Consider the following 57281-nt stretch of genomic DNA (forward strand, 5'->3'; position numbering starts at 1 on the left):
GCGCTCGAACTCCTGCAGTTCCTTCATCAAGGCTCACCTCTTGCTTGAAGAAGTGCGCATAATGCCTTGAATTTACTAACACAGTAAGACTAGGCCTTTTGCCGGCTGCCGCCGAAGGCCGCATACAGCCCCAGCGCGAAATACACCAGGGCCGACAGATAGCGCCCGCGGCCGGCCGCGCCGCGCAGCAGCGGCGCGAGGCTGCCGGCGAGCAGCGTGTAGAGGCTGTCGGTCGTGGCGGCGATGACGACGAAGAGCACGCTCAGGGTCAGCGCCTGTGCGGCCTGCGAGCCCTCGGGCCGTAGGAACTGCGGGATGAAGGCGGCGAAGAACAGCGTCGTCTTCGGGTTCAGCAGCGCAACGAAGAAGCCGTCCCGAAAGAGCTTGCGCGGCTCGGCCCGCGGCGGCGGCGCGCCGTCGGCGGGGGCGGCCGGCCTGCGCAGGGCCTGGACGCCGAGGTAGAGCAGATAGGCCGCACCGGCCCAGCGCACGACGCCGAAGGCCAGCGACGAGGCCGCGAACAGCGCGGCCAGGCCGATGGACGCGCCGACCGCATTGGCCAGGTTGCCCAGCGCCACGCCGGACAGCGAGGCCAGCCCGGCCTTGCGGCCCTGGGCCAGCGTGCGCGTGACGATGAAGACCACCGCGGGCCCCGGCGTCAGCGCCAGCACGAGGGTTGCGATCAGGAAGGCGTAGAGGGCGGTGCCATCGGGCAGCAGGGGCGGCAGCAGGTCCATCGTCGGGTCTCCTTGGCCGTCAATTGAACCAGTTGCCGGCGAGCCCCGCCAGCCAGAGCAGCAGGCCCAGGCCGGCGGCGACGCGGGTGATCCAGGTATCGCGCCCGGCCGGCTCGTTGGCATGCCAGGGGAAGGTCAGCGTGTCCACGACATGGCGCACCGGGTCGACGCTGCCGCCGAGCAGCAGCAGGCCGCCGCCGGCGCTCTCCAGTGCGTCGAAGGGCGCGTCATCGGCCCAGGCATGGCCGGCGTAGAGGAAGCAGGCGATGGCACTGGCCAGGCACAGGCCGCACAGCAGGTATTCGGCGATGGAGTAGTCGGGCCCATCGCGCGGGGGCATGGTGGGGGTGCGCCGCGGGTCAGACGCCGGCGAGCTGGTCGCGCGTGAGGGCTGCCTGCTCGCGCACCCAGTCGGCGAACTGCTTCACCTCGGGCCGGCGCGCCGCGTTGGGGCCGTTGATCAGCCAGTAGCTGAACGGGCTGCCCAGCCGCCCGGCCTTGCCGAAGGGCTCGACCAGTTCGCCACTTTGCAGCTGCTCATGCACCATGGGCAGCCGCGCCAGTGCGACACCCTGGCCGGCCAGCGCGGCCTGGATCTGCTGGTAGGTGAAGTTGAAATACATCCAGCGCAGCGGCTCCAGCTCGGGCTGGCCCTGCGACGTGAGCCAGCGCCGCCAGCTCAGATAGGAGGCACTGGGGCGCGGGTCGTCTTCCTCGGTCAGCGCATGGGCGGCAAGGTCGGCCGGCTGGCGCAGCGGCGGCAGGCGGCCGTTGCGCGTGCTCTCGGCGTACCAGGGGCTGAACACCGGCGACACGGTTTCCTCGAACATCAGCTCGGCGGGCATGTCGAGTTCGGCGGCCGAGGCATAGCGCAGAGCGAGGTCGTGCTCGCCGTCGTCGAGGTCGGCGATGCGGTCCAGCGCCGACACGCGGATGTCGATGTCGGGGAAGTTCTTCTGGAACTGGCACAGCCGCGGGATCAGCCACAGCGACGCGAAGGAGGCAAAGGTCGTCACATTGACGACGCTGCGGCCGCGCGAGCGGCGAATCTGGCGCACCGTCTGGTCCAGCCGCGACAGCACCGCGATCGCGGTGGGCAGCAGCTGAGCGCCGTCGCTCGACAGCTCGACCTTGCGCGTGCCGCGCACGAACAGCGTGCAGCCGATCTCGTCCTCCAGCGCCTGGATCTGGCGGCTGACGGCGGACTGCGTCAGGCTCAGTTCCTCGGCCGCGGCGCGGAAGGACAGCAGCCGCGCGATGGCCTCGAAGGCGCGCAGCGGGCCAATCGAAAGCGGCCTCTGGCGGATGGGCTGATTCATGAGCAGATGGTATCAATCCGCGCAAATCGCTCATTGGACGCTCCTGGGTGGACTCCGCAGAATCCCTGACATCAACCCAGGAGGTCCTCATGAGCGATATGCAATCCACATGGCATCTGGACTGTGGCCGGGCCCTGACCCTGGCCGGCGGCGCCGAGGTGCGGCGCCTGTCGGTGGCGCGCGGCCGGGTCTGGCTGACGCTGTCCGGCACGGCCGACGCGCCGGCCGAGGACACCTGGCTGGAGGCCGGCGAGGCTCTGGCCCTGGCGCCCGGCCAGACGGCGGTGCTGGAAGGCTGGCCGGCGGCGGATTTCCAGTTGCTGGTGCCGCCCGCCTCAGCCGCGGCCGGCCGCGGTTTTCTTGGTCGCCGGTTTTTTGGCGGCAGCCTGATCAGCCGCTGAGCGCTTCCTGGCGGCGGGCCGCTTTCTGGCCGCCGCAGGTTTCTTGGCATTCGCCGCGCGCAGTGCCGCCTCCAGGGCCAGCCGCGCCCAGGGCAGCATCAGCGGCGGCGACTCCAGCGCCTCCTCCGGCGGGCGGTAGTAGCTCATCACCATGCGCTCACCGTCCTTGGTCGGGTAGGTGAAGGGCGTGCAACCGGCGGCGACGAAGCGCTCGCGCGTCGCGTCGTCGGCCTTCAGGAAGAGCTGGCCGTCGTCGATGAGGGCCATGAAGAGCCCGTCCAGATAGACCCCGCGACCGCCGAACATCGCGCGGGTGCGCACGGGCCCGAGCGGAGACAGCAGTTCGACGCAGAGTTCGGTGAAGGCATCCATGCGCGGAATGTAAGCTCGCGGCCCATGTATGCGAACGACCGCGCCGCCGTCCGGCACAAGCTGATCGAGCAACGCCTGGCCCTGCCCGACCGCCTCGGGCTCGCCGCCGACCTGCAGGAGGTGCTGCGCGTCTGGCTGCTGCGGCGGCGCGAGACCACCATCGGCGCCTACTGGCCCATCAAGGGCGAGTTCGACCCGCTGCCGGCCCTCTACCGCTGGAGCGAGGACCACGTCGAACGCCGCATCGGCCTGCCCGTCGTCGACAAGGTACACGGCACGCTGCGCTTTCATGTCTGGTACCCCGGCTGCCCGATGGAGGAGGACGCCTTCCACATCCCCAAGCCCAAGGGTACCGAGGAGTTCCGGCCGCAGCTGATGCTGGTGCCCTGCCTGGGCTTCGGCCCCTGTGGCCTGCGCCTGGGCTATGGCGGCGGCTTCATGGACAAGACCCTGTCCGAGATGCAGCCCCGGCCCGCTGCCGTGGGCATCGGCTATGCACATGGCTTCCTGCCGCTGCTCAAACCCAGCCCGCTGGACGTGGCGCTGGACGCGATGCTGACGGAGGAGGGCGTGGTGTGGGACCGCGAGGGCTGAGGCTTATATGAGAACCAGCCGGGTGCCAGAGCCTGGCTGGCTCCAGAAGTCGTTAATCGTGCAAAAAAACGTTTTTCATCAATGACTTACAAAGCGACACCGGACCCGACCAAAACCACTTGAAGTCTCTCGGGAAGGCCGGCAGGTCAGTAGTCCACAGGCCACCGCGTCCGCGCCGCTGCTACTTGAGCTGGAGCAGCTTCAGACCATCACCCATCGTGACGGCCAGCGTGTCACCGAAAACGATCATGCCCAGGATGCGTTGGCCCGGAGCCCACAGGCTCTCGATGTAGCTGCCATTCTTGGCGTCCAGCACCGTGATGGCGTCGGCGCGCACACGCCCCGCCTTGCCGGCCTCCGCCCCTTCGACGGCATCGCCGCTGACGGCACTGGCGCCGGCCTCGGGCGCGACAGCCGTGCCGGTGTAGCTCGTGGCGACGTACACGCGCTCGTCGGTGGCGGCCAGCATCGATGTCGATAGAAACGACTTGGGCACCGGCACCTTTCTTTCGAAGGAATTGCCGATATAGCGCGCTCCTCGCAACGACGACGGGAAGAGCCCGCCCTTGGCGTTTCGCGCCCGCCATTGCTGGCGACCGGCTGCGCTGTAGCAAAAGACCGAGAAGTTGGTGGCGACGTACACATTGCCACCGCCCACCGTCAGGTCCATGGGGGCGTCGGAGGCCGAGGAGAGCATGCCGGTCTTGACCAGGGCGTCCATGCGCTCGTCCCAGACGAAGCCGCCGCTGGTCTTGGCCGCCAGCAGCATCGGCTGCTTGCCGTCCGAAGGCGAGTTGCCAAAGATGATGCGATCCCCCAGCGCGACCGGTCCGGCGGGCATGTACTCCAGCGGCGTCATCAGGCCGACCGTGCGGGTGCTTTCGACTTCCTTGCCCGACGCGCTGACGCGCTTGTAGAAATTGTTCCTGACAAGATGGAAGACATCGCCCACGACCACGGCCGGGCGGCTGGGGAACTGCGACACCAGCCCTTCCATCAACCCGAAGACGTTCGTGTAGACGCTCAGCGGTTCGGCCACCGGCTTGCCATCGGCGCGGTCGTAGACGGCAAAGGTCTTCACACCCACCACACCCACGGTCTTGGCCGTCAATGCTGGGGGCGAGAGCTTGGCCTGTTCCGCGCTCGGCACGGACCAAAGCAGGCGCCCCTCGCCGTCGATCAGTCCAATCGTGGCATTGCGAAACTCATAACGTGCGCCCAGCTCTCCGCCGAGCAAAGGGTTGGCCAGCGTCGCGGAGCGGTCGACGCCGCCGGCGTCGAAGCTGGTGAAGGCCACCTGCGTGTCGTCGGCCGCCACCTGGCGGGCAGTGGCGGGCGGCAGCTTCAGGGTCCACAGGACCTTGCCACCGGCCTCGACCATCGCGACGCCTTCACTGCCGCCCACCACCAGGCGCTGACCGACCACGGCCAGCGACATGGGCAAACCGATCTGCAGCTGCGAGGGGTCCACGACCGCGGCGACTCGGGGTTCGACGACCTTGGTGTGCGTGATCTCGGGGTCACCGAAGAGCGAGGCCCAGGCGGTGCTGGTGATCAAGGCACAGAGACTGCCCATACACAGTCGGCGAGTGCAAACGAAGACCTCGAACATGGCTCGTCTCCTCAGCGTCAGCCCCGCCGCGGCACCCTGCGTTGCCGGGACCGGCGGGGAGGGCTCCGGGAGGGTTGCAACAAAGTGTGTTCTCCGTGGAGCCACGGCCAAGCCAGGAAAACCCTGTACGCAATTGGATCTCTCGAAGCCCGAAGACGCCAAGGCCAGAACCCGCCCATCAACGGCGCCGGGTCTGCCGCCAAATCGACCCAATGGTCAGCGCGCGGGCACAAGCCCAATGGTCGTTTTCCTGGCCCGGCAAAACAGCGGGGCACGGGCTGGGCACGAGAGCCCAGAAACGACAAAGCCCGCACTTGGCGGGCTTTGCTAAGTCCTTGCGAGGACTCTATATTTCTTGGTTGCGGGGGCCGGATTTGAACCGACGACCTTTGGGTTATGAGCCCAACGAGCTACCAGACTGCTCCACCCCGCGACTGAAGCTAGCAGTATACACGCTTTTTGGCGGCCGCGCGAATTCTCGATAACGCCCAGCAAGAGGGCGTCCAAGGTCTCCTTGCACACAAGGCTGCGCCGGCGCCGAAAACCTCCCAGCCCAGGCGATCCGCGGCAACGCCAAGCAGAATGCGCGGCACATGCCCAACTTCCAAACCTATCTCGTCGGCGGCGCCGTGCGCGACCGCCTGCTCGGCCTGCCGGTGCAGGACCGCGACTGGGTCGTCGTCGGCGCGTCGCCGCAGGCCTTGCTCGACGCCGGCTACCAGCCCGTCGGCAAGGACTTTCCGGTCTTCCTGCATCCCGGGACGCATGAGGAAGTGGCCCTCGCCCGCACGGAACGCAAGACCGCAGCGGGCTATCACGGCTTCGCCTTCCATACGGCGCCCGACGTCACGCTGGAGCAGGATCTCGCGCGCCGCGACCTGAGCATCAACGCGATGGCCGAGGACGCCGCCGGCCGCGTCATCGACCCCCACGGCGGCCAGCGCGACCTGCAAGACAAGGTGCTGCGCCACGTCTCGCCTGCGTTCGCCGAAGACCCGGTGCGCATCCTGCGCCTGGCCCGCTTCGCCGCGCGCTTCGCGGACTTTGCCGTGGCGCCGGAAACCGGGGCGCTGATGCGCGCGATGGTCGCCGCTGGCGAGGTCGATGCGCTGGTGCCCGAGCGCGTCTGGCAGGAGCTGTCGCGCGGGCTGATGGAGAACAAGCCCTCGCGCATGCTCGCCGTGCTGCGCGAGGCCGGCGCGTTGCAGAAGCTGCTGCCCGAGGTCGAGGCCCTGTTCGGCGTGCCCCAGCCCGAGGCCCATCACCCCGAGATCGACACCGGCCTCCACCTGCTGATGGTGCTGGACCAATGCGCCGCCAGCGGCGCGCCGCTGGCCGTGCGCTATGCCTGCCTCTGCCACGACCTCGGCAAGGGCACGACGCCCAGGGACGAGCTGCCCCGCCACATCGCCCACGAGCAGCGCAGCGAGAAGCTGGCCGCGCGCGTCAGCGCACGCTGGAAGGTGCCGACCGACTGCCGCGAGCTGGCCTCCCTGGTCGCGCGCGAGCACACCCATGTGCACCAGAGCCAGGGCTTCGGCGCCGAGGCGCGGCTGCGCCTGCTGGAGCGCTGCGACGCCTGGCGCCGGCCCGAACGTTTTGCCGAGCTGCTGTGGGCCTGCGAATGCGACGCCCGCGGCCGCCTTGGCCTGGAGGACCGCCCCTACCCGCAGCGCGAGCGCCTGCTTGCCGACCTGGCGGCCACCCAGGCCGTCGACCTCGCTGCCGTCAGCGCCGCGGCGATAGCGCGCGGCGCCAAGGGGCCGGAGATTGGCCGTGCCGTGCAGCGCGCGCGCCTGGCCGCGCTCTCCGCAACGCCTGTCATCTGAGTTCGTTAGGGTCGGCCCATGCCGACCGTCGATGCCCTCAACCTTGCGCCCTGGACCTGGGCTGCCCTCGCCTGGGGCACTGTGCTCGGCCTGGTCGCCTGCTTCCAGGACAAGCTGCTGTTCGGCCGCACCTGGCGCATCCGCCGCACCGACCCCGGCCCCGCCGCTGCGCGGCGCGTGGCACGGGCGGTCATGCTGGAACGCCACGGCGGCGTGCTGTTGCAGGGCTGGCTGACGATCGATGCCCAGGCCGCGCCACGCCGGCTGTTGCTGTGGTTCGGCGGGCGCAACGAGCATGTGGCCTGGACGCGCGACCTCGGCGGCTGGCTGCCTGATGACTTCGCCCTCGTGGCCTTCAACTACCGCAGCCTCGGCGGCAGCGGCGGCTGGCCGTCCGAGGCCGCCTGCGTGGCCGATGCCGAGGCGATCGCCGACTGGGCCTGCACACACTTCGGGCTGGAGCCCGACGCGCTGCACCTGGCCGGCCGCAGCCTGGGCAGCGGCATTGCGATGCAGCTGGCCGCGCGGCTGCCGGGCGGGCCGGCGGGCCTGGTGCTGATCACGCCGCCCAAGAGCATCCGCGCGCTGCTGCGCGCCAGCCCGTTGCTCGCGCCGCTGGCACCGCTGCTGCGCTCGCCGCTGGACTCCCTGGCCGCCGCCCGTGCGCTGTGCTGCCCGGTGTTGATGCTGCTGGCAGAACGCGACCGCCGCGTGCCCCACGCCCACTCGCGGGCGCTGGCCGACGCGTTGCGCCGGGCCGGCGCGGCCGTCGAGCTGCAGACGCTGGCCGGCACCAGCCACCGCAGCCTGGCGCGCACGCCGGCCGCGATGGCCCGTGTGGGCCGGGCACTGCGCTGAAGCTACCCGGCCCGGCCGAGGGCTATGGCTTGTTTCACCGGCATGACAGCGCTTGCATCGCTAAAGTCGCCTGTTTCGCCCCAAGCGCCGACGGCGGCCGGGGCGAGCCTCCAAAAAATCGGTCGAACAAGGTCACAAGATGAAGTTGGCATGGGGTAGCAGCGCTCGGCTGGGCGCGGTGGTCATCCTTGGCGCGGGGCTGGGCAGCCTGCTGGGCGGCTGCAGCCCGTCCAACGGCCAGACCGGCGCCAGTGCGCCGCCACCGCCCGAGGTGGGCGTCGTCACCGTCGCGCCGGCCCGGGCCGACCTGGCCACGGAGCTGCCGGGCCGCCTGGAGGCCTATCGCGTCGCCCAAGTACGTGCTCGCGCGGCCGGCATCCTGAACAAGCGCCTGTTCACCGAGGGCAGCGACGTGAAGGCCGGCCAGGCCCTGTTCGAGATCGACGCCGCCCCCTACCGCGCGGCGCTGGTCAGCGCCCAGGCCCAGCTCGCGCGTGCCGAGGCCAACCTCTTGCAGGCCCAGGCGCTGGCCGACCGCTATGCGCCGCTGGCCAAGACCCAGGCCGTCAGCCAGCAGGAGGCGCTGAACGCCCAGGCCGCAGCCGGCCAGGCCAAGGCCGACGTGGCCGCCGGCAAGGCCGCCGTGCAGACGGCCCAGATCAACCTCGGCTATGCCAGCGTCACGGCTCCAATAGCCGGGCGCATCGGCCGTGCGCTGGTGACCGAGGGCGCCCTGGTCGGCCAGGGCGAGGCCACGCCGCTGGCGCTGGTGCAGCAGATCGACAAGCTTTACGTCAACTTCACACAGTCGGCGGCCGAGGTCATGCGGCTGCGCCAAGCCCTGGCCGACGGCAAGCTGCAGGGCGCCGGCAAGGACGCCGCCAAGGTGCAGGTGCTGCTGGAAGACGGCAGCGTCTATGCCCAGCCCGGCAAGCTGCTGTTCTCCGATCTGAGCGTGGACCCCAGCACCGGCCAGATCACGCTGCGCGCCGAGCTGCCCAACCCCAAGGGCCTGCTGCTGCCGGGCCTGTACGTGCGCGTGCGCCTGGCCCAGGCCGAGGTGGACGGCGCCGTCTGGCTGCCGCAGCAGGCCGTGGCGCGCGGCGCCACCGGCGAGAGCGTGCTCGTCGTGGCCGATGACGGCAGCGTCAGAGCGCGGCCCGTGAAGCTCGGCCCGGCCCAGGACGGCAAGGCCCTGGTACTGGGCGGCCTGAAGGCCGGCGAGAAGGTCGTCGTGGACGGCCTGCAGAAGACCAAGGCCGGCGGCAAGGCGCGGCCGGTGCCCTGGGGTACAGCAGCCCCTGCCTCTGCCGCCTCGAAGGGCTGAAAAAAATGATGCCCCCACGCTCACTTCGTTCGCTGCCCCCCGCGGGGGCGCAGGCTTCCCTTGGGACGGCCCGGCGGGAATCCTGACATGGCACAGTTCTTCATCAACCGGCCCATCTTTGCCTGGGTCATCGCCCTCTTCATCACGGTCATCGGCGTGGTCGCGGTCACGCAGCTGCCGATCTCCCAATACCCCCCGGTGGCGCCGCCGTCCATCGTGCTGTCGGTCTCCTACCCTGGCGCATCGGCGCAGACGCTGGAGGACTCGGTCATCAGCGTCATCGAGCGCGAGATGAACGGCTCGCCCGGCCTGATCTACATGGAGGCCGTGTCCCAGGCCGACGGCACGGGTTCGTTGACGCTGAGCTTCGACCCGGCCACCAACCCCGACCTGGCCCAGGTGGACGTGCAGAACCGCTACGCCCGCGCGCAGCCGCGGCTGCCGCAGGCCGTCATCCAGCAGGGCGTGCGGGTCGACAAGGCCAACCCCAACTTCCTGCTCTTCATCATCATGTCGAGCACGAACCCGGACTTCGATCCGATCGCGCTGGGCGACTACGCCTCGCGCACCGTGCTGCCCGAGATCCAGCGCGTGCCCGGCGTCGGCCAGGGCCTGCTGTTCGGCACCGAGCGCGCGATGCGCATCTGGCTGGACCCGGCCAAGCTGGTCGGCTACAGGCTGCAGCCGGCCGATGTGAACGCGGCCATCCAGGCCCAGAACGCCCAGGTCAGCTCCGGCTCCATCGGCGACCTGCCCAATGTGCCCGGCCAGCCGGTGGCGGCCACCGTCGTCGTGCGCGGCCAGCTGGCCAGCGTGGAGCAGTTCGGCAACATCGTGCTACGCGCCAACGCCGACGGCTCCAGCGTGCGTCTGCGCGACGTGGCCCGCATCGAGCTCGGTGCCGACAGCTACACCGGCCGCTCCACGCGGCTCAACGGCAAGCCCTCGGTGGGCGTCGGCGTGCAGCTCGCGCCCTCGGCCAATGCGCTGCAGACGGCCAAGCTCATCAAGCAGCGGCTGAAGGAGCTGGCGCCCTATTTCCCGGCCGGCGTGAAGGCCGACATCCCCTACGACAGCTCGCTGTTCATCGACATCTCCATCTCCCAGGTCGTCGAGACGCTGGTGGAGGCCGTGGCCCTGGTGTTCCTGGTGATGTTCCTGTTCCTGCAGAACATCCGCTACACGCTGATCCCCACGCTGGTCGTGCCCATCGCACTGCTGGGCAGCTTCGCGACGCTGCTGGCCCTGGGCTTCTCGATCAATGTGCTGACGATGTTCGGCATGGTGCTGGTCATCGGCATCGTCGTGGACGACGCCATCGTCGTCGTCGAGAACGTCGAGCGCGTGATGAGCGAGGAGGGCCTGTCGCCGCTCAAGGCCACGCGCAAGGCCATGGGCCAGATCTCGGGCGCCATCGTCGGCGTGACCGTCGTGCTGATCTCGGTGTTCGTGCCGCTGGCCTTCTTCAGCGGCTCCATCGGCAACATCTACCGCCAGTTCTCGGCGGTGATGGTCTCGGCAATCGCGTTCTCGGCCTTCCTGGCCCTCTCGCTGACGCCGGCGCTGTGCGCGACGCTGCTCAAGCCGGTCGAGGCCGGCCATCACATCGAGAAGCGGGGTTTCTTCGGCTGGTTCAACCGCGGCTTTGCCAACACGGCCAGGGGCTACGAGGGCTGGGTCGGCCGCTTCATTCACCGCGCCGGCCGCATGGCCGTCGTCTACGCGGCCGTCATCGCCGCGGCGGTGCTGGTGTTCCAGAAGCTGCCCACCGCCTTCGTGCCCAACGAGGACCAGGGCAACATCCTCGTCAACGTGCAGCTGCCGCCGGGTGCCACGCAGGCGCGCACGCTGGAGGTGGTGCAGCAGGTCGAGAGCTATATGCTCAAGCAGCCCGAGGTGGAGAGCATGGTCGGCGTCGTCGGCTTCAGCTTCTCGGGCTCGGGCCAGAACGCCGGCCTCGCATTCGTCACCCTCAAGCCCTGGGACGAGCGCCACGGCGCCGAGCACTCCGCGCAGGCGCTGGCGGCGCGGGCCTTCCCGGCGTTGGCCAAGGTGCGAGACGCCATCATCTTCCCGACCAGCCCGCCGCCCATCCGCGACCTGGGCCGCGCCAACGGCTTCGCCTTCCGCCTGCAGGACCGCAGCGGCCACACGCGCGCCGAACTGCTGGCCGCGCGCAACCAGCTGCTGGGCGCCGCGGCCAAGAACCCGCTGCTGACAGCCGTGCGCCCCGACGGCCTGGAAGACGCCGCCCAGCTGCAGCTGGACATCGACCGCGATCGCGCCCAGGCCCTGGGCCTGAACATCGGCGCCGTCAACGCGGTGCTGGGCACGTCGCTGGGCTCGACCTATGTGAACGACTTCCCCAACGCCGGCCGCCTGCAGCGCGTCATCGTGCAGGCCGACGCGCCCGCGCGCATGCAGCCCGAGGACCTGCTGCGGCTCAATGTGCTGAACGCCTCCGGCCAGCCGGTGCCGCTCTCCGCCTTCGCCACCAGCAAATGGATCACCGGCGCGATGCAGACCGTGCGCTACAACGGCTACCCGGCCATGCGCATCCTGGGCGAGCCGGCCAAGGGCGTGTCCACCGGCGTGGCCATCGCCGAGATGGAGAAGCTCGCGGCCCAGCTGCCCGAAGGCTTCGGCTTCGAATGGACCGGCCAGTCGCGCGAGGAAAAGCTCTCCGGCTCCACCGCCTTCATCCTGTTCGGCTTCTCGCTGCTGGCCGTGTTCCTGTGCCTGGCCGCGCTGTACGAGAGCTGGAGCATCCCGCTGTCGGTGCTGCTCGTGGTGCCGCTGGGCGTGCTCGGCGTCGTGCTGGGCGCCACCTTCCGCGGGCTGGAGAACGACGTCTACTTCAAGGTCGGCATGATCACCATCATCGGCCTGTCGGCCAAGAACGCCGTGCTCATCATCGAGTTCGCCAAGGAGCTGCAGGCGCACGGCAAGAGCGTCTTCGACGCGGTGCGCGAGGCGGCCCATCTGCGCTTCCGGCCCATCATCATGACCTCGCTGGCCTTCATCCTCGGCGTGCTGCCGCTGGTGCTCGCCAGCGGCGCGGGCTCGGCCAGCCAGCGCGCCATCGGCACCGGCGTGATGGGCGGCATGCTGTCGGCGACGCTGCTGGCCGTGTTCTTCGTGCCAGTCTTCTTCGTCGTCGTGCGCAGGTTCTTCCCCGGCAGCGAACGCCAGCGGCGGCGCGACGCCCACGAAGCGGAAGAAGAGTCGGGGAGCCAGGCATGAAACGGCAAGCCCTGACCCTGATCGCCGCCACCGCCCTGCTGGCCGCCTGTGCCGGCCCCGAGCCCAAGCGCCCCGTCGCTGCCGAAGCCGCCGCAGCAGCCGTGCCCGCGGCCTTTGCGCAGGCCGGCGGCGCCGACGCGACTGCCGCGGTCGACCTGCCCTGGGCCCAGGCCTTCAAGGGCGAACGGGTGCAGCGGCTGATCCCGCTGGCGCTGGCCAACAACCGCGACCTGCGCGTCGCGGTGCTCAACATCGAGGCCGCCCGCGCCAGCGCCGCCGCGCGCGACGCCGACCTCTGGCCCACCGTCAGCGCCGGCATCAACGGCTCGCGCACGCCCACGGCCGCCGGCGGCATCAACAGCCTCTACACGGCCGGCCTGCAGGTCTCGGCCTACGAGCTGGACCTGTTCGGCCGGCTGCGCGGCCTCAGCGCCGCCGCCGCGTCCCAGCTGCTGGCGGCCCAGGCCAGCCAGCAGGCCGTGCGCACCGCGCTGGTGGCCGGCGTGGCCAATGCCGAGATCGCGCTGCAGGCCGACGAGGCCCTGCTCAGGCTCACGCGCGACACGCTGGCCACGCGCGACGAGTCGCTGCGGCTGACCCGCCAGCGCTTCGATGGCGGCATCGCCGGGGAGCTGGACCTGCGCGCGGCCGAGTCCTCGCTGCAGGCCGCGCGCGCCGCGCTGGCCCAGGCCCGGCGCCAGCGCATGCTCGACGAGAACGCGCTCGCGCTGCTGATCGGCGGCCCGCTGCCGGCCGACCTGCCTGCGCCCAGTGGCGAGCTGGCCGACTTCGAACCGCTGGCCGAGCTGCCCGCCGGCGTGCCCGCCGAGGTGCTGACGCGCCGGCCCGACATCCGCCAGGCCGAGTTCCAGCTCGGCGCGGCGGACGCCAACATCGATGCCGCGCGCGCCGCCTTCTGGCCGCGCATCACGCTGACCGGCCAGTTCGGCACCGCCAGCGGCCAGCTGTCGGGCCTGTTCAAGAACACGGCCTGGAGCTTCGCGCCCGCGCTGGTGCAGCCCATCTTCGACGCCGGCCGCAACCGCGCCAACCTCGCCGGCGCGCGTGCGTCCCGCGACATCGCGCTGGCCCAGTACGAGAAGGCCATCCAGACCGCCTTCCGCGAGGTGGCCGATGGCCTCGCCGGCCGCGCCACGCTGGCCGAGCAGCGCAGCGCGCTGGCCGCCCAGGTGGACGCCGAGACGCGCCGCCTGGCCGCGGCCGAGCAGCGCTATGCGGCCGGTGTCGCCGGCGCGTTGGACCGCCTGGACGCGCAGCGCTCGCTGTTCGCGGCCCAGCAGTCCCTCGTGCAGGTGCAGAGCCAGCGCGCGCAGAACCTCGTCGCCCTCTACCGCGCCCTCGGCGGTGGCGGCTGACCCCCATCGCCACGCAGTCCCTTCGAGTTCCCCGCCATGCGCCTCCTGATCGCCTCCCTGCTGCTCGCTGCAAGCCTCGGCGCCCACGCCGGCCCGCCCGCCATCTACGACGAGGGCGCCGATGCAAAGGCCGCCCTCCGCGCCACGCTGGCCGAGGCCGCCCAGGCCAGGCTGCCGGTGCTCGTCGTCTTCGGTGCCAACTGGTGCGGCGACTGCCGCATGCTGGACAACAGCTTCAAGCACGGCCCCAGCGCGCCGCTGATCGCGAAGAGCTTCAAGGTCGTCAAGGTCGATGTCGGCCGCTTTGACCGCAACGTCGACATCGCCGAAACCTACCGCGTGCCGCTGAAGAAGGGCATCCCGGCCGTGGCCGTGCTGTCGCCCGAGGGCAAGCTGCTCTACGCGACCGAGGGCGGCGAGCTGGCCGACGCGCGCAAGATGGGCGACCAGGGCGTCTACGACTTCTTCACCCGCGTGGCGACCAGCGCCCGGTGACGACCGTCGTCGTTGCGTCGCGCGCACTGCGCGCGCAGTTCTTCGTGCTGGGCGTGATGTTCGCGACCTGGGGCGTGCACGTGCCCACCGTCAAGGGCCACTACGGCCTGGGCGAGCAGGCGCTGGCCATCGCGATGCTGGCGGGCGGCGCCGGCGCACTGCTGGCCCTGGCCCAGGCCGGCCGCGTCGTCGGCCGCTGGGGGCCGCGCAGCGTCTCCGCCGCAATGGGCTTGCTGTGCTGCGCCGCCATCGCCAGCCTGCTGGTGGGGCAGGCCTATGCGGCCCTGCTGGCCGTCATGCTGGTCTTCGGTGCCAGCGGCAGCCTGCTCGACGTGGCCATCAACACCGAGGCCACCGAGATCGAGCGCCTGTCCGCCCGGCCGCTGATGAGCGGCTTCCACGGCATGTTCAGCCTCGGCGGCATGGCCGGCGCCAGCCTGGGCAGCGCCGCGCCCGCGCTGGGCCTGTCGCCGCAGGCCCATCTGCTGCTGGCCGCCGGCCTGGGCGCGGCCGTCGTGCTGATCGCCAGCCGCGCGATGCTGCCCGTGCCCGAGAAGGCCGCCGAGGAAAAGCACCCCCTGAGCTTGCCGCGCGGTCCGCTGCTGCTGCTGGGCGTGCTGGCCGCCATGGGCCTGATCGCCGAGGGCGCGATGTACGACTGGAGCGTGCTCTTCATGAAGCAGGAGCGCGCCAGCAGCGCCAGCACCGCAGCCCTGGCCTATGCCAGCTTCAGCGGCGCGATGGCGGCCGGCCGCTTCGGCGGCGACTGGGTGCGCGCCCGCCTCGCGCCGCGCCGGCTGATGCGCGCCAGCGGCGTGCTCGCCGCAGCCGGCATGGCGCTGGCGCTGGCCCTGCCCTCGGCACCCGTCGCTCTGGCCGGCTTCGCTCTCGTCGGCCTCGGGCTGTCCAATGTCGTGCCGGTACTGTTCAGCGCCGCCGCGCAGGTGCCGGGCGTGTCGTCGGCCCACGGCATCGCGGCCGTGTCGGGCGTGGGCTACCTCGGCATGATGGCCGGCCCGCCGCTGATCGGCCTCGTCGCCGAGCACGCGTCGCTGGGTGCCGGCCTGGTCGTCGTCGTCGTGTTCGCCGTCTTCATGGCGCTGTCGGCCAAGCGCGCGATGCGGGCCTGAAGTGAGCACCGCGCAACTGCACGTCGAAGACCACTGGATCGCGCATCCGCGCGGCCGGCTGTTTGCCCGCGCCTGGGCGCCGGCGGGCGGCAACGGGGCGAAGCCGCCTATCGTGCTGCTGCACGACTCGCTCGGCTGCGTCGAGCTGTGGCGGGACTTCCCCGCCGCGTTGTGCGAGGCCACGGGCCGGCGCGTCGTCGCCTACGACCGGCTGGGCTTTGGCCGCTCGGACGCGCGCGAGGGGCCGATGCCGCTGGACTTCGTCGCCGACGAGGCCCGCAGCTTCTTCCCCGCGGTGCTGGCGCAACTGGGCATTGATCGCTTCGCCGTCCTCGGCCACAGCGTGGGCGGTGGCATGGCAGTGCACTGCGCGGCCGAATGGGGCGCCCGCTGCGAGGCGCTGGTCACCATGTCGGCCCAGGTCTTCGTCGAGGACCGCACCGCGCAGGGCATACGCGCCGCGGGCGAGCAGTTCAAGGCGCCGGAGCAGATGCAGAGGCTGGCCCGCTATCACGGCGACAAGGCCGCCTGGGTGCTGGCCGCCTGGGTCGGAACCTGGCTCGATCCTGCGTTTGCCGGCTGGTCGCTCACGGCCACGTTGCCGCGCGTGGCCTGCGCCGTGCTGGCCTTGCACGGCGACAGCGACGAATACGGTTCGACCTGCCACCCCGAGATGATCGGCCGGCTGGTGAGCGGGCCGGCGCGAGTCGAGGTGCTGGCCGAGACCGGGCATATGCCGCATCGCGAGCGCCCCGGGCACATCGCCCACATCGTCGCCGACGCGCTGGCGTCGACCGGCACGGGCTGACACAGGCCGCCCGCACAATGCGGGCCGATGAAAACACCCCCCTCGCCCTGGCGCTCGGCCGCCTGTGCCGTGATGCTGGTCGCGCTGTGCAGCGCGGGCGCGCAAGCTGCCCCGGCCGACTTCCGCGTGCTCAACGACGACCTGACCGAGGCCGGCGAATTCGGCCTCGAGCTGCAGGGCAGCTGGGTCCGCCCCGCGCGCAGCGCGGCCACGCCGTCACCGCTGCTGCAAGGCATGGCCGAGTTCTCCTACGGCCTCGCGCCGCAATGGGAGCTGAGCCTGCAACTGCCCGCGACCCGCGCCGACGGAACCTGGTATGGCACCGGCGCCAACCTCGAGCTGACCTTCGTCGCGCCGCATGACGAGGCGCAGGGCTTCTATTGGGGCGGTCGCGTCGAGCTGGGGCGCAGCCGCGCGGTCCACGAGGACTGGGCCGCAGGCATCGAGCTCCGCCCCATCCTCGGCTGGCGCACCGGCAACTGGCATGCGGTGCTGAACCCCGGCCTGCAGGCCACGGTCTCGGGCCCCGAACGCGAGGTCGACTTCGAGCCTTCGGCCAAGCTGGCCTACCGGCTGCGACCCGACCTGCATCTCGGCCTCGAATACTTCGCCGAGGCCGGACCGTTGTCCCACCTGCTGCCCAGCGGCCAGCGCCGCGAACTCGGGCTCATCACCCTCGACGCCAAGGCCGGCCCCCTGGAGCTGACACTGGGCCTGGGCAAGGGCCTGACCTCGGCCAGCGACCGCCGCGTGGGCAAGCTGCTGGTGTCGCTGGCGCTGGATTGAGGCGAGCCGCTTATGGTGTCGGCCTCAGCTCACCGCTTCAGCTTCCGGCATCGCCCTGGCCGCGAACTGGGCGTGCAGCATGGCCGCCAGCAGTTCGGGCACGTCACTGTCAAAGCTCATCAGCAGGTCGAAAGATTGGCCTTCGGCAGCGGTTCTCAGAACTTCGGCCACACAGGTCTTTTGCGCGTCGGTCGCCGGCTGCTTGAGCTTGGCCTCCAGCAGCGCGACGGTCTCGTTGCGCATGCGGTCGGAGCCCAGGACGTGCCAGGCGTAGTCGACTTCATAGCGGTCCACGGCATCCTTCAGACTCTCACCATCGAGCCGGGACTCTTGTGCGAAGACATTCAGCGTGCGGGTACAGAGGCTCTGGGTGACGCAGGCCAGGAGGTCTGCATGCGCGAAGGTGTTTCCAGCGGCCACGGGTGGGTCCTTGATACTTCATTCCACCCACGGAAATTGGAGCTGTCGCGGGCCCATGGGCGGACCAGTGAACACCGGCGGCAGGGCCGGGACTGCGCCACCTGACGAGCCACCCAACCATCGCCGAACAAACCATGCCCCAGGGGCGCGGACCAGAAAGCAAAAACCCCTGATTCCAATGGAAATCAGGGGCCCGCAATCTTGGTGGCCTGGGGCGGAATCGAACCACCGACACGCGGATTTTCAATCCGCTGCTCTACCAACTGAGCTACCAGGCCTTGTTCTGATCACCGAAACGGCCTCGGGCCGCTCAGCTAAGTCCGCGACTATAGCACAGCGCAGGCAGGCTCAACCGCCCGCGCCGCGCTTGTTGCGGCTCAGGTCCACGCCGAGCTGCTTGAGCTTGCGGTAGAGGTGGGTGCGCTCCAGGCCGGTCTTCTCGGCGACGCGGGTCATGGAGCCGTTTTCCTTGGCGAGGTGGAATTCGAAGTAGCTCTTCTCGAAGGCGTCACGCGCCTCGCGCAGCGGGCGGTCGAGTTCGAAGCTCTGCTCGGACGCGAGCGCATTGCTGCCGCCCGGCATGTGGCCGGACAGGTTCACGCCATGGCTGGACACCGCGGGCAGATTGCCGGGCTCGGGGCGGGCATAGCTGGGCAGGCCGACGGCGGCGGGCGCGGGGCGCGGCGGCGCGGTCTTGACCAGGGCCTGCTCGACGGCGCGCAGCAGCTTCTGCAGCGTGATGGGCTTTTCGAGGAAGGCGATGGCGCCGAACTTGGTGGCCTCGACCGCCGTGTCGATGGTGCCGTGGCCGCTCATCATGATGACCGGCATGGTCAGCAGGCCGGCGCCGCCCCACTCCTTGAGCAGGGTCACGCCGTCGACGTCGGGCATCCAGATGTCGAGAAGCACGAGGTCGGGGCGCATGCGCTCGCGCGCCGCCCGGGCCTGGGTGGCGTTCTCGGCAAGCTCGATGGTGTGCCCCTCGTCGCTGAGGATTTCGGACAACAGGGCGCGGATGCCCAGTTCGTCGTCGACAACAAGAATGGTGGCCATGAATCCTTAGGTCTTGGCGCCGATCGCACCGGGCTCGGTGGCAGGCGCCAGGTTCGAAAATGATAGCGAAACTTGCGCGCCGATCACGGCGGCCTCGCGCCCGTCTTCCGGGGGAGAACCCGCATCCGAAGCGGGATGCAGGTTGCGCAGCGAGATGCGGGCGCCGTGCTCGTCGGCGATTTTCTTGACGACGGCCAGGCCCAGGCCGGTGCCCTTGCTCTTGGTCGTCACATAGGGCTCGAAGGCGCGCTTGAGCACCTTCTCGGCAAAGCCATGGCCGTTGTCGATGATGTGCAGGCGCACCGAGCGGGGCACGCCGGCCTCGGTCAGTGACAGCGAGGAGCGCACGACGACGCGGCCGTCGGCGCAGTCCTGCACGGCGTCCAGCGCGTTCTGCACGAGGTTGTGGATGACCTGGCGCAGCTGGCTGGCATCGCCCTTGATGAAGGGCAGGCGGGGCGCGAGCTCGGCCGTGAGCTGCCCCTTCTCCTGCGCCTCGGCATAGAGGCTGAGCACCTCCTGCACGAGGGCGTTGAGGTCGAGCGGCGTGAGCTGGGCCGACGGCAGGCGGGCGTAGTCGCGGAACTCGTTGACGAGCTGCTTCATCGCCTGCACCTGGTTGACGATGGTCGCGACGGAGCGGATCAGCATGGCCTGGTCGGGGCCTTCGAGCTTGGCCTCGAGCTTGTGCTGCATGCGCTCGGCAGAGAGCTGGATGGGCGTCAACGGGTTCTTGATCTCGTGGGCCAGCCGGCGCGCAACCTCGCTCCAGGCGGCCGAGCGCTGCGCCGAGACGACCTCGGAGATGTCGTCGAAGACGACGAGGCGGGCACGCTGGGGCAGGGGTGCGCCGCGCACCAGCAGGGTCAGCGGGTCCTGCTTGGGGTCGAGCTGCAGCTCGAAGGATTCCTGCCAGAGCTCGCGGTCCATGTCGCGCTCGGCGGGGTCGGGGCCGAGGTGCTGCTCGAAGCGCCGTTCCAGCGCGGCGGCGAACTCGGCCAGGCCGGGTACGTCGGCCAGCGGCCGGCCGACATAGGCCGACAGCGGCAGGCGCAGGATGCGCGTCGCGCCGGGGTTCACGGTCTCGAGGCGGCCCGCCGCGTCGAAGACGAGCACGCCGGCGGTCAGGTTGTCGAGGATGGTCTGCAGATGGGTGCGGGCGCTTTCCAGCTCGGCCACGCTGCGCTGCACCTGCTCGCGCGCGTCGGCAAGCTGCCCGGTCATGTCGGCGAAGGAGCGGGTCAGGCCGCCGAGCTCGTCGCGCGACGCGAGCACGGGCCGCACGGACAGGTCGCCCTGGGCCACCTGGCGCACGCCGTCGGCCAGCATCAGCAGCGGCCGCGCCAGCTGGTTGCCCAGGGTGACGGCCAGCAGCAGGGCTGCGAAGACGGCGAGGATGAGCACCAGGGTCAGCGTGCCCAGGTACATGCGGCGCAGGCCGACGCGCTCCAGCGAGCGCTGCTGGTATTCGCTGTTGGCGGCCTGCACGGCCAGCGCATTGCTGAGCATGCTGGCCGGGATGCGCTGCACCACCATCAGGTAGCGCTCGCCCAGGCCCAGGCGCAGTTCGGTGTTGGGCAGCAGGGCCAGCGCGCGGATCTGGGCACCCCCCTGCAGGGCCTCGGCCTCGTCCTCCAGGCCTTCGAGCTCGCTGACCGGCACGCCGCCGCGCGCGCGCGTCAGCATGCTGTCGCTGGGCCGGTCGGGCGTGAGCTGGCGCGTGTCGCCACCGCTCTCGAGCAGGATCTGGCCCTTGCCGCCGACGATGGCGACGGTGCGCGCGCCGAGCTTGTCGCGCAGGCGCTCCAGGCCCAGCAGCTGAGGCGTGCTGGCGTCGGCCAGCTGGTCGGCGGCGTCGCGGGTCTTGTTGCCCAGGTCGGACACCATCGCGTCCAGCGTGCCGCGTCCGAGGTTGAGGCCGGCCTCCAGCGCGGTGGCCAGCTTCACGTCGAACCAGGTCTCGATGCTGCGGTTCACGAACTGGTAGGACACCGCGTAGATCATCAGGCCGGGCACGACGCCGACGAGGGCGAAGATGCCGGCCAGCTTGAACAGCAGGCGGCTGCCGAAGCGCCCCCGGCGCACGCGCATGACCAGGCGCACGGCGGCGACGAGGATGACCAGGGTCAGCACGGCGGCCACCGCGACATTGACCCAGAACAGCCAGTGGTAGTGCCGCTCGAAGAAGCCGCGCTCGCTCGTCGTGCCGACCGACAGCAGGAAGGCCAGCACACCGGCCACGCCCGTCAGGGTCACCAGCGTGATGACCCAGCCCCAACGCGCGGTTTTGGTCATGCGGCCCCTTGCCCGGCGGGTACGCCGGTCGGCCTTGCAGGCCGCGCCGCGTCCGGTGCCGCGCCTCCTCGGCAGGCTGAGCGAGTCCACCGGACTCGCTCGGTCCGGCCTCCGCCCCCGAGGGGATGGCGGGCCGGCTTGGGAGTGGCCCTGCGCTCGGCCCTTGTCATTGCTTCAGGCTGAAGTCGCCATTGAAGCCGCGCTTCTGGTCGACGCTGAGCGAGAAGCCCGACTGCAGGCCGATCTGCATCGGCCGCGGCAGCTGGCTGACGTCGAGCCGGTAGCTGAACTCGAGGTAGTAGCTGCCGCTGTCCTCGATGTCCTTGGGCTCGGCGATGTGCCAGCCGCTCTGGCCGCGCAGCACGGCCATGGCCTCGTCCAGCGTCGCGAAGCTCTGGTGCAGGCCACCGGTGGAGACGCGGTACTGCCGCGTGAGCGGCTGCCAGGCCAGGCGCCAGGTGCGCTCGGTCTGGGCCACACGGGCGTCGCGCCAGTACCAGCGGTTGCGCAGCACGGTGGCCTCGGCGACGAAATACAGCGGCACGCCCTTGTGCAGCGCGTCCTCGGCGGCGCGGCTCAGCTCGAAGCGGGTCGTGAAGCTCAGCTCCAGGCCGTCGTCGGCCCGGCGCGTCGACAGCTGGGCCAGCTCCACGCCCTCGGCCCGCGCTGCGCCCGGCATCAAGGCGATCAGTGCGGCAAGCCAGACAACGATGACGGCGCGAACGAGGGTCAACTCAGGGCTTCAGGATCAGGGCGTAGAAGAAGCCGTCCAGGGGCGGCGGGTTCGCGGCATTGTCGGCCAGGGGCAGCAGGTGGCCCGTGAAGCCGGGCACGTCCAGGCACTTGGCATCGGGCTGGCGTTGCAAAAATGCGTCGAGCTGCGCCTGCCCCTCGGCCTTGAAGACCGAGCAGGTCGCATAGACGAGGCGCCCCCCGGGCGCGAGCAGCGGCCACAGCGCGTCCAGCAGCTCGGCCTGGATGCGGGCCAGGGCCGCGATGTCGTCGGGCCGGCGCAGCCAGCGCACGTCCGGGTGGCGGCGCACGATGCCGGAGGCGCTGCAGGGCGCGTCGAGCAGGATGGCGTCGAAGGGCTGGCCGTCCCACCAGGCCGCGGTCTGGCGGGCGTCGGCAGCCTTCAGCGTTGCCTTCTGTTGCAAACGGTTCAGGTTGTCCTGCACACGCGCCAGGCGCTGCGCGTCGGCGTCCAGCGCGGTCAGCTGCAGGTCGGGCTGCAGTTCGAGCAGATGGGCCGTCTTGCCGCCGGGCGCCGCGCAGGCGTCGAGCACGCGGGCGCCGGGCTTGAGCCCGCTGCCGACGACCAGCGGCGCGGCGAGCTGGGCGGCGGCGTCCTGCACCGACACCAGTCCCTCGGCAAAGCCCGGCAGGGCCGACACCGGCACGGGCTTGTCCAGCACGACGGCCTGAGGCGTGGGAGCGCCCAGCGCGCGCGCGACTATGCCGGCTTCCGCCAGGCGCTCGACATAGCCGGCCGCCGTGATGCGGCCGGCATGCACGCGCAGCGTCATCGGCGGCGGGCGGTTGTTGGCGGCCAGCAGGGCCTGCCACTGCGCGGGCCAGTCCTGGCGCAGCTTCTCTATCCACCAGGCCGGGTGGCTGAAGGCGCCCTGCGGGCTGCGCTCGGCGGCGGCCACCAGGGCCTGGCGCTCGCGCAGGAAGCGGCGCAACACCGCGTTGACGAAGGCGGCGCTGGCCGGCGCGCGCTGCTTGGCGGCATTGACGGCCTGGTCGACCAGGGTGTGGTCGGCATAGGCGGGTTCGGGGTCGGGCCACAGCAGGGCCAGCGCGACCAGCAGCAGCGCATCCACGCGCGGCGGCGGCGCCTTGGGCGCGAGCTGCTGGCGCGCGGCCTCGGCGGAGCCCAGGCGGCGCAGCGCGGTGAAGGCCAGGGCCTGGGTGCCGGGACGCAGCTCGGCCGGCACACGGGCCAGCAGTTCGGTCAGCGACCGGCCCTCGCGCACGCCCTGCACCGCGTCGGCGGCCTGGGAGAGCAGCCGGTGCAGGGGGGCAGACTGGGGGCTTTGGGACATGGCCGAAGTGTAGAAGTGGGCTTTCGGCCGAGAATCCGCGCCCATGAATGCACCCGCCGCAGACGCCCCCGTTTCCGAGCGCATCCGCTACCGCCTCGTGGCGGCCGGCTGCCGCCACCACGCCAACGACAACATCGCCGCCTTCATCGAGCCCGGCGAGCTGGACGCGCTGCAGGACGAGGTGCAGGCCAGGATGCAGGCCGTGCTGCAGAGCCTGGTCATCGACACCGACAGCGACCACAACACGCAGGAGACGGCCAAGCGCGTCGCCAAGATGTTCGTGCGCGAGGTCTTTGCCGGCCGCTATGCCGAGGCACCCACGGTCACCGAGTTCCCCAACATCAGCCGCCTCAACGAGCTGATGATCGTCGGCCCGATCACGGTGCGCAGCGCCTGCTCCCACCACCTCTGCCCCATCCTCGGCCGGGTGTGGATAGGCATCATGCCCAACGAGCACTCCAACCTGATCGGCCTGTCCAAGTACGTGCGCCTGACCGACTGGGTCATGAACCGCCCGCAGATCCAGGAGGAGGCCGTCATCATGCTGGCCAACGAGCTGGAACACCGCGTGAAGCCCGACGGCCTGGCCGTCGTCATGGAGGCCGACCATTTCTGCATGCACTGGCGCGGCGTGAAGGACAACCAGGCGGCCATGACCAACAGCGTGATGCGGGGCGCCTTCCTGACCGATGCGAACCTGCGGCGCGAATTCCTGGCGCTGATGCCGAAGAAGTCGGCGGCTTAGAGCGACCGGGCTTCGCTGAAGCCATACAGATTCGCCAGCACCCGCGTCGGGAACTGGTGCAGGGCCTCGTTGTACTGGCCCACGGCCTGGTTGAAGACCTGGCGCGTGAAGGCACGCTGGCGTTCGATGAGCTTCAACTCGCTGACCAGCGCGTCGATCGCGGTCTCGCTGCGCAGCTCGGCCTGGTGATCCAGCAACGACAGCAGGCGCGTCAGCGCCGCCGCGTGCAGCGCGCTCGCCACCGCGAGACCGCCGACCGGGTCGGGCGACCAGGGCCTGGCGCGCGAGGCCTGGGCGGCGGATTGCGATTCGGCCTGGGCGCTGGCCAGCGCGTCGAAGGTGGCCTGCTCGCTGGGCAGGCGCGGCGCCACGGCGGCCAGCAGCTTGTCGCAGGCTTCGCCGCGGGCCTTCAAGTGGGCGTCGAACTGGGTGAAGGCCTCGCCGATGGCATTGCGCAGCGACATCAGCCGGTTGTAGGCGCCCACGCCCCAGAAGAACAGCAGCGCCGCAGCCGCGATGCTGCCCGTCTGCCAGTTGAGCCAGAGCATCACGCAACGGCCCGGTAGGCAGCGAAGCCCTTGGCCCGCAGCTCGCAGGCCGGGCAGTGCCCGCAGCCATGGCCCCAGTCGTGCAGCTCGCCGCGCTCGCCGAGGTAGCAGGTATGCGTCTCCTCGACGATGAGCTTCACCAGCGCCGCGCCGCCCAGGCTCTCGGCCAGGCGCCAGGTGGCGGCCTTGTCGATGAACATCAGCGGCGTCTCCAGCGTCATCGGCGCATCGAGGCCCAGGCTGAGGGCCACCTGCAGCGCCTTCATCGTGTTGTCGCGGCAGTCCGGGTAGCCGGCGAAGTCGGTCTCGCACATGCCGCCCACCAGCACCGACGCGCCGCGCCGGTAGGCCAGCGTCGCGGCGAAGGTCAGGAAGAGCAGGTTGCGGCCGGGCACGAAGGTGTTGGGCAGGCCATTGGCCTGCAGCTCGATGGCGCGTTCGCTGGTCAGCGCGGTGTCGCTGATCTGGCCGAGCAGGGAGAGGTCCAGCAGATGATCGGCGCCCAGCTTGCCGGCCCAGTGCGGGAACTGCGCGGCGATCCGGGCGCGCACGGTGTTGCGGCAGTCCAGCTCGACGCGATGGCGCTGGCCGTAGTCGAAGGCCAGCGTCTCGACCTCGGCATAGCGGTCCAGCGCCCAGGCCAGGCAGGTGGTGGAGTCCTGGCCGCCGGAAAAAAGCACCAGGGCTTTGCGGGTGTCTTGCATGGGCGGGATGCTACCTGGGCGCCCCGCGAGCACAGCTCTCAACCCCTCACCTCACCCTGCCCCAACACCACCCACTTCATCGACGTCAGCCCCTCCAGCCCCACCGGCCCGCGGGCGTGGAACTTGTCGGTGGAGATGCCGATCTCGGCCCCCAGCCCATACTCGAAGCCGTCGGCGAAGCGCGTGCTCGCGTTGACCATCACGCTGGCCGAGTCGACCTCGCGCAGGAAGCGCATCGCGTTGGGGTGGTGGGTCGTCAGGATCGCATCCGTGTGGTGGGAGCCGTAGCGGTTGATGTGGGCGATGGCCTCGTCCAGCGAGTCGATGACCTTGATGCTGATGACGGGCGCGAGGTATTCGGTGGACCAGTCCTCCTCGCTCGCCGGCACGGCGCCCGGCACCAGGGCCAGCGTGCGCAGGCAGCCGCGCATCTCGACGCCCTTGGCCTTGAACACCGCCGCGATGCGCGGCAGGAAGGCCGGTGCCTGGGCCGCATGCACCAGCAGCGACTCGGTCGCGTTGCAGGGGCTGTACTTCTGCGTCTTGGCGTTGTCCACCACCTTGACCGCGAGGTCGAGGTCGACGAACTCGTCCACATAGCTGTGGCAGTTGCCGTCCAGGTGCTTGATGACCGGCACCTTGGCCTCGGCGCTGATGCGCTCGATCAGGCCCTTGCCGCCGCGCGGAATGATGACGTCCACCCATTGCGGCCGGCTGATCAGCAGGCCCACCGCGGCGCGGTCGGTGGTGTTGACGAGCTGCACGGCGGTGCGCGGCAGGCCGGCTTCCTCCAGTGACGCGGCCACCAGTTCGGCCAGCGCAAGGTTGGAGTGGATGGCCTCGGAGCCGCCGCGCAGGATGCAGGCATTGCCGCTCTTGATGGCCAGCGACGCGGCCTCGATGGTCACGTTGGGGCGGCTCTCGTAGATCATGCCGAACACGCCCAGCGGCACGCGCATCTGGCCCACGCTGATGCCGCTCGGGCGGCGCTTCACGCCGCTGATCTCGCCGATGGGGTCGGGCATGGCGGCGATCTGCTCGCAGCCCTCGGCCACGGTGGCCAGCGTCTTGGCATCGAGCTTGAGGCGGTCGCGCAGCGGGCCGCTCAGTTCGGCGGCGCCGGCCAGGTCGCGCGCGTTGGCGGCGGCCAGTGCCGGGCCGGCCTCGCGCAGGCGGCGGGCCAGGGCCAGCAGCGCGGTGTTCTTGGCGGCCGTGGAGGCGGCGGCCATCTGCGTGGCGGCGGCGCGGGCAGCGCGGCCGAGATCGTCCATGTAGGCAGCGAGTGACATGCCCGGATTTTCACTGACGCAGGCACGGTCGGCGGCTCGCACTGGCTTCGCCCACAATGGCCCGGCGAGGCCCTCTCCCCGGGGCCGGGAGCATGGAGATGGCATCGTCTTCGCGGAACGCACAAGCCCGCTTCACCGGACTCGAATCCCCGGGCCGCCGCCGGCTGGTCGGGGCCGGCATCGCCGCCCTGGCGCCCTGGCCTGCACTGGCTCAGGACGCCTGGCCGAGCAAGCCCTTGCATGTCGTCGTGCCCTTCGGCCCCGGCGGCGCCAACGACATCGTCGCCCGCGCGGTGATGGAGGCCGCGGCCCGCCAGCTCGGCCAGCCCGTCGTCATCGAGAACCGGCCCGGCGCCGGCTCGACCATCGGTGCGACCTATGTCGCCAAGGCCGCGCCGGACGGCTACACCCTGCTGGCGCCCGCGGCCGGCGTCATCACCAACGCGATGATCCGTTCGCGCATGCCCTACGAGGAGGGCGACCTGATCCCCGTCGTCATGCTGGCCGTCAGCCCCTCGGTCATCGTCGTGCCGCCGGATTCACCGATCAAGGACCTGAAGGGCCTGATCGCCGCCTCGCACAAGGGCGCGGGCCTGAACTTCGCAACCGCCGGCACCGGCAGCACGCCGCATTTCGTCGCCGAGATGCTGAAGCTGCGCGCCGGCGCCAGGCTGCAGGTGGTGCCGTTCAAGAGTGGCTCCGAGGGCATGACGGCGGTCGTCGGCAAGCAGGTGGACGCCACCTCCGAGGCCAGCCCGGTCGTGCTGTCCATGGTCAGGGCCGGGCGGCTGCGTGCCATCGCGTCGACCTGGAGCCGGCGCATCGCCGCGCTGCCGGACGTGGCGACGGCCCAGGAGCAGGGCTTCGCCGACATCGTCATCGGCCACTGGTCCGGCGTGTTCGCGCCCAGGGGCACGCCCGAGCCCGTCCTGGACAAGCTCAATGCCGCGGTGAACATGGCGCTGAAGTCCAGCGAGCTGCGCGCCCGGCTGATCCCGCTGGCCATCGACCCGATGGGCGGCAGCCGCGCCGAGTTCCGCGCCTTCCTGGCCGCCGAGAAGGCGCGGCTAGCGCCGATTGCCAAGGCGGCGCAGATGAAGGAAGACTAGGGCCTGATAACGCTACGGCAGCAGGCCCTAGATCCTGGCGAGATCGGGGCCGCCCGCGCTGCCGAACCAGGCCCGCTGCAGCGCCTCGCGGGCGGCCTTCTCGGCGGTGGCGTCGCCCTTGCGCTTGTAGACCTCGGCCAGCGCGGCCAGTGCCCAGCCGTTGTTGCGCACGCGCGCCAGCGATTCGCGCAGCGCCTTCTCGGCCTCGTCCAGCCGCCCCTGGCGCAGGCGCACCGCGCCCAGGGACTGGCGCACCGGGTAGTACCAGTAGGCCGGCTCGGTATAGGCCAGGCCCTCCTCGATGGCCACGGCCTGCTCCAGCGCGGCCGCGGCGGCGGCCAGGTCGCCCTGGGCGTCGGCCAGGCGCGCGCTCGCGACGAGGCGGGCCGTCTGCGTGATGGCCTTGGCCGGCACGTTCCAGGCGTCGAAGGGCTTGAAGTCGGCGCCACTCTCCAGCGCGGCGATGGCGGCGATCTCCTGCTGGGCTGCCGGCGCGTCGTGGCGCGCGGCCTGGGCCAGCGCGCGGGCGTAGTGGTACATGACGCGCACGAGCACGAAGTCGGGGCCGGGCGCGGGCAGCTTCAGGATGTCCTCGGGCGCGCTGAACTGCGCATGCGTCGTGTAGGGCGCGGCCTTCACGGGCTGCAACACGGCGAAGGCCTTGACGACATCGTCGGGCAGGGCCGCGTCGAGCTTGGCGGCGGCATCGACGGCCGTCTGCGCGGCCCCGCCCATCTGCGCCGACACCATCAGGAAGTGGATGTTGTGCGGGTAATAGGCCGAGCGGTAGAGTGGGTCGGATGGCGAGTTCCTGAAATAGGCCTCGTCCGCCGCGATGGCCTTGACATTGGCCTCCAGCGCTTCGCGGTACAGGCCCACGCGGTAGTAGATATGGGCCGGCATGTGCACGATGTGGCCGGCGCCGGGCATCTGCGCGGCCAGGCGGCGTGCGGGCGCGAGCGCCCGGTCGGGCGAGGTCGAGGCCTCGACCGCGTGGATGTAGAGGTGGATGGCGCCAGCATGGTTGGGGCTGCGCCCGAGCACAGTCTCGAGCCGGGCCAGGATGTCGGCCGTGCGGCCCTTGGGGCGGGCGCCGGCGGCTTCCCAGTAGTCCCAGGGCTGGGTGTCCATCTCGGCCTCGGCGGCCAGCACCTGCATCAGGTCCTCGGCCGGGAACTGCGCGGCGACGCGCTTCATCGCATCGGCATAGGCGGCGTCCAGCGGGGCGCGGTCGGCCGGCGGTTCGGCCTTGTAGCGTGCCTGCAGGGCCTCGACGAGGACGCGCTCGCGCGGCGGCAGCCCGTTCTTCAGCGCGACGGCGCGGGCCAGCGCGGTCCAGGCCGGCGCGACGGCCTCGGGCTGCATGGGCACGTTGATGTTGGGACCCAGCACCAGGGCCTCGCCCCAGAAGCACAGGCCGCAGCCGGGGTCGAGCTTCTGCGCGGCCTGGAAGGCGCGCTGGGCCTCGGCATGGTTGAAGGCGAAGGACAGGCGCAGGCCCTGGTCGAAATAGGCCTGCACCTTGGGGCTGGCACGGCCGAGCTTGAAGCTCATGCGGCCGAGGTCCTTGTAGACCGGCACATCGCCCGGTGCGGCCCTCATGGTCGCGGGCTGGAAGGGCGCGGTCTCGGACTTGCGCGGCTTGTCGGCCGCGGCCAGCAGCGCCTGCAGCAGCACGGGCCGGCCGGAAGCCAGCGGCTGGCAGACACCGCCGGCCTGGCTCAGCAGCGGGTCGAAGGCCGTCGCGGTTTCGGCGCTGCCGGCCAGAGCCAAGAGGCCCAATGCCGTGAGTGCCTGCAGCAAACGGGTGGCGTGGTGACGGCGTGAACGCATGCGACCTCCGGGCCCGGCAGGGGCCAGGCGGGCATGCTCGCACCGGCGGCGCCGGTACGCAATCCGCGGCGGTTAGGGCTTGCCTTCGGCGTTGAGCACCTCGGCCTTGCGGCCGATGGCCTCCAACTGGGGCAGCACCTTGGCCCTGTCGCCCACGGCGACGACGATGAGGCTGGCCGGGTCGAGATGCCGCTGCGCGGCCCTCAGCGCGCTGGCGGCCGTGACGGCGCCGTACTGCTTCGGCAGCTCGGTGATGGCCGACAGCGGCTGGCCGGCCGACCAGTTGCCCGCATAGCCGGCGACGACGGCGCCGTTGGTGTCGAACAGGCCCGGCAGCGACAGCAGTTGCGCATTGCGCACGCGGCCCAGCTCGGCCGCGCCCATGGGCCTGGCGCGCATGCCTTCGATCTCCTTCCACATGTCGGCCAGGGCCGCACCGGTCACGTCGGTGCGCACGCTGCCGCGGATGCCGAACTGGCCGCGCTCGCGGCCCATCGTGTAGCCCGAGTAGATGCCATAGGTGTAGCCCTTGACCTCGCGCAGCTGGGTGTTGATGCGCGACGTGAACAGGCCGCCCAGCGCCGCGTTCATGACCTTGATGTCGGCCGCGTCCGCCACGCCGGCGAAGGGGCCGGGGGCAACGACGGCCAGGGCCGTCTGCGGTGCACCGGGCTTGTCGACGAGAACGGTGCGCGCGGCGATGGGCCGGGCCGGCGGCAGGGGCGTGGCCACGGGCGCGGCCCCCTCGCCCTTCCAGGCGCCGAACAGCGGCTCGATCAGCGCGCGCAGCTCGGCCTCGCTCAGGTCGCCGGCGACGACCAGGGCCGCGTTCTCGGGCCGGTAGCGGGCCTGCCAGAAGCCGCGCAGCACGGCCGCGTCGACGGCCTGGATGCTGGCCTCGCTACCCAGCGCATTCAGCGCCAGCGGGTGGCCCTCGCCGTAGCTCACGCGGTTGGCGACGGCATTGGCCAGCAGCGGGGCCTGCTCGCGCGCCTGGGCCAGGGCCGCGAGGCGCTGGGCCTTCTGGCGCTCGATCTCGGGCGTGGCGAAGGCCGGGTGCAGGGCCAGGTCGGCCAGCAGCGCGAGGCCGTCCTTTGCGCTGGCCTTGAGGCCGGAGAAGTCGAGGCGCGCCTCCTCGCTGCCGGCCTGGGTGGTCAGCGTCGCGCCCAACGCCGCGGTAGCCTCGGCGATCTGCTGCGCACTGCGGGTCGTCGTGCCCTCGGGCAGCATGGCCGCGACGAAGCTCGCCAGGCCGGGTTGGCCGGCCGGGTTGGCGCCCTGGCCGGCACGCAGCACGAGGCTGGCGCTGACCAACGGCAGGCCAGCCTTGGGCGAGTGGATGACGGTCAGGCCGTTGGCCAGCGTGAAGCTCTGCGCGGCGGGCAGCGTCAGCGGCTTGGCCTTGCCGGCGCCGGGCGCCTTGCTGCGCCAGGCCTCCAGCGCATTCAGCGACTCGCGCTCACCCTTGCCGGCCTTCGTCGGCATCGGCGGCGTGGGCACCTCGGGCGGCAGCACCTGCTCGCCGGGCTGGGCGAGCACGACGACACGATGCGCCTTCTGCAGCCACTTGGCCACCGTCGCGCTGACCGATGCCGGCGTCGCCTGCGCGTAGCGGGCCAGGTCCCTGCCGGCGTAGCCGGGGTCGCCGGCCATCTGGTTGTAGCTGTTGACGAGGTCGGCCAGGGACGCGACCTTCTCCATGCGCTGCAGCAGCTGAGTCTGGATGGTGGCGCGGGCCTGGGCCATCTCGGCCTCGGTGGGCGGCGTGGCCGCGAGCCTGGCGACCTCGGCATCGACCAGCGTCTCGATCTCGTCCAGCGACGCGCCGGGGCGGGCGACGACCTCGATGTCGAAGACCGAGCTGAGCGACTGCGAACTCTGGCCCACCTCGACGCTCTGCGCGAGCTGCTTGTCGCGCACCAGCAGGCCGTAGAGGCGGCTGGCCTTGCCGCCGCCCAGCACATGGGCGGCCATGTCCAGTTCGGCGTCGCCGGCCGCGAACATGGCCGGCGTGTGCCAGGCCAGGTCCAGGCGGCTCAGCTCGATGCGGTCGGTCACGACGAGGCGGCGCTCCTTCGTGATCTCGGGCATGGCCACCTTGACCTCGGGCAGCTTGGGGCCGGGCTTGAGGCTGCCGAAATACTTCTGCACCAGGGCCCTGGCTTGCTTAGCATCGAAGTCGCCGGCCAGCACCAGGGTCGCGTTGTTGGGCCGGTAGTAGGTGCGGGCGAAGGCCTTCACGTCGGCGAGCTTGATGCCCTGGATGTCGGCGTGCGAGCCGATGACGGCGGCGCGGTAGGGGTGGCCCTCGGGGTAGAGGGCCTGGTACATCGCCTCCTCGACGATGCCGTAGGGCCGGTTCTCGAAGCTCTGGCGGCGCTCGTTGCGCACCACGTCCTGCTGGTTGGCCAGCGAAACCGAATCGACCTCGTCGATCATCCAGCCCAGCATGTCCGACTTCAGCCACAGGCCCAGCGCGAGCTGGTTGGACGGCAGCGTGAAGAAGTAGTTGGTGCGGTCGAAGTTGGTCGAGCCGTTGCTGTCGGTGCCACCGGCGGCGTCGACTCTCCTGTCGAACTCGCCGCGCGGCACATGGCGGCTGCCGGCGAACATCAGGTGCTCGAACAGGTGGGCGAAGCCCGTCTGGCCCGGGGCCTCGTTGCGCGGTCCGGCATGCACCCACAGGTTGAAGGCCACCAGCGGCAGGCGGTGGTCCTCGACGAGGATGACCTCGAAGCCGTTGGCCAGCGTGAGCTTTTCCTGGCGCACGGCGAGCTGGCCGGCCGCGGTGCTGACCGCGGGCACGGCGGCGGGCGCGCTCCAGGCGGGCAGCGACAGCGTGCCGGCCAGGGCCAGCAGCGCGCTCAGGTGGACAAGACGAGAGGATGCGGGGGCAGCGTTCATTCGTATCGGTCCTCGATGGGCAATGCGCAGATTGGGCGACGCGACACGAAGCGGCCAGAAGTGTCGATGGTCACCGGGGATTTACCAGGGGGACAGCCAGGCCAGCAGGGCCAGCCACAGCGGCGCGGTGGCCACGTAGAGCACGGTGGACAGCACGGTGGCGGCCGTGACCTCGGCCTCCATCGCACGGTAGCGCTGCGCGAAGATCAGCGCATTCGAGCCGGTGGGCAGCGCCGCCAGCATGACGACGACGGCCAGCGGCAGGCCGCCCAGGCCCAGGCCCCAGTGCGCGATGACCAGCACCACGCCGGGGATCAGCAGCAGCTTGGCCGCCACCAGGCCGCCGATGCCGCGCCAGGAGCTGGGCCAGCCGTAGTAGGCCAGCGACATGCCGATCAGCGTCAGGCACAGCGGCACGACGGCGGTGCCGAGGTTCTGCAGCACCTCGTCGATCACGGCGGGCAGGGGCCAGCCGGTGACATGCCAGGAGAGGCCGGCCAGCACCGGCAGCACGACGGGGTGGATGACGGTGTTGCGCACCGTCTGGCGCAGCGTCGTGCCGAAGCTGCGCGAGCCGCGCCCGCGCGCCACGTCCAGCTCGACGAGGCCGGTCAGCAGCGTCAGGATGGTCAGCGAATGCAGGCTGACGACGGCGATGTGGATGGCCAGCCCCCGCTCGCCGAACACGCCGGCCGCCACCGGCACGCCCACCTGCAGCGTGTTGCCGAAGCCGGCCGTGATGGCCTTGACGCTGGGCAGCGCAGCGGCCTCGTCGGGCCTGCGGCGCCAGCGCTCGAAGGCGTAGATCAGCGCGACGACGGCCAGCACCGGCACGAAGAAGGCGAACATGAAGGCCCAGGGCAGCGTGGACGTGTCCAACCGCGCCGTGGTGCGGAACAGCAGGGCCGGCACGAAGATGTAGTAGGCCGCGCTGGCCAGCACGCGGGCCGGGTCGCTGTCGCTGCCGGCCTCGCCATGGCCCAGCCAGCGCATGCGGCCGACGATCCAGCCTATGGCCACGGCGACAAGAATCGCCAGCAGCTTGGCTGCTATGCCCCAGCTCATGCCAACGGCAGCTTCAGCTCGAACACGAAGCTGCTGCCCTGCCCCGCCGTGCTCTGCACGTGGATCTGGCTGCCCATCAGACGCACGAGCTGCTGGCTGATGGACAGGCCCAGGCCGGTGCCGCCGAGGTGGCGGGAGGCATCGGACACCTGCTCGAAGGCCTGGAACAGCCGCGCCTGCTGGGCCGGCGTCATGCCGATACCGCTGTCGGCCACCTCGAAGCGCAGGCGCACCTGATCCGGCTGCTGCTCCAGCACGCGGGCCGACAGCTGCACGCTGCCGCTGTCGGTGAACTTGACCGCATTGGCCAGCAGGTTGAGCAGCACCTGGCGCAGGCGCTGGCCGTCCACCATGACGAGATGCGGCAGGCGCATGTCGATGTCGATGCCATAGCCCAGGTTCTTCTGCTCGGCGCGCAGGCGCACGCTGTCGCCGGCCATGTCGAGCAGCGCGCGCAGGTCGACGGCGCTGGGCTTGAGGCTGACCTTGCCGGCCTCGATGCTGGCCATGTCGAGCACGTCGTTGATGAGCTCGAGCAGGTGCAGGCCCGAGTCGCGCATCAGCTGCAGCTTGGCCTGCTGGCCGGCGGGGATGGCGGCGTCCATCTGCATCAGCTGCGTGAAGCCGAGGATGGCGTTCAGCGGCGTGCGGAACTCGTGGCTCATCGTCGCCAGGAAGCGGCCCTTGGCCTGGTTGGCGGCCTCGGCGCGCAGCTTGGCCTCGCTGAGTTCGGCGGTGCGCTCGGCCACCAGCTCCTCCAGGTGCTCGCGATGGCGGGTCAGCTCGGCCTCGGCCTGGCGGCGCAGCGAGATGTCGCTGACCATGCCCTCGATGCGGCGCAGGCCGCCCTCGCCGTCCACCCAGTGCGCGTTCAGCTCGACCCACAGCGGCCGGCCGCCCGCGCCGCGCAGCTGCAGCTGGGCCTGCTGGATCCGGCCCTGGCTGTTCATGATGCCCGCCACATGCCGCATGTCCTCGCGGGACATGCCGGTCAGGTCGAGCAGGCGCCGGCCCACCGGGCTCTGCGCGCCCAGGCCCAGCATCTGCGTGAAGGCGCGGTTCATGCTGAGTACGCAGCCGTCGGCGTCGGCCTGGAAGACGCCCACCGTCGCGTTCTCGAACAGGCTGCGGTAGCGTGCCTCGCTGGCGCGCAGGCCCTCGGAGCTGAGCTGCACCTGGTCGGCCGCGCTGCGCAGCTTCAGGCTCATCGCGTTGAAGCGCATCGTCAGCTCGCCCAGCTCGTCCTCGCGTTCGACCTTCTCCTGCGCGCCGAGGTCGCCCTTGGCGACGCGCTGGGCCAGCGCGCCCAGCCGGGCGACGGGCCGGCGCACCAGCCAGTCCACGAGCAGATAGCCCGCCACCGCCACCGCGGCGACGACGCCGGCCAGCAGTTCGAAGACGAAGAGCCGGGTGCGGTGGATCTGCTCGTCGACGAGATCGCGCGTGAAGACCAGCACGGCCGACGCGACCGGCGTGCCTGGCGCATCGGCGGCGGGCTGGTAGGTGATGTTGAACTCGCGCGTCAGCGGGCCGCTGGCCGGGCGGTCGCGCTCGCGCTTGGCCTCGCCGCCGCGCAGGCCCAGGCCCTTGAGCTCGATGGCATGCACCTCGGGGTCGGCCATCACGGCATCGAGCAGGTTCTCGATGGCGACATGGTCGAGGTTCCAGATCGGGCCGGCGAAGCCGCGCTCGATGAGGCCGGCCATGCGCGCCTCGCGTTCGCGCAGGCCGTCCATCAGGTCGGCCTCCTCGCGGGCCGTCCAGTACCAGCCCACGGCCAGCACGATGAGGCTCGCCACCAGGGCGATGCCCGCCGCCAGGCGCGTCTGCAGCCCCATGCTCATTGGCGCCAGCGCCATCCACCATCCCCCTGAACCAGCCTCGTGGGCCCAAACGCCGAGCATAGGGGCATTCAGCCCCTTCGAGCAGAGGTCAGCGTGGCGGCGGGCACGGGTCGGCGGGTGCGTCGTGGGGCGCGTAATGGCCGGCCACGTCGCGGCGCAGGCCATCCAGCGCCGCCGCGTCGCGCCATTGGCCGCCCGCCATGACGCCCAGCGGCCGGCGCAGCGTGGCCAGGCCGTCCAGCGGGCTGGCGGCCGTCAGCAGCAGATCGGCCCGCATGCCCACGGCGACGCGGCCGAAGGGCATGGCACCGAGGCGGCTGGCGATGAAGTCGCCCGGCCAGCGCGTCGCCGTCGCCAGCGCCTGGTAGCGGCTCAGGCCGGCCTGCTCCAGCAGATCGAGGTCGTCCAGCAGCGAGCGCCCCGGGAACAGGCCCGGGATGGTCGGCGCGTCGGTGCCGGCCAGCAGCGGCACGCCGGCGTCCGCCAGGGCCTTGGCAAGGCGTCCCAGGAAGGCCAGCCGGGCCGCCAGCCGGGCCGTCTTGCGCACATAGCCGCTCTGGCGCCAGGCCAGGCGGTCGGCGGGCGCCAGCGTCGCGATGTCGGGCGCCGCCAGCTGGGCGGCGACGACCTCGGGGTGGCCGATCTGGCCGGCGATGGCGGCATAGGTGACGAGGTCGGCGACGACGGCCGCGCCCGGGTGGGCGCGCATCGCCTCGACGGCGCGCGCGATGGCCGCATCGGGCGGCGGCGCATCGGTCTGCTCGGTGCCGGGCGGCCAGAAGAAGCCGTAGAAGAACTCCTCTAGATGGGCCACCGCGGCCTGGCCCGCATCGAGCTGGGCCGCCAGGCCGACGGCCGTCACGCCATGCCCCAGCAACGGCAGGCCCTGGCGCCGCCCCTGGGCCGCCAGCGCGGCGAAGACCTCGGGCCTGAGGTTGTTGTAGACCTTGATGAAGCGGTAGCCGTTGGCCTTGGCCAGGTCGACGACGGCGCGCGCCTCGTCGGGCGTGTGGGCCTGGAAATGGCCGTAGTCGGCCGTGCCGTCGACGACGAAGGCCGCGAAGACCTGGGGCGCCGGGATGGCACCACGGTTGGCCGCCGGCAGCGTGCGCTGGATGAAGCCGTCGCGGGCGCCGCCCATGTTCAGCACCGTCGTCACGCCATGGGCGAGATAGACCGCGAGGTCGTCGGCGATGTCCGAATGCATGTGCATGTCGGCCAGGCCGGGCGACAGCCAGGCGCCGGCGGCGTCGATGCGCCGGGCCTCGGCCGGCAGCTCCAGCGCGGGGGCGCCGATGGCGTCGATGCGCCCTTCGCGCACGAGCACCGTGCGGTCGCGCAGCACCTCGGCCTCACCGTTCATCGTGACGACATTGGCGTGCACGAAGGCCGTGACCGGCCCGGCCGCCGCGGCCAGCCCCGGCAGGCCGCACAGCGCAGCCAGCAGAAGCAGCGCGCGGCGCAGCGGCTTCATCAGCCCTTGGCGGCCGCCTTCTTCGCGGCCGTCTTCTTCGCCGGCGCGGCCTTGCCCGAAGGCTTGCCGGCACGAGGCTCGAACTCGAAGACGACCTTGCCTTCCTTCCGGTCGTAGGTCAGGAAGGCCTTGAACTTGCGCCGCGTCTTGTTCGACACGAAGTTCTCCAGCAGGTCGGTCTTGCCCTCGGTCAGCAGCTTGTGCACCTGCGGCGGCTCGATGGGCTGGGTCAGGATGACCTTGCCGGTCTTGAAGTCGCAGGTCACCTTCTCGCCGACCGAGTGCTCGCAGACGTAGTTGGCGCCATGCTCGTAGACATGGCCCGCGCACTTGGGGCAGGCGCCCAAGGATTGCTGGCCGCTGAAGTCCACCGGCTCGCCGTCGTTCTCGGCCTTCTTGGCGTCCTCGCCGAAGTCGAACTCGAGCTTCCAGTTGTCGATCTCGGGATCGAAGACCAGGGCCAGCTCGGCCGTGAAAGGCCAGCCCGCCTTGGAGCGGAAGCCCTCCAGCGGGCCGATCTTCCTGTTCGCCAGGAAGGCCTCCACCTCGGCCAGCTCGAAGCTGCGGCCGCCGGGGATCTTGCCGATGGAGAAGCCGCAGGCATCGCTGCCGTCGCCATGCCGGCCGGTGCAGGTGAAGCGGCGGTAGTTCTCCTTCACGACGCCGCCGCACTTCGGGCAGGGCGCCTTGAGCGTCGCGTAGTCGCCGGGAATGGTGTCGCGGTCATAGCCCTTGGCCTTGGCGACCATCTTCTCGGTCATGGCCGCGATCTCGGCCATGAAGGTCTCGCGAGAGAGCTTGCCCTTCTCCATCTCGGAGAGCTTGAACTCCCAGTCGCCGGTCAGCTCGGGCTTGGTCAGGTCCTCCACCGCCAGGCCGCGCAGCAGCGTCATCAGCTGGAAGGCCTTGGCCGTGGGGATCAGCTCGCGGCCCTCGCGCAGCATGTATTTCTCGGTGATCAGGCCTTCGATGGTGGCGGCGCGCGTGGCCGGCGTGCCGAGGCCCTTCTCGGCCATGGCCTCGCGCAGCTCGTCGTCGTCGATCAGCTTGCCCGCGCCTTCCATCGCCGACAGCAGCGTCGCCTCGGTGTAGCGCGCCGGCGGCTTGGTCTGCAGGGCCTTCACGTCCACGCTCTCGGTGCGCACGACCTCGCCCGGCTGCACCGGCACGAGGTTGGCGTCTTCGTCGTCCACGTCCTTGCCGTAGACGGCCAGCCAGCCCGGCTTGACCAGCACCTTGCCGTTGGTCTGGAAATGGTGGGTCTCGACTTTCGAGATCCGCGTCGTGACCAGGAACTCGGCCGGCGGGAAGAACACCGCCAGGAAGCGCTTGACGACCATGTCGTAGAGCTTGGCCTCGACCTCGGTCAGGCTCCTGGGCGCCTGCAGCGTCGGGATGATGGCGAAGTGGTCCGACACCTTGGCGTTGTCGAAGACCTTCTTCGTCGGCTTGATATAGCCTTCCTTCAGCGACTTGGCCGCGTGCTGGGACAGCGCGGCCAGCGGGCCGGGCAGGTCCTCGGTGGCCAGCATCTTGGCCGTGTCCTTGGCCACGGCCAGGTAGTCCTCGGGCAGGAAGCGCGAGTCCGTCCGCGGGTAGGTCAGCACCTTGTGCTTCTCGTACAGGGCCTGGGCGATGGACAGCGTCGTCTTGGCCGAGAAGCCGAAGCGCGAGTTGGCCTCGCGCTGCAGCGTCGTCAGGTCGTAGAGGGCGCCGCAGCTGGTCGTGCTGGGCTTGCTCTCCTCGGTGACGGTGGCCGGCTTGCCCAGCACGGCCTTGGCGATGGCTTCGGCGTCGGCCGCATTCCACAGCCGGTCGGCGCGGCGCTCGGCATCGTCGTTCTTCTTCCACGCGGGGTCGAACCACTTGCCCTCGTACTGGCCGGCCTGGGCGTCGAAGTTGGCGCGCAGCTCCCAGTAGTCGCGGGCGACGTGCTTGCGGATCTTCTCCTCGCGCTCGACGACGATGGACAGCGTCGGCGTCTGCACGCGGCCCACGGTGGTCAGGAAGAAGCCGCCGTCGCGCGAGTTGAAGGCCGTCATGGCCCGCGTGCCGTTGATGCCCACCAGCCAGTCGGCCTCGGAGCGGCAGCGCGCGGCATCGGCCAGCGGCAGCATCTGCGCGTCGCTGCGCAGCTTCTCGAAGCCCTCGCGGATGGCCGCCGGCGTCATCGACTGCAGCCACAGGCGCTGGATGGGCTTGTTCAGCTTGCCCTTGGCCGGCTGCGCGTACTGCTCGATGAGGCGGAAGATCAGCTCGCCCTCGCGGCCCGCGTCGCAGGCGTTGATCAGGGCCGTCACGTCCTTGCGGCGGATCAGCTTGCTGAGCGCATTGAGCCGGCCCTTGTTCTTGTCGATGGGGTTGAGGTCGAAGTGCGGCGGGATCACGGGCAGGTGGGCGAAGCTCCACTTGCCGCGCTTGACGTCGTACTCCTCGGGCGCCGCGATCTCGACCAGATGGCCGACGGCGGAGCTGACGACGTACTGCTCGTTCTCGAAGTGATCGTCGTGCTTGTCGAACTTGCCCGCCTGCGGGGTCAGCGCCCGGACGATGTCCTGGGCCACGCTGGGTTTCTCGGCAATGATCAGAGTCTTGCTCATCAGTCGTTCAATCGCTCGTTCTGTCAGGTTGTTTGCTCGCCTTACGGGCCGAGCGCCGGGCCGCCCCAAGCCGGCCCGCGGGGCGATGTGCATGACGGTCGATCCGTCATGCATCGCCGCCCCCTCGGGGGGCGGTTCAGCGTAATCGCTGAACCGGGGGCACCATTTCTTGCTGCCTACAATCCGGGCCTCGCGCGCACGCTCACGCACGCGCGCACCCATGAAATCACCGTACCACAGCGCCGATGACGCCTAAAACCCCGCGCCGCAAGATCGAAGTCCGTGATTCCGGCGTGCACGGCCGGGGCGTCTACGCCGTGGCCCCCATCGCGGCGGGCAGCCGGATCATCGAGTACACCGGCGAGCGCATCAGCTGGGAGGAGGCGGTGGACCGCCACCCCCACGACCCGGCCCAGCCCAACCACACCTTCTACTTCCACCTCGACGGCGGCCTCGTCATCGACGCGCTCTACGGCGGCAACAACGCGCGCTGGATCAACCACGCCTGCGAGCCCAACTGCGAGGCCGACGAGGTCGACGGCCGCGTCTTCATCAAGGCGCTGCGCGACCTGGAACCCGGCGAAGAGCTGTTCTACGACTACGGCCTGGTGCTGGACGAGCGCCACACGGCCAAGGTCAAGAGGCAGTTCGCCTGCTGGTGCGGTGCGGCCACCTGCCGCGGCACCATGCTGGCCCCGAAGCGCCGCTGAGATGACCCACCCCCTACCGGCTTCGCCGGCCCCCTCAAGGGGGCGCTCCCAGCAGCCCGGCATAGCCGGTTCTGCGGGAGCCGCTTGGGAAGGCACCACATGCCTCCGTCTAGACGGTTGAACTGGTCTGGAAGCCACCGATGGTTTTTGTTCGCAAGCACCTCGCCGAATGCGGCTCGACCAATACCGAGGCGCTGGCCCACCTGCGCGACGGCGGCGGTCCGCTGCTGCTGTCGGCCGCGCGCCAGACCGCCGGCCGCGGCCGGCTGGGCCGCGCCTGGCAGAGCGATGACTCGGCGCTGACCTTCTCCGTCGCCCTGCCGCTGCCGGCCGAGCTGGACCTCTCCGGCCTGTCGCTCGCCGTCGGCTGCAGCGTCGCCGACGTGCTCGACCCGGCGGGCCAGCGCATCCGGTTGAAATGGCCCAACGACCTCTTCCTGGACGGCGCCAAGCTCGGCGGCATCCTGATCGAGGCCGTGCCGCTGCCGGCCCAATTGCGCGGCGTCGTCATCGGCATCGGCATCAACCTGCTGCCCCTGCCGCCCGAGGCCGACCGCAGCGCCTTTGCCAGCGGCCACGCGGCGCTGCAAGCCCTGGACCCGGCCGCCACGGCACAGGCCACGCTGGACCGCCTGGCGCCGGCCCTGCAAGGCCTGCTGGCCGATTTCCGGACGCTGGGCTTCGGGCCCTGGCAACTCGCCTTCTCGCGGCGTGACCTGGCCGCCGGCCAGCGTGTCCGCGTCGGCGAGCGGACGGGCATCGCGCGCGGCGTGTCCACCCGCGGCGAACTGCTGCTGGACACGGACGCCGGCATGGCCATCGTCAGCGCCGGCGAACTCAGCCTCAGACTGGAGACTTCCCCGTGATGCGTGTGTTGGTGATCGTGCTGCTGGTGGTCAACGCCCTCTTCTTCGCCTGGTCGCGCGGCTGGCTGGACACCGTCACCGGCCTGCCGGTCGATGCGGGGCGCGAGCCCCAGCGCCTGGCCGCCCAGCAGCACCCCGAGCGCATCCAGCCGCTGGCCGCCAGCGCCGTGGCCGCGCTGGCCCAGCGCAGCTGCCTGGAACTCGGCCCGCTGGACGGCGACGCGGCGCTGGCCGCCGCCCAGGCCGCGCTGAAGGCCGCGGGCGCCGACGCCCAGCTGCGCAGCAGCGAGCTGCCGGGCGTGTGGGTCGCCGCCACCATCAGGCTCGCCGACCCCGATTTCCGCGCCCGCAAGGAAGCCACCTACAAGCAGATGCACATCGCCTTCGAGCCGCTGGACGGCCTGGCCGCCGAGCAGCCCGCCTTCGTGCTGAGCCGCCACGCCAGCCAGGCCGAGGCCGGCAGCGCGGTCGCGGCGCTGGAAAGGCGCGGCCTGAAGGGGCTGCGCGTGCTGGCGCTGAAGGCCCCGCAGGCCCGCCACAGCCTCGTCATCGAGCAGGCCGACGGCCTGCTCGCGGCCCGGCTCAAGGCCAGCAAGGACCCGGCCCTGGCCGGCGGCTTCAGGGCCTGCAGCGCCGCGCCGGCCGCGTCGGCCCCATCAGCCGCGGGCTGAGCGGCGCAGCGCCAGCGCCGCCGCCAGCAGGGCCGCCAGCCAGGCCGCGCTGGCCGCGCCACCACCGCCGCCGCCACCGCCCGCGGGCGCCTGCACCGGCGCCGCGGCGACGCTGAAACTCGCGGCCTGGCTGTGCACCAGGCCATCGCTGTCGGTCAGATCGGCCTGCACCGTGAAACTGCCGGCGGCGGACGGCGTCAGCGACACGGTCGCCGTGCCGGCGCCGCCGCTGAAGCCGCTGACGGCCGTGCCGCCATCCAGCAGCGTCCAGTTCGTCGAGACCACGGTCTTGCCGGCCGCGAGGCCGCTGATGGCGGCCGTCAGCGTGGCCGACTGCGTGGCCGTCAGGCTGCTGCTGGACGGCGTGACAGTGACCGTGGCGGCATTGAGGGCCTGGGCCGCCGCGACGGCCGCCGCGGCATCCGCCATGCCGGCGCCGCAGGTGCTGGTCGTGCAGTAGCACTCGTCCTGCTTCGCCGAACTGGGCGCGACGCAGGCCGGCGGCGTGGCGCTGGAGGCGCTGCCGCCGCCCGTCGTCGGGAAGGGCCGCGCCGTCCTGCGCAGCGCGGCAGTGGCCTCGGCCGAGGTCAGCGCCGGCCGCACCGAGGCCATCAGCGCGACGACGCCGCTGACGATGGGCGCCGAGAAGCTGGTGCCGACGGAGGCATTGCCCATGGTGTAGCTCGCGTCGTTGGCCACCGGCGTCGTCGCGCCCGAGTTCGTCGTGCTGACCATCGTGTACAGGCAGGGGTAGCCGACGGCCAGGTTGACGCAGTTGCCGCCCGGCGCGGCGAGGCTCACCTCGGGGCCGAGGCTGGCGAAGCCGACCTTGGTGCCGACGTGGCGCAAGGCCGTCACCGTGACGACGCCGGGGCAGTTACCCGGCAGGCCCACGGCCTGGCCCTCGGAATTGCCGGCGGCGACGACGACGGTGGCGCCCTGGGCGTTGACCTGGGCGACGGCGTCGCGGTAGAGCGCGCCGGTCGCGTCGCTGGCGGCGCAGCTGCCCGAGCCGCCCAGGCTCATGTTCAGCACCTTGGCCTTGTTGGGGTTGGCCGGCAGGCCGGGCACCGCGAGGCCGACGGCCCATCTCATGCCGGCGATGATGTCTGAGTCGTAGCCGCCGCATTTGCCGAGCACGCGCACCGGCAGGATCCTGACGCCGGGGGCGACACCGCTCATGCCCAGGCCGTTGTTGGCCAGCGCCGCGATCAGGCCCGACACGCGGGTGCCGTGCCAGGAACTGTTGTCGATGTCGGCCGAGGTGCAGCCGCTGCCGAGCTTGCCGCTGTCGATGTCGGCCTGGCTGACCCAGTCGCCGTAGTCCAGCGCGAGCGTCAGGTCGGCATTGGCCGGCCGGTTCGCGATCGCCGTCGCGGTCGAGCCCGCCGAAGCGGGAGTGGCGCCGATCATGTCGTAGCCGCTCAGGAACTGGCTGGTGCCATTGGACGCGATGAAGTCCGGGTGATCGCGGCGCACGCCGGTGTCCAGCACCGCGACGACGACGCTGGAAGCCCCCGTCGTCAGGCCCCAGGCCGGCAGCACATTGATGTTGGACACCACCTCGCCGGTGGCGCTGCCGCCGCTGGTGACGGTGCTCGGCGCCTTCAGATACCACTGGTCGATGGTGCGGCTATACGTGGGCTGCAGCTTGGGCGCCACGGGCGGGTTGGCGCTAGGGTCTCCCGCGTCATAGAACATGCCGATATAGGCCGTCGGCGCTGGCATCACGCCACCGAACAGCGGGTCATTGGGCGGCAGTGCGGCACTCAGATGCTTGCGCCGGCCGTCCACGGCCACCATCTCCACCTCGGGGTCGGCCGCCAGCCGGCGGGCCAGCGCGGCCGAGCTGAGGCCCGTGGCGGTGACGACGTGGGTGCGTTCGTCCAGGCTCAGGCCGGCGCTCAGGCGCTGGCCCTGGCGCAGGCCCAGCGCGGTCGCGCGCGTCTGCGCGATCTCGCCGGCTTCCTCGAACGTCGCGCGCAGGCCCAGGGCCTTGGCGCGCACGCTGTCGGCATGGGCCTTGAAGCGCACGATGACGCGGGCTTCGGTGTCGGCCGTCTGGGCTGGCGCTGCGAACGGGGCGGCCAGAGCGGCGGCGATGAGGAGGGGGCGCAGCAGCATCATGACGACGGCTTGGACATGGGGAGCCGGTCAGTTTAGGCGCCGCCCTGGTACGGAAAGGAAACAAATGTCACTGTGCAAGAAAGCAGAAGGCCCCGCGTTGCGGGGCCTTCAGGTGGGTGCGGCGGTCGATCAGCCGTTCACGACGCGGACCATCTCCAGGCACTTGTTGGAGTAGCCCCACTCGTTGTCGTACCAGGACACCAGCTTCACGAAGGTGCCGTCCAGCGCGATGCCGGCGTCGGCATCGAAGATGGAGGTGCGCGCATCGCCGCGGAAGTCGGTCGCGACGACCTTGTCCTCGGTATAGCCCAGCACGCCCTTCAGCGCGCCCTGGCTCTGGGCCTTCATCTCGGCGCAGATCTCGTCGTAGCTCGCGTCCTTGACCAGCTCGACGGTCAGGTCGACCACCGACACGTCGGACGTCGGCACGCGGAAGCTCATGCCCGTCAGCTTCTTGTTCAGCTCGGGGATGACCTTGCCGACGGCCTTGGCGGCGCCGGTGCTGCTCGGGATGATGTTCTCGAGAATGCCGCGGCCGCCGCGCCAGTCCTTGTTGCTCGGGCCGTCGACGGTCTTCTGCGTGGCGGTGGCGGCGTGCACGGTGGTCATCAGGCCGCGCTTGATGCCCCACTTGTCGTTCAGCACCTTGGCCAGCGGGGCCAGGCAGTTGGTCGTGCAGGAGGCGTTGGAGATGATGGCCTCGCCGGCGTACTTGGCGTGGTTCACGCCGAACACGAACATCGGCGTCTCGTCCTTGGACGGCGCGCTCATGATGACCTTCTTCGCGCCCGCGGCCAGGTGCTTCTCGCCGCCGGCCTTGTCCAGGAACAGGCCGGTGGACTCGATGACGATGTCGGCGCCGACCTCGCCCCACTTCAGCTCGGCGGGGTCCTTGACGGCGGTCAGGCGGATCTTCTTGCCGTTGACGACCAGGGTGTTGCCCTCGACGGCCACGTCACCGTCGAACTTGCCGTGCACGCTGTCGTACTTGAGCATGTAGGCCAGGTAGTCGGGCTCCAGCAGGTCGTTGATCGCGACGACCTCGATGTCCTTGAAATTCGCGGCGGCGGCACGGAACACCATGCGCCCGATGCGGCCGAAGCCGTTGATGCCGATCTTGATGGTCATGGAACAGTCTCCAGGGAAAAGGAATTCAGTCTTCAGGCGGCGCGATTTTCAGCGATGCGCCGAATTCCGCGGGTTCATTTGCGTTTCAGCACGGCCTTCACGGTCGCCGCGACGTTCTCGGCCGTGAAGCCGAAGTGCTTGAACAGTACCGGCGCCGGGGCCGATTCGCCGAAGCTGTCGATGCCGACGACGGCGTCGCAGCCGTACTTCCACCAGAAGTCGCTGACGCCCATCTCGACGGCCACGCGCGGCAGGCCCTTGGGCAGCACGGCCTTCTTGTAGTCCTTGTCCTGGCGGTCGAAGACATTGGTGGACGGCATCGAGACGACGCGCACCTTCACGCCCTCGTCGGCCAGCAGCTTCTGCGCGGCCAGGGCCAGCTGCACCTCGGAGCCGGTGGCGATGATGACGGCCTTGGCCTTGCCCTTCACGGGCTCGGCCAGCACATAGGCGCCCTTGGCGATCTCGTCGACATTGGTCTTGGGCGAGTAGGCCAGGTTCTGGCGGCTCAGCGCCAGCAGGCTGGGGCGCTGGGCATTGCCCAGGGCCATGGTCCAGGCGACCACCGTTTCGGTCGTGTCGGCCGGGCGCCAGACGTCCAGGCCGGGGATCAGGCGCAGGCTGGCCACATGTTCGATGGACTGGTGGGTCGGGCCGTCTTCGCCGAGGCCGATGGAGTCGTGCGTCATCACATGGATGACGCGCTGCTTCATCAGCGCGGCCATGCGGATGGCGTTGCGGCTGTAGTCGCTGAAGGTCAGGAAGGTGCCGCCATAGGGGATGAAGCCGCCGTGCAGGGCCACGCCGTTCATGACGGCGGCCATGCCGAACTCGCGCACGCCGTAGTTGATGTGGCGGCCGTTGTTGGGCTTGCCATCGGCCTCGAAGCGCAGGCTGGGCGTGTGGCTGGTGTTGGTCAGGTTGGAGCCGGTCAGGTCGGCGCTGCCGCCCAGCATCTCGGGCAGCTTGGCGGTGAAGGCCTCCAGTGCGATCTGGCTGGCCTTGCGGCTGGCGACGGTGGCGGCGTCGGCATGGGCCTTGACGACGGCATCGACGGCGACCTGGGCGAAGTCGGCGGGCAGCACGCCGGCCATGCGACGCTGGAACTCGGCGGCCAGCTCGGGGTGGGCCTCGGCATAGGCGTCGAAGCGCTCTTCCCAGGCGGTCTCGGCGGCGGCGCCGGCGGCCTTGGCGTCCCAGGCGGCATAGACCTCGGCCGGGATGACGAAGGGCTCGCTGGTCCAGCCGATGGCCTCGCGGGTCAGCTTGATCTCTTCGGCGCCGAGGGGCTCGCCGTGGGCCTTGGCGGTGTTGGCGCGGTTGGGTGACCCACAGCCGATATGGGTCTTGGCGATGATCAGCGTCGGCTGGGTCGCGCTGGTCTTGGCCTTGGCGATGGCGGCGTCGACCGCGTCGACGTCATGGCCGTTCACCGGGCCGATGACGTTCCAGCCATAGGCGGCGAAGCGCTGGGCGGTGTTGTCGCCGAACCAGGGCGCGACCTGGCCGTCGATGGAGATGCCGTTGTCGTCGTAGATGGCGACCAGCTTGTTCAGCTTCCAGGCCGCGGCCAGCGACGCGGCCTCGTGGCTGATGCCCTCCATCAGGCAGCCGTCGCCGAGGAAGACATAGGTGTGGTGGTCGACGATCTGGTGGCCGTCGCGGTTGAAGTCGCGCGCCATCAGCTTCTCGGCCAGGGCCAGGCCGACGGCATTGGTCACGCCCTGGCCCAGCGGGCCCGTCGTCGTCTCGATGCCGGCCGTGATGCCCACCTCGGGGTGGCCCGGCGTCTTGCTGTGCAGCTGGCGGAAGGCCTTCAGCTCCTCGATGGGCAGCTCATAGCCCGTCAGGTGCAGCAGCGCATAGATCAGCATGGAGCCGTGGCCGTTGGACAGCACGAAGCGGTCGCGGTCGGCCCAGTGCGGGTTGGCCGGGTTGTGGCGCAGATGGCGCTTCCACAGCGCGACGCCGATCTCGGCCATGCCCATGGGCGCGCCCGGGTGGCCAGAGTTGGCCGCCTGCACGGCGTCCATCGCCAGTGCGCGGATCGCGTTGGCCATGAGGGTGGGGGAGGCGGGCGTTGCGGTCATGGCCGGGGCTTTCCTTGGGCTGGAGGGGCAAAACCCGGGATTTTACTGGGGTGCCACAAGTTGCCGCTCAGGCGCCAAACTTGATCCAGCGCAAGGTTGCGGCGCCACGGCCGCGCGACGCTTGCGCCATGCCTGCATCGACACTGCCCCTGGCTGTACGCGTGATCCGCGCCGAGCACGACGCCCTCGCCGCCATGCTGCGCACCCTGCCGTTGCTGCTCGACGCCCAGCGCCGCGCCGGCACGCAGGCCGACTTCGGCGCGCTGCGCGCGATGCTGTTCTACGTCGACGAATTCCCCGAACGCCTGCATCACGTGAAGGAAAGCGAGCTGCTCTTTCCCAAGCTGCGCGCCCGGGTGCCGGCGCTGCGCGAGACGCTGGACGACCTGGATGCCGACCACGCCCAGGGCGAGCGCGCCATCCGCGAGTTGCAGCACAGCCTGCTGGCCTGGGAGCAGATGGGCGAGGCAAGGCGGGAGAAGTTCGAGCATCAACTGCAGGTCTACACGGCCCGCTACCTGCGCCACATGAAGCGCGAGGAGACCGAGATCCTGCCGCGGGCGACGGAAACCCTGAATGCCGCCGACTGGGCCGAACTCGACGAGGCCTTCGGCAGCCACCGCGACCCGCTCGCGCCGCGCCCGGGTCAGCCGGTGGACGAGATCTATGCGCCGCTGCGCCAGCGCATCCTGACGGCGCTGCCGGCGCCGTTCGGCTGGGGCCCCGCGGTGGAGTGAGCCCCTCGTCCGGGTGACGCGCGGCTCAGATGGGCCCGTTCAGGCCCGCAATCCACCGGACGTCGACGTCTGCAGCTGCAGCTTGCCGCTGGCGGCCCAGTCGGCGAGATCGCGGCGCACGTCCTCGCGCAGCTCGGCCTCGCTCTGCGCGCGCGCCTGCAGCAGGCCGACCCAGGCATTGCGGTCGGCCGCCTTGGCCGCGTACAGGGCCGCGTCGGCCAGGTCGACGACCTGGCGCCAGTCGAGGGCGCGCGGCAGCGCCGGGCATAGCGGGAAGGCCGCGAAGCCGACCGAGCAGCTGCACTGCAGCGGCGTGCCGTCGGCCAGCACGAAGGGCTCGGCGGCAACGGTGTGGCGGGCGCGCTCGGCCAGTTCGGCGGCGCGCTCGCGCGGCAGGCCGCGGGCGACGACGAGGAACTCCTCGCCGCCCCAGCGGATCAGGTAGTCGGCCTCGCGGAAGACCTGCAGCAGCCGGCTGCGCATCAGCTTGAGCACGTCGTCGCCGGCGGCATGGCCGCGCTCGTCGTTGATGCGCTTGAAGTGGTCGAAGTCGATCAGGAAGAACAGCAGGTCCTGGTCGCCGATGGGCTGGCCGCCGGGCGCAGGCTCGTGGTGGCGCACGACCATGGCGACATCGGCCGGCATCTGGCGCTCCAGGAAGCGCCGGTTGCGCAGGCCGGTCAGCGGGTCGGTGAGGCTGGCCTCCTCGAGCTCGACGGACTTGGCGTTCAGCTCGGCCGTCGCGGCCTCCAGCGCCTCGGTGCGCTCGCGCACGCGGGCCTCCAGCACGCGGCGGTGGCGCAGCAGCAGCCGTGTGCGCATGTTGACGATGGCGGCCACGGCGCCCAGCGCGAGCAGCACGGCCAGGGCCAGCGCCCAGCGGCTCTGCCACCAGGCGGCACGCACGTCGACGCCGAGCACCAGCTCCCGCGGGCTCCAGGCGCCGTCGCGGTTGCTGCCCTGCAGGTGCAACTTGTAGTGGCCGGGCGAGAGATTGGTGTAGGCCGCCGTGCGCATCAGCGCGCCGGTGTCGACCCAGCGCTTGTCCAGGCCCTCGAGCCGGTAGCGGTAGCGGTTGCGGCCGGGCTGGCTGTAGTCCAGGGACGCGAAGGACAGGCTGAAGGCGCGCTCGCCGGGCGCGAGCACCAGGGGCTGGCCGTCGGCCGGCAGCACGCGCTCGCCGCCCTCGACGCGCAGCTCGGAAACGACCAGCGGCGGCTGGTAGGTCCAGGGCGAGAAGCGTGCCGGGTCGATGACGAGCAGGCCGCGTGCGCCGCCGAACAGCATGCGGCCGTCGTCCAACGGCGCAAAGGCACGGAACCAGCCGGTGCCGAGGTCGGCGCCATCGGCCGCGCCCAGCTCGCGGCGCTCGCCGCTGGCCGGGTCGAACATATTGCGCTGCGACCAGATGCGGCCCCTGGCATCGAGCAGCAGGTTGGCACCGAAGGCGCCACCGACGTCCGATGCGGCGACCGCCTCGAAGCGCGCCTGCCGGCCGTCGGTCTGCACGAGGCGGTGCAGGCCGGTACCGGTGTCGACCCAGAGCACGCCCTTGGCGTCGACGGCCATGCCCAGCACGGTCTGGCCGGTCAGGCCATGGGGCTCGACCCATTCGGCCACCGGCTCGGCCGCGCCGGGCCTGGCGACGCGGAACAGGCCGGCCGCGCCGCCCGCCCACAGGCTGCCGTCGGGCATGTTGGCGAATGCATTGACCTCGCCGGTGCCGCCCACCAGGCCGGCCGTCGCGACAGCACGCATCGCCGGCCGCTCGGGCGTCCAGCGCATCAGGCCGTCCAGCGTCGCGATCCACATTGCGCCGTCGTCCGTCGCATGCAGGCGGCGCGGCACGGCATTGCCGCTGCGCAGCGTCTCCTTCCAGTGGCCCTGGGCGTCGAAGCGCAGCAGCTGGGTATCGACGGCGACCCAGACCGAGCCGTCGCGCGTCTGCCCGAGGGCGTTCACGCGGCCGGGCGGCAGGCCGCTGGCACCCGGCGCGATGCGGCCCAGCGGCTGCAGCTCGCGATCGCGGCGCTCGATGCCGCCGGCCAGCATGCCGAGCCAGACCTCGCCGTTGCTCAGCTGCAGCGCGCTGCGCACGTCCAGGCCACCGGCCGCGATGCCGGCGATGGGCTCGCGCACCATGCTCAGCCCCGGCAGCGGCGGCACATGGCGCATCAGTCCGCCGCCGAAGCTGCCGACCCAGACCGTGCCCGAGGGGTCGCGCAGCAGCGCGCGCACGTCGCTGCGCGGCGCCGTGCCGGTACCGCTGGCCGGCATGCGCTCGATCAGGCCGCCATCGCCCGCGCGGCGGCGCTCGATGCCGGAGGCGTCGCCGAACCACAGCTCCTCGGCCGAGGGCTGGGTCATGGTCATCACGGGCCAGGCGCCCTGGCCGTGCTCACCGGTGCCGGCACTGAAGGGCAGCACCTGACCCTGTGCGTCGAGGGCGCGCAGCTTGCCCTGGGCCGTGCCGACGATGATGCGGCCGTCCCGGGCCTCGGCCAGCAGCGTGATGAGCTGGTCCTTCAGGCCCAGGTCCAGCGGTTCGATGGGGCCGTCGGCGGCCTTGCGCGCCAGCCCCCGCCAGCTGCCTATCCACAGCGTGCCACGGTGGTCGACGAGCAGGGACTGCACGCGCGCGTCGGGCAGGCCGTCGTCGGGGCCGCGGTGGTGGGTGAAGCGCTGTGTCTTCACGTCCAGCCGGTCCAGGCCGCCGCTGCCGCCTATCCACAGCGTGCCGTCCGGCTCCAGCGCGAGGGCGCGCACCGTGTTGGCCGCCGGTGCGGTCTCGTCGGCCGAGGCGCCGTCGCGCGCCCAGCGTGACCAGTGCCCGCTGGCCAGGTCCAGCCGCACCAGGCCGACATTGCCGGCCGCCACCCACAGCCAGCCGCGCGGGTCGGCCAGCATCGCGCGCACGAACTGCTCGGCCAGCAGGCTGCCGTCGGGCGCGGACAGCGGGTAGCGCCGGAAGGCATAGCCGTCGAAGCGCAGCAGGCCCTCGGCGGAACCGGCCCAGAGCAGGCCGCGCGCATCCAGGGCCAACGCCGACACGACGTTGTCCCGCACCGCGCCCGGCTCCCCAACCGGATCGAAGCGCGGCTCGACGGCCGGCACGGCCGCCACCAACCCCAAGACCATCCACAGGGCTGCAAACCCTCTTGTCGCCAGGACCCTCATGGGCGGTGATTCTCGGCCAGCGCCAGGCGCCGGCCGGCCGGGGCTTGCCCTCAGCGGAGGTGAATCCTGCCCGCGGAAGCCGTTCTCAGGGGCCGGCGCGCCACACGGCGGGCGGAACGCCGGCGGCCAGCGCCGCGCGGGCCGCCACGGCGTCGTCGCCATCCACGCGCTCGACGCCGCGCCAGCGGTTGCGGCCGGCGCTCTTGGCCGCATAGAGCGCCGCGTCGGCGACGCCGACGACCTCCTGCCAGCCGAAGGCCTCGGACCGCGCCGGCATCAGCGGGTAGGCCGCAAAGCCGACCGAACAGCTCATGTCCAGCGGTCCGGCCGGCGTGTCGAAGGGCTGGCCCGCCACGCATTGGCGCAGCCGCTCGGCCAGATCGGGCGCGTGGCCGCGCGCGCTGTCGCGTACCGCGACCAGGAACTCCTCGCCACCCCAGCGCACCATGGCGTCGCCGGCGCGGAAGACGGCGCACAGCCGCGCGCGTATCTGCGCCAGCACGGCGTCGCCGGCGGCGTGGCCGTAGGTGTCGTTGAGGAGCTTGAAGTGGTCGAGGTCGACCAGGAAGAAGACCAGGTCGGCGGCCGCGCTGCCGACGCGGCGGCGCGCGGCAGCGCAATCGGCCTCGATGTGTTCGAGCAGGTAGCGGCGGTTGCGCAGCCCAGTCAGCGGGTCGGTCAGGCTGGCCTCCTCCAGCGCCTGCGTGCGCTCGTGCACCCGCGCCTCCAGCTCGCGCTGGCGCGCCAGCAGATGGGCGGTGCGCCCGCGCAGCAGCAGCGCAAAGCCGCCCGCCAGGCCCAGCACCGCGGCGGCCCAGGCCCAGCGGGTCTGCCACCAGGCCGGCCGCACGCGCAGCGGCAGCTGCAGCTCGGGGGCATCGGGGCCGGCGCGCAGCCGCAGCCGGTAGTCGCCCGGCGCCGGCTGCAGCAGGCTGAGCTGGCGCTGGCCGGGTGCGGAGTTCAGCCAGCCGGCGTCGATGCCGTCGACGCGGTACTGGTAGGACAGCCGCTCGGCCATCGCAACATCCAGCATGGCCACGTCGATGAGGAGCCGCTGCGTGCCCGGCTCCAGCACCAACCCGGCCAGCGCCGCTTGCACGGCCAGGCGTTCGCCGTCGATGCCGTGCCCGGCGATGCGCAGCGTCGGCCGCGCCTGCTCGGGCTGCCAGGCCTCGGGCTGCACTTCGAGGATGCCGCGCGTGCCGCCGAACAGCATGCGGCCGTCGGCGGTCTGCGCGTAGGAGAAGAACCAGGGCATGCCGATGCGCACACCGTCGGCGGCGCCGAGCGCATCGAGGCGGTCGGCGGCCGGGTCGTAGACCTGCATCTGGCTCCAGATGCGGCCGCGGGCGTCTTCGAGCAGGTTGACGCCGAAGGGCCGGCCGCCGGCGCCCAGCCGTTCGCCGATGCGGTCGAAGCGGGCCAACCCGTTCTGCCAGCCCCGCAGCCGGTGCAGGCCGGCGACGGCCGTGTCCAGCCAGAGCCGGCCGCGGCGGTCGAACAGCAGGCCGATGACGACCGGGTTGGCCAGGCCCTCGCCGGGCGGCGAGCGCACGGGCTCGGCGGCGCCGGCGCCGCGCGGCAGGCGCAGCAGGCCCTGGCTGGCGGCCACCCACAGCGCGCCGTCTTCGGCCTCGGCGAGTGCATGGACCTCGCCGCCGAGGACCCCGCCATCGGCACAGGCGACCCGCGTCGGCGCGGCCGCGCCGGGCGCCAGCCGCCACAGGCCGTCGGCGGCCGCGATCCAGACATCGCCGTCGCGGCCCACCAGCAGCCTGCGCGTGCGCCCGCCGCCATGGGCGTGCACGCGCAGCGTGCGGCCGTCGGCGGCGAGTTCGTGCACGGCATCCGGCAGGCCCAGCCAGAGGCGGCCGTCCGGCCCCTCGGCCATCGCGTCGACCCGGCCGACATGGCGCGGGCCGGGCTGGGCCTGTTCCAGCCCGGCGTCGAGCACGGCGATGCCGCCGGCGTCGGTGGCGGCCCAGACCTGGCCGTTGCGGCGCGCCAGCAGCGCCTGCACATTGGGGTTGGCCAGCGGCGAGGCCGCGTCGACGTCCGGGCCGCGCACGCGCAGCGCGCGCGGCTTCGGGTCGTGGCGCTGCAGGCCCAGACCCAGGCCGGCCACCCAAAGCACGCCGCGCGCATCGGTCAGCAGCGCGGTGATCGAGTCGCCGGCCAGGCCCTCGGGCTGCAGCGGCCGGTGGCGCAGCCATTGCTGCAGCGCGCCGCTGCGGGCATCGCGCAGCTCGATGCCGCCCTCGCGCCCCACCCACAGCAGGCCGGGCTCGGGCTCGGCCAGCGCGGTGACGGCGCCGGCCGGGCTGGGCGGCAGGCTCAGGCGCCGGCCATCGATGTCCAGGCGCAACAGCGTGCCGTCGGCGCTGCCGGCCCAGATCGCGCCGTCGCCGGCCTGCAGCAGGGCCTGGACCGAGCGGCCGGCCAGCTCCGGCGCCACCGGCTCGAAGCGCTCGCCGACCCGCCGCACCAGGCCGGCCCAGTTGCCGACCCAGAGCCTGCCGTCGCGGTCCACCAGCAAGGCCTGGATGCGCTCGTCGGGCAGGCTGCCGGGCGCCGAGCCGGCATGCCAGTGCCGCGCGGCGCCACCGGCCGGGTCATGGCGCACCAGCCCGCCGCCCAGGCCGCCGGCCCAGATGGCGCCGTCGCGGTCCTCGGCCAGCGCCATCAGCACCGGTTGCTGGCCAGCCTCGGGGTCGGCCAGCCGGATCTTCTCGTCGCGCGGGTCATAGACGGCCAGGCCACGGTCTTCCGTACCCATCCAGACGCGCCCGTCGCGTGCCGCCAGCAACGCGCGCACCCAGCCCAGGTTGCGCTCGACCGGGGTGCGGCCGCCGGTCAGCTCCTGCGGCTGCAGCCGCAGGCCGTCGAAGCGGGCCACGCCGTCGCCGGTGGCGACCCAGAGGAAGCCGTCGCGGTCCTGTGCCAGTGCGGCGACGGCTTCGCGCGGGATCATGTCGACCGCGACGCGGTCGAAACGCGGCACGACGGCCTGTGCCGCCGCCACCCACCCCAGCGCAAATAACAGGGCTGCACACCCTTTTGTTATCAGGCCCCTCATGGCCGGGGATTCTCGGCCAATCGCAGCGCGGGTCTGCCCAGGCTCTACCCTCTAAATTGCGGATTGCCGCGCAGCATCCGGCGCGGCCGCAGGGCCGTCCAGCGCAGGCGCTGGACGAGGGCTTCGTCTCAACCGGCCAGCGGCTTCGTGATCGCGTCGATGCGCTCGACAACCTCGGCCGTCAGCTTGGGTGTGACGGCCAGCGCGCCGAGGTTGTCCTTGAGCTGCTCGATGCGGCTGGCGCCGAGGATGACGGTGGACACGCGCGGGTTGCGGTTGATCCAGGCGATGGCGAGCTGGGCGGTATTGCAGCCCAGCTCGACGGCGATCTCGGCGAGCTGGCCGACGGCGTCGTTGCGGGCCTTGTCCTGCAGCTGCTCGCGCATCCAGCCCATGTTCTCCAGCGCGCCGCGGCTGCCGGCCGGGATGCCGTGGCGGTATTTGCCGGTCAGCAGGCCCGAGGCCAGTGGGCTCCAGGTCGTCAGGCCCAGGCCGATGTCCTCGTACAGCCGCGCATAGTCCTGCTCGACGCGGCGGCGGTGGAAGAGGTGGTACTGCGGCTGCTCGACCACTGGCTTGTGCAGATGGTGGCGCTCGGCGATCTCCCAGGCCGCGCGGATGTCGCTCGCGCTCCACTCGCTGGTGCCCCAGTACAGCGCCTTGCCCTGGCGGATGATGTCGCTCATCGCCCAGACGGTTTCCTCGATGGGCGTGTGCGGATCGGCGCGGTGGCAGTAGATCAGGTCCAGGTGTTCGAGCTGCATGCGCTTGAGCGAGCCGTCCACGGCCTGCATCAGGTATTTGCGGTTCAGCGTGTCCTTGCGGTTGGTCGTCGTGACGCCGTCGCGCTGCAAGCCCCAGAAGAACTTGCTGGAGACGATGTAGTCGAGGCGGTTCCAGCCCAGCGTCTTGAAGGCCTGGCCCATGACGACCTCGCTCTCGCCATTGGCGTAGACCTCGGCGTTGTCGAAGAAGTTGATGCCGGCGTCGAAGGCGGCGGCCAGCATCTCGGTGGCGGCCCTGGTGTCGACCTGGTTGTGATACGTCACCCAGGAGCCGAGCGAGAGTTCGGAGACCTGGAGGCCGGCGCGGCCGAGGCGGCGGTATTGCATGGCGGAGTCCTGTGGCAGAAGGTGCGGAAAAGCCACAGCTTAAGCGCGGCCATCCCGGCCCGCCGGCCTGTCGCCACAATCGCCCCAGGCGCGCCGGGGTCGGGGCGCAGGGTGGACGAGGGATGACGCGGTCTGGGCTTTGCTCGAGGCGCAGCTTGCTGTTGACGGCACTGGCCGCCACCGGAACGGCTGCCGCCGGCGACCCGGCGCTTTACGTGCTCGTCGACGGCAGCATCGAGATGCCCCAGGCCCGCGTCGAGGACGGCCGGGTCGTCGATGGCCTGCAGTACCAGATCGCGATGGAGCTCGGCCAGCGCCTGGGCCGCACGGTCAGGTTCCGCCTCGTGCCGCGCCGGCGCATGGCCCAGCTGCTCGGCGAGGGCCACGAGGCCGACCTGAGCTGCAACTACCTGCCCGGCTGGCTGCCCGGCCCGCTGCAGTGGAGCCGCCCCTATCTCGACGACGCCGACCTGCTCGTCACCGCCGCGCGTCGCCCGGCGCCGGCCCAGCTGCAGGAGCTGGCCGGCCAGCGCATCGGCACGGTCACGGGCTTTCTCTACCCCGAGGCCGAGGCCGTGCTCGGCGCCGGCTTCCTGCGCGACGACGCACCGAACCTGGTCACCAATCTGCGCAAGCTGGCTTCCGGCCGCATGGACCACGCCCTCGTCGGCCGCGTGAGCTTCGACTACCTGCAGCGCCGCGGCGAAGTGCCGCTGGAGCTGCACCCGCCCCTCGTCGTCGCGAAGCTGCGCCCGGCCTGCGCGCTGTCGCCGCACAGCAGCCTGAGCCTCGCCCAGCTCGATGCCGCCATCGCCGCGATGCTGGCCGACGGCAGCCTCGCCCGCATCGTCGAGCACCTGCGCTGAGGCGCGCGGCATGGCGGTGACGCGGCGCTCCCGCTGCTGCTGGCCCTCGGCACGGCCGGCGCAGCCGCGACCAGCGACACGCCTCTCGTCGTGCTGGTCGACAGCGCCGTGCAGATGCCGCAGGCACTGATCCGCGACGAGCAGGTCGTCGACGGGCTGCAACACGACATCGCCCTCGAGATCGGCCGCCGCGTCGGCCGCGCGGTCCGCTTTCGCGTCGTGCCGCGCCGGCGCGTCGACGCGCTGCTGCTGGCCGGCGACGAGGCCGACCTGATCTGCACCTATCTGCCGGCCTGGCTGCCGGGGCCGCTGCAGTGGAGCCGGCCCTTCCTCGACGATGGCGAGTTGCTTGTCACCGCCAGGCGCCGTGCACCGCCCCAGCATCTGCGCGACGCGGCCGGCCAGCCCATCGGCACCATCGCCGGATTCGAGTACACCCAGGTCGCCGCCGAGCTCGGCGCCGGCTTCGTGCGCGACGACGGCCCCAACCTCGAGGGCCTGCTGCGCAAGCTCGCCCGCGGCCGCGTCGACCATGCGCTGGTCGGCCGCTCGAGCTTCGAATACCTGCTGCGCCGCGGCGAGGTGCCACTGCCGCTGCACCCGCCGCTGCTCGTCACGCATTGGCGCGCGTCCTGTGCGCTGTCGCCGCATGCCTCCCTCACGCTGGCCGAATTGGACGCGGCCCTGGCCGCGATGCAGGCCGACGCCAGCCTGGCCCGCATCGTCGACAGGTATCGTTGAGGCCATGAAGCTTGCCATCATCGGCGCCGGCCCCGCCGGCCTCGCGCTCGCCCTGCTCGCCGCCGAGCGCCTGCGCGCCACCGAAATCCATCTGTTCGACACCCGCCCGCTCGATCGCGACATCGGCGGCGACGCGCGCACGCTGGCGCTCAACCTCGGCAGCATCCGGCTGCTGCAGCGCCTGGCGGCCTGGCGGCCCGAGGCGGCCCAGGCCATCCAGGCCGTGCACGTCAGCCAGGCGCCGCCGGCGCCCGTGGCCGGCGAGGTCTGGATACGCGCGGCCGAACTGGGCCAACCCCAGCTCGGCGCCGTGCTGCCCTATGGCGCGCTGGTGGCGCCGCTGCAGCAGCGCTGGCTCGCGCTGGCCGCGGAGCAGCCGGTGCGGCTGTTCACGCGCTTCGCGACGCCGGTGCATGCCATCCGCTCGCAGGCCGGCGGCGTGGAGCTGGACTGCGGCGAGGGCCCGGTCGTCGACCGCTTCGACCTCGCCGTCGTCGCCGAGGGCGGCGTGTTCGCCGAGCAGGACCGCAAGCCCATCACCAGCGACTACCGGCAGAACGCCTGGGTCGGCACGCTGCGCCTGGCCGCGCCGGGGCTGCAGGGCCTGGCCGTCGAGCGCTTCACGCGCAACGGGCCGCTGGCCCTGCTGCCCCTGCCCGATGACGCTGAAGGGCCGCGTGCGGCCCTCGTGTGGTGCCTGCCGCAGGACGAGGACGACATCGCCGCGCTGGACGACGCGCAGCGCCTCGTCGTCATCCAGCAGCAGCTGCCCGCCGCGGCCGGGCGGCTGACCGGCATTTCGGCGCTGAAATGCTTCCCGCTCGGCCTCAACGTCGAGACCCGGCTGCTGCAGGGCCGCGCACTGCGCATCGGCAACGCGGCCCAGACCCTGCACCCGGTGGCCGGCCAGGGACTGAACCTCGGCCTGCGCGATGTGCAGGCCCTGGTGGACGCGCTGCGCGATGCCGGCGAGACCGGCACCGGCCTGGACGCCGCGCTGGCCCGCATCGACTGGCAGCGCGCGCCGGACCGCTGGCCGATGATCGCGGCGACCGACTTCCTCGCGCGCAGCTTCGCGTGGCGGCTGCCGGGCCTGCCGGGCCTGCGCGGCCTGGCCCTGGCCGGGCTGGAGCTGGCCACGCCGCTGAAGCGCGCCATTGCC

44 protein-coding genes, 2 tRNA genes and 2 pseudogenes (1 of these 48 running past the window's edge) are annotated in these 57281 nt (G+C 71.4%); 20 read left to right on the top strand and 28 right to left on the bottom strand.

Translation table 11 applies throughout. The features are described 5' to 3' along the window. Nucleotides 1-89 precede the first annotated feature (89 nt). The 3 genes from EV671_RS20285 to EV671_RS20295 are packed head-to-tail and all read right to left on the bottom strand — an operon-like array spanning nt 90 to nt 2056. Nucleotides 90-737: a LysE family translocator gene (locus EV671_RS20285; RefSeq protein WP_132575153.1), complete on the bottom strand. Its 648-nt coding sequence runs from the start codon at nt 735-737 to the stop codon at nt 90-92. A 19-nt stretch (nt 738-756) separates the two neighbouring features. Further along, complete coding sequence (locus tag EV671_RS20290) at nt 757-1077, bottom strand: hypothetical protein (RefSeq protein WP_132575155.1); 321 nt, start codon at nt 1075-1077, stop codon at nt 757-759. Between the two features lie 19 nt (nt 1078-1096). Next, entirely contained in the window at nt 1097-2056 is a 960-nt protein-coding gene (locus tag EV671_RS20295) for a LysR substrate-binding domain-containing protein (RefSeq protein ID WP_132575157.1), read from the bottom strand. An 89-nt stretch (nt 2057-2145) separates the two neighbouring features. Between EV671_RS20295 and EV671_RS20300 the strand changes: the two genes are divergently transcribed. Continuing rightward, entirely contained in the window at nt 2146-2457 is a 312-nt protein-coding gene (locus EV671_RS20300) for a DUF2917 domain-containing protein (protein ID WP_132575159.1), read from the top strand. Here the strand turns inward: EV671_RS20300 and EV671_RS20305 are convergent. Then, entirely contained in the window at nt 2392-2829 is a 438-nt protein-coding gene (locus EV671_RS20305) for a TfoX/Sxy family protein (RefSeq protein ID WP_132575161.1), read from the bottom strand. The genes EV671_RS20300 and EV671_RS20305 overlap by 66 nt on opposite strands. A gap of 24 nt (nt 2830-2853) precedes the next feature. Between EV671_RS20305 and EV671_RS20310 the strand changes: the two genes are divergently transcribed. Continuing rightward, nucleotides 2854-3423 carry a 5-formyltetrahydrofolate cyclo-ligase gene (locus EV671_RS20310; RefSeq protein WP_132575163.1) on the top strand — a complete coding sequence of 190 codons (570 nt, stop codon included), beginning with the start codon at nt 2854-2856 and terminating at the stop codon, nt 3421-3423. Between the two features lie 181 nt (nt 3424-3604). On the opposite strand, the gene EV671_RS20315 is transcribed toward EV671_RS20310, so the two are convergent. Together EV671_RS20315 and EV671_RS20320 are read right to left on the bottom strand one after the other, a co-directional pair. Beyond that, complete coding sequence (locus tag EV671_RS20315; RefSeq protein ID WP_132575165.1) at nt 3605-4981, bottom strand: PQQ-binding-like beta-propeller repeat protein; 1377 nt, start codon at nt 4979-4981, stop codon at nt 3605-3607. Nucleotides 4982-5391: 410 nt separating this feature from the next. After that, nucleotides 5392-5468: transfer RNA gene (locus EV671_RS20320), tRNA-Met, on the bottom strand. Nucleotides 5469-5628: 160 nt separating this feature from the next. Here EV671_RS20320 and EV671_RS20325 point away from each other — a divergent pair. The 9 genes from EV671_RS20325 to EV671_RS20365 all read left to right on the top strand — a co-directional run bounded on the left by EV671_RS20325 (nt 5629) and on the right by EV671_RS20365 (nt 16887). After that, nucleotides 5629-6864 carry a multifunctional CCA addition/repair protein gene (locus EV671_RS20325; protein ID WP_132575167.1) on the top strand — a complete coding sequence of 412 codons (1236 nt, stop codon included), beginning with the start codon at nt 5629-5631 and terminating at the stop codon, nt 6862-6864. 18 nt (nt 6865-6882) lie between these two features. Further along, a complete protein-coding gene (locus EV671_RS20330) occupies nt 6883-7722 on the top strand; it encodes an alpha/beta hydrolase family protein (RefSeq protein WP_132575169.1) in 840 nt (279 codons plus the stop codon). Between the two features lie 139 nt (nt 7723-7861). After that, nucleotides 7862-9049 (top strand): efflux RND transporter periplasmic adaptor subunit, encoded by a 1188-nt coding sequence (locus EV671_RS20335; protein ID WP_132575171.1) that lies wholly within the window; start codon nt 7862-7864, stop codon nt 9047-9049. Nucleotides 9050-9136: 87 nt separating this feature from the next. Next, nucleotides 9137-12292 (top strand): efflux RND transporter permease subunit, encoded by a 3156-nt coding sequence (locus tag EV671_RS20340; protein ID WP_132575173.1) that lies wholly within the window; start codon nt 9137-9139, stop codon nt 12290-12292. Further along, nucleotides 12289-13668 carry an efflux transporter outer membrane subunit gene (locus tag EV671_RS20345; RefSeq protein ID WP_132575175.1) on the top strand — a complete coding sequence of 460 codons (1380 nt, stop codon included), beginning with the start codon at nt 12289-12291 and terminating at the stop codon, nt 13666-13668. Before EV671_RS20340 ends, EV671_RS20345 begins: the two co-directional genes overlap by 4 nt. A gap of 36 nt (nt 13669-13704) precedes the next feature. After that, nucleotides 13705-14163, top strand: a complete 459-nt coding sequence (locus EV671_RS20350) for a thioredoxin family protein (RefSeq protein WP_132575177.1) — start codon at nt 13705-13707, stop codon at nt 14161-14163. Further along, nucleotides 14160-15293 carry an MFS transporter gene (locus EV671_RS20355; protein WP_243655823.1) on the top strand — a complete coding sequence of 378 codons (1134 nt, stop codon included), beginning with the start codon at nt 14160-14162 and terminating at the stop codon, nt 15291-15293. The genes EV671_RS20350 and EV671_RS20355 overlap by 4 nt, the downstream gene beginning before the upstream one ends. A 1-nt stretch (nt 15294) precedes the next feature. Continuing rightward, nucleotides 15295-16101, top strand: a complete 807-nt coding sequence (locus tag EV671_RS20360; RefSeq protein WP_207911210.1) for an alpha/beta fold hydrolase — start codon at nt 15295-15297, stop codon at nt 16099-16101. Between the two features lie 27 nt (nt 16102-16128). Next, nucleotides 16129-16887: a hypothetical protein gene (locus tag EV671_RS20365; RefSeq protein WP_132575179.1), complete on the top strand. Its 759-nt coding sequence runs from the start codon at nt 16129-16131 to the stop codon at nt 16885-16887. 24 nt (nt 16888-16911) lie between these two features. Here EV671_RS20365 and EV671_RS20370 read toward each other — a convergent pair whose 3' ends face one another. The 7 genes and pseudogenes from EV671_RS20370 to rsmB all read right to left on the bottom strand — a co-directional run bounded on the left by EV671_RS20370 (nt 16912) and on the right by rsmB (nt 22703). After that, nucleotides 16912-17307 carry a hypothetical protein gene (locus tag EV671_RS20370; protein WP_132575181.1) on the bottom strand — a complete coding sequence of 132 codons (396 nt, stop codon included), beginning with the start codon at nt 17305-17307 and terminating at the stop codon, nt 16912-16914. A gap of 202 nt (nt 17308-17509) precedes the next feature. Continuing rightward, nucleotides 17510-17585: transfer RNA gene (locus tag EV671_RS20375), tRNA-Phe, on the bottom strand. A 70-nt stretch (nt 17586-17655) separates the two neighbouring features. Further along, nucleotides 17656-17841: pseudogene (locus tag EV671_RS28005) on the bottom strand (helix-turn-helix domain-containing protein); the annotation flags it as partial. A gap of 149 nt (nt 17842-17990) precedes the next feature. Next, nucleotides 17991-18360: pseudogene (locus tag EV671_RS28010) on the bottom strand (response regulator); the annotation flags it as partial. Nucleotides 18361-18366: 6 nt separating this feature from the next. Then, on the bottom strand, nt 18367-20655 hold the full coding sequence (locus EV671_RS20385) for a sensor histidine kinase (RefSeq protein ID WP_132575185.1): 2289 nt from the start codon (nt 20653-20655) through the stop codon (nt 18367-18369). A 166-nt stretch (nt 20656-20821) separates the two neighbouring features. Continuing rightward, complete coding sequence (locus EV671_RS20390) at nt 20822-21388, bottom strand: DUF4390 domain-containing protein (RefSeq protein WP_243655824.1); 567 nt, start codon at nt 21386-21388, stop codon at nt 20822-20824. Nucleotide 21389: 1 nt separating this feature from the next. Beyond that, nucleotides 21390-22703, bottom strand: a complete 1314-nt coding sequence (gene rsmB, locus EV671_RS20395) for a 16S rRNA (cytosine(967)-C(5))-methyltransferase RsmB (protein WP_132575187.1) — start codon at nt 22701-22703, stop codon at nt 21390-21392. 43 nt (nt 22704-22746) lie between these two features. Here rsmB and folE point away from each other — a divergent pair, with 43 nt between their 5' ends. Beyond that, nucleotides 22747-23448 (top strand): GTP cyclohydrolase I, encoded by a 702-nt coding sequence (gene folE, locus EV671_RS20400; protein ID WP_132575189.1) that lies wholly within the window; start codon nt 22747-22749, stop codon nt 23446-23448. Here folE and EV671_RS20405 read toward each other — a convergent pair. From EV671_RS20405 to EV671_RS20415, 3 genes are read right to left on the bottom strand one after another with little or no spacing between them, the layout of a single operon-like run. Continuing rightward, entirely contained in the window at nt 23445-23996 is a 552-nt protein-coding gene (locus EV671_RS20405; protein ID WP_207911211.1) for a LemA family protein, read from the bottom strand. The genes folE and EV671_RS20405 overlap by 4 nt on opposite strands. Next, the gene (gene queC / locus EV671_RS20410) at nt 23996-24700 is read right to left on the bottom strand and encodes a 7-cyano-7-deazaguanine synthase QueC (protein WP_132575193.1); all 705 of its coding nucleotides are present in this window, start codon (nt 24698-24700) and stop codon (nt 23996-23998) included. The genes EV671_RS20405 and queC overlap by 1 nt, the downstream gene beginning before the upstream one ends. Nucleotides 24701-24738: 38 nt before the next feature. Beyond that, nucleotides 24739-25989, bottom strand: coding sequence for a glutamate-5-semialdehyde dehydrogenase (locus EV671_RS20415; protein WP_132575195.1), 1251 nt, complete (start codon nt 25987-25989; stop codon nt 24739-24741). Between the two features lie 98 nt (nt 25990-26087). On the opposite strand from EV671_RS20415, the gene EV671_RS20420 reads away from it, so the two are divergent. Next, complete coding sequence (locus EV671_RS20420) at nt 26088-27098, top strand: tripartite tricarboxylate transporter substrate binding protein (protein ID WP_132575197.1); 1011 nt, start codon at nt 26088-26090, stop codon at nt 27096-27098. A 27-nt stretch (nt 27099-27125) separates the two neighbouring features. On the opposite strand, the gene EV671_RS20425 is transcribed toward EV671_RS20420, so the two are convergent. The 6 genes from EV671_RS20425 to EV671_RS20450 all read right to left on the bottom strand — a co-directional run bounded on the left by EV671_RS20425 (nt 27126) and on the right by EV671_RS20450 (nt 38818). Continuing rightward, the gene (locus tag EV671_RS20425) at nt 27126-28931 is read right to left on the bottom strand and encodes a tetratricopeptide repeat protein (RefSeq protein WP_243655825.1); all 1806 of its coding nucleotides are present in this window, start codon (nt 28929-28931) and stop codon (nt 27126-27128) included. Between the two features lie 72 nt (nt 28932-29003). Continuing rightward, complete coding sequence (locus tag EV671_RS20430; protein WP_132575199.1) at nt 29004-31835, bottom strand: M16 family metallopeptidase; 2832 nt, start codon at nt 31833-31835, stop codon at nt 29004-29006. A gap of 81 nt (nt 31836-31916) precedes the next feature. Then, nucleotides 31917-32900, bottom strand: coding sequence for an AEC family transporter (locus EV671_RS20435; protein ID WP_132575201.1), 984 nt, complete (start codon nt 32898-32900; stop codon nt 31917-31919). Next, nucleotides 32897-34744 (bottom strand): ATP-binding protein, encoded by a 1848-nt coding sequence (locus tag EV671_RS20440; RefSeq protein ID WP_165917656.1) that lies wholly within the window; start codon nt 34742-34744, stop codon nt 32897-32899. The genes EV671_RS20435 and EV671_RS20440 overlap by 4 nt, the downstream gene beginning before the upstream one ends. A gap of 88 nt (nt 34745-34832) precedes the next feature. Then, on the bottom strand, nt 34833-36218 hold the full coding sequence (locus tag EV671_RS20445) for an amidohydrolase family protein (protein ID WP_132575205.1): 1386 nt from the start codon (nt 36216-36218) through the stop codon (nt 34833-34835). Beyond that, nucleotides 36218-38818: a DNA topoisomerase III gene (locus EV671_RS20450; RefSeq protein WP_132575207.1), complete on the bottom strand. Its 2601-nt coding sequence runs from the start codon at nt 38816-38818 to the stop codon at nt 36218-36220. The genes EV671_RS20445 and EV671_RS20450 overlap by 1 nt, the downstream gene beginning before the upstream one ends. Before the next feature lie 245 nt (nt 38819-39063). Here EV671_RS20450 and EV671_RS20455 point away from each other — a divergent pair, with 245 nt between their 5' ends. The 3 genes from EV671_RS20455 to EV671_RS20465 all read left to right on the top strand — a co-directional run bounded on the left by EV671_RS20455 (nt 39064) and on the right by EV671_RS20465 (nt 41065). Beyond that, complete coding sequence (locus EV671_RS20455; RefSeq protein ID WP_132575209.1) at nt 39064-39528, top strand: SET domain-containing protein; 465 nt, start codon at nt 39064-39066, stop codon at nt 39526-39528. A 140-nt stretch (nt 39529-39668) separates the two neighbouring features. Beyond that, on the top strand, nt 39669-40394 hold the full coding sequence (locus EV671_RS20460) for a biotin--[acetyl-CoA-carboxylase] ligase (protein ID WP_132575211.1): 726 nt from the start codon (nt 39669-39671) through the stop codon (nt 40392-40394). Then, a complete protein-coding gene (locus tag EV671_RS20465; protein WP_132575213.1) occupies nt 40394-41065 on the top strand; it encodes a hypothetical protein in 672 nt (223 codons plus the stop codon). Before EV671_RS20460 ends, EV671_RS20465 begins: the two co-directional genes overlap by 1 nt. Here EV671_RS20465 and EV671_RS20470 read toward each other — a convergent pair. The 3 genes from EV671_RS20470 to tkt form a co-directional block, all read right to left on the bottom strand. Next, on the bottom strand, nt 41051-43192 hold the full coding sequence (locus EV671_RS20470) for a S8 family serine peptidase (RefSeq protein ID WP_132575215.1): 2142 nt from the start codon (nt 43190-43192) through the stop codon (nt 41051-41053). The two genes, EV671_RS20465 and EV671_RS20470, sit on opposite strands and share 15 nt — an antisense overlap. Nucleotides 43193-43321: 129 nt before the next feature. Beyond that, complete coding sequence (gene gap / locus EV671_RS20475; protein ID WP_132575217.1) at nt 43322-44320, bottom strand: type I glyceraldehyde-3-phosphate dehydrogenase; 999 nt, start codon at nt 44318-44320, stop codon at nt 43322-43324. A 74-nt stretch (nt 44321-44394) separates the two neighbouring features. Next, nucleotides 44395-46410, bottom strand: a complete 2016-nt coding sequence (tkt, locus tag EV671_RS20480) for a transketolase (RefSeq protein ID WP_207911212.1) — start codon at nt 46408-46410, stop codon at nt 44395-44397. Between the two features lie 128 nt (nt 46411-46538). On the opposite strand from tkt, the gene EV671_RS20485 reads away from it, so the two are divergent. After that, nucleotides 46539-47147: a hemerythrin domain-containing protein gene (locus tag EV671_RS20485; RefSeq protein WP_132575219.1), complete on the top strand. Its 609-nt coding sequence runs from the start codon at nt 46539-46541 to the stop codon at nt 47145-47147. Nucleotides 47148-47186: 39 nt separating this feature from the next. On the opposite strand, the gene EV671_RS20490 is transcribed toward EV671_RS20485, so the two are convergent. The 3 genes from EV671_RS20490 to EV671_RS20500 all read right to left on the bottom strand — a co-directional run bounded on the left by EV671_RS20490 (nt 47187) and on the right by EV671_RS20500 (nt 54512). Beyond that, nucleotides 47187-50324, bottom strand: a complete 3138-nt coding sequence (locus tag EV671_RS20490; protein ID WP_132575221.1) for a ligand-binding sensor domain-containing diguanylate cyclase — start codon at nt 50322-50324, stop codon at nt 47187-47189. Nucleotides 50325-50409: 85 nt separating this feature from the next. After that, nucleotides 50410-53400, bottom strand: coding sequence for a two-component regulator propeller domain-containing protein (locus EV671_RS20495; RefSeq protein ID WP_132575223.1), 2991 nt, complete (start codon nt 53398-53400; stop codon nt 50410-50412). A 128-nt stretch (nt 53401-53528) separates the two neighbouring features. Further along, complete coding sequence (locus tag EV671_RS20500; protein ID WP_132575226.1) at nt 53529-54512, bottom strand: potassium channel beta subunit family protein; 984 nt, start codon at nt 54510-54512, stop codon at nt 53529-53531. A gap of 155 nt (nt 54513-54667) precedes the next feature. Here EV671_RS20500 and EV671_RS20505 point away from each other — a divergent pair, with 155 nt between their 5' ends. From EV671_RS20505 to EV671_RS20515, 3 genes are all read left to right on the top strand, one after another. Beyond that, a complete protein-coding gene (locus tag EV671_RS20505) occupies nt 54668-55378 on the top strand; it encodes a substrate-binding periplasmic protein (protein WP_165917658.1) in 711 nt (236 codons plus the stop codon). Between the two features lie 90 nt (nt 55379-55468). Next, nucleotides 55469-56119 (top strand): type 2 periplasmic-binding domain-containing protein, encoded by a 651-nt coding sequence (locus tag EV671_RS20510; RefSeq protein WP_132575230.1) that lies wholly within the window; start codon nt 55469-55471, stop codon nt 56117-56119. Nucleotides 56120-56123: 4 nt separating this feature from the next. Further along, nucleotides 56124-57281: the 5' portion of an FAD-dependent monooxygenase gene (locus EV671_RS20515; RefSeq protein WP_243655826.1), read on the top strand. Its footprint extends 27 nt past the window's final position; 1158 of the gene's 1185 nt are visible here — the first part of the coding sequence; its start codon is at nt 56124-56126; its stop codon lies beyond the right edge, outside the window.

Source organism: Roseateles saccharophilus (genome assembly GCF_004342485.1).
Classification (GTDB): domain Bacteria; phylum Pseudomonadota; class Gammaproteobacteria; order Burkholderiales; family Burkholderiaceae_C; genus Pelomonas; species Pelomonas saccharophila.

Bases quoted from the DNA above. Each gene is read 5' to 3' on its own strand.
- EV671_RS20285 (WP_132575153.1), bottom strand. From the start codon at position 737: ATGGACCTGCTGCCGCCCCTGCTGCCCGATGGCACCGCCCTCTACGCC.
- EV671_RS20290 (WP_132575155.1), bottom strand. From the start codon at position 1,077: ATGCCCCCGCGCGATGGGCCCGACTACTCCATCGCCGAATACCTGCTG.
- EV671_RS20295 (WP_132575157.1), bottom strand. From the start codon at position 2,056: ATGAATCAGCCCATCCGCCAGAGGCCGCTTTCGATTGGCCCGCTGCGC.
- EV671_RS20300 (WP_132575159.1), top strand. From the start codon at position 2,146: ATGAGCGATATGCAATCCACATGGCATCTGGACTGTGGCCGGGCCCTG.
- EV671_RS20305 (WP_132575161.1), bottom strand. From the start codon at position 2,829: ATGGATGCCTTCACCGAACTCTGCGTCGAACTGCTGTCTCCGCTCGGG.
- EV671_RS20310 (WP_132575163.1), top strand. From the start codon at position 2,854: ATGTATGCGAACGACCGCGCCGCCGTCCGGCACAAGCTGATCGAGCAA.
- EV671_RS20325 (WP_132575167.1), top strand. From the start codon at position 5,629: ATGCCCAACTTCCAAACCTATCTCGTCGGCGGCGCCGTGCGCGACCGC.
- EV671_RS20330 (WP_132575169.1), top strand. From the start codon at position 6,883: ATGCCGACCGTCGATGCCCTCAACCTTGCGCCCTGGACCTGGGCTGCC.
- EV671_RS20335 (WP_132575171.1), top strand. From the start codon at position 7,862: ATGAAGTTGGCATGGGGTAGCAGCGCTCGGCTGGGCGCGGTGGTCATC.
- EV671_RS20340 (WP_132575173.1), top strand. From the start codon at position 9,137: ATGGCACAGTTCTTCATCAACCGGCCCATCTTTGCCTGGGTCATCGCC.
- EV671_RS20345 (WP_132575175.1), top strand. From the start codon at position 12,289: ATGAAACGGCAAGCCCTGACCCTGATCGCCGCCACCGCCCTGCTGGCC.
- EV671_RS20350 (WP_132575177.1), top strand. From the start codon at position 13,705: ATGCGCCTCCTGATCGCCTCCCTGCTGCTCGCTGCAAGCCTCGGCGCC.
- EV671_RS20365 (WP_132575179.1), top strand. From the start codon at position 16,129: ATGAAAACACCCCCCTCGCCCTGGCGCTCGGCCGCCTGTGCCGTGATG.
- EV671_RS20385 (WP_132575185.1), bottom strand. From the start codon at position 20,655: ATGACCAAAACCGCGCGTTGGGGCTGGGTCATCACGCTGGTGACCCTG.
- rsmB (WP_132575187.1), bottom strand. From the start codon at position 22,703: ATGTCCCAAAGCCCCCAGTCTGCCCCCCTGCACCGGCTGCTCTCCCAG.
- folE (WP_132575189.1), top strand. From the start codon at position 22,747: ATGAATGCACCCGCCGCAGACGCCCCCGTTTCCGAGCGCATCCGCTAC.
- EV671_RS20405 (WP_207911211.1), bottom strand. From the start codon at position 23,996: ATGCTCTGGCTCAACTGGCAGACGGGCAGCATCGCGGCTGCGGCGCTG.
- queC (WP_132575193.1), bottom strand. From the start codon at position 24,700: ATGCAAGACACCCGCAAAGCCCTGGTGCTTTTTTCCGGCGGCCAGGAC.
- EV671_RS20415 (WP_132575195.1), bottom strand. From the start codon at position 25,989: ATGTCACTCGCTGCCTACATGGACGATCTCGGCCGCGCTGCCCGCGCC.
- EV671_RS20420 (WP_132575197.1), top strand. From the start codon at position 26,088: ATGGCATCGTCTTCGCGGAACGCACAAGCCCGCTTCACCGGACTCGAA.
- EV671_RS20425 (WP_243655825.1), bottom strand. From the start codon at position 28,931: ATGCGTTCACGCCGTCACCACGCCACCCGTTTGCTGCAGGCACTCACG.
- EV671_RS20430 (WP_132575199.1), bottom strand. From the start codon at position 31,835: ATGAACGCTGCCCCCGCATCCTCTCGTCTTGTCCACCTGAGCGCGCTG.
- EV671_RS20435 (WP_132575201.1), bottom strand. From the start codon at position 32,900: ATGAGCTGGGGCATAGCAGCCAAGCTGCTGGCGATTCTTGTCGCCGTG.
- EV671_RS20440 (WP_165917656.1), bottom strand. From the start codon at position 34,744: ATGAGCATGGGGCTGCAGACGCGCCTGGCGGCGGGCATCGCCCTGGTG.
- EV671_RS20445 (WP_132575205.1), bottom strand. From the start codon at position 36,218: ATGAAGCCGCTGCGCCGCGCGCTGCTTCTGCTGGCTGCGCTGTGCGGC.
- EV671_RS20450 (WP_132575207.1), bottom strand. From the start codon at position 38,818: ATGAGCAAGACTCTGATCATTGCCGAGAAACCCAGCGTGGCCCAGGAC.
- EV671_RS20455 (WP_132575209.1), top strand. From the start codon at position 39,064: ATGACGCCTAAAACCCCGCGCCGCAAGATCGAAGTCCGTGATTCCGGC.
- EV671_RS20460 (WP_132575211.1), top strand. From the start codon at position 39,669: ATGGTTTTTGTTCGCAAGCACCTCGCCGAATGCGGCTCGACCAATACC.
- EV671_RS20465 (WP_132575213.1), top strand. From the start codon at position 40,394: ATGCGTGTGTTGGTGATCGTGCTGCTGGTGGTCAACGCCCTCTTCTTC.
- EV671_RS20470 (WP_132575215.1), bottom strand. From the start codon at position 43,192: ATGATGCTGCTGCGCCCCCTCCTCATCGCCGCCGCTCTGGCCGCCCCG.
- gap (WP_132575217.1), bottom strand. From the start codon at position 44,320: ATGACCATCAAGATCGGCATCAACGGCTTCGGCCGCATCGGGCGCATG.
- tkt (WP_207911212.1), bottom strand. From the start codon at position 46,410: ATGACCGCAACGCCCGCCTCCCCCACCCTCATGGCCAACGCGATCCGC.
- EV671_RS20485 (WP_132575219.1), top strand. From the start codon at position 46,539: ATGCCTGCATCGACACTGCCCCTGGCTGTACGCGTGATCCGCGCCGAG.
- EV671_RS20490 (WP_132575221.1), bottom strand. From the start codon at position 50,324: ATGAGGGTCCTGGCGACAAGAGGGTTTGCAGCCCTGTGGATGGTCTTG.
- EV671_RS20495 (WP_132575223.1), bottom strand. From the start codon at position 53,400: ATGAGGGGCCTGATAACAAAAGGGTGTGCAGCCCTGTTATTTGCGCTG.
- EV671_RS20500 (WP_132575226.1), bottom strand. From the start codon at position 54,512: ATGCAATACCGCCGCCTCGGCCGCGCCGGCCTCCAGGTCTCCGAACTC.